The sequence below is a fragment of the Schlesneria paludicola DSM 18645 genome, assembly GCF_000255655.1.
Taxonomy (GTDB): domain Bacteria; phylum Planctomycetota; class Planctomycetia; order Planctomycetales; family Planctomycetaceae; genus Schlesneria; species Schlesneria paludicola.
The window spans coordinates 2,177,484-2,235,154 of sequence record NZ_JH636434.1 but is presented as its reverse complement, the minus strand read 5'-3'; the positions used below and the strand labels follow the sequence as shown (position 1 = coordinate 2,235,154).

The following is a 57,671-nucleotide window of genomic DNA, read 5'->3' as shown; positions in this document are numbered from 1 at the left end:
ATCTGTTCCGATAAATTGGTGCGCTCGAAAAACGACACCCAATCGATGGCGGTGATCAACCGCATACTGGTGATGACGTTGCCAATCGAGACCTGACTGCTGGCTTGCCGCTGATGTTCCAAGTGGACGGTTTGTTGGATCGTCAAATCATGGCGGGCAAGGCCGCGTTCCAGCTCGCGAATCCGTTCCAGATTCGACGCGCCATCCTGTTGAAGCTTGTCGATCAGGTGGAAAATCAGACTGCGGCACTCGTCAATCGGTGAGAGATTAAAAGGGCAGCTTTCGCCTTCGGGCCAGGTTTCCAGAATTTGACTGGCCATCCGCTCGCTGGCGTGACTGCAGAGCATTTGAGCCGCAATGCGGCGCAGATTCTCGGTCAGTACCAATCGCAACATGATCGGCACAGCCCAGATTTCGCCCATCGAGAGGGCGGCAACCGTCTGAAACTCATTGACAAAACGGACAATGCTCTCTTCGTCCAAGACACTGTCGGTGTGCATCACCAACTCAACGGCCAGTGCATAGACACGCGGTTCGCCAGATGCCGTTTTGGGAAGTTCGCGAAAGTATCGTCGCGGCAAATCGTCGCGAATCTCACGGAGTTGCTCTTCAACAACGTAGAAGTTATCGAGCAGCCACTCGGCTTCGGGCTGTAGCTCCAAGCCCTCACGTGCGCCTGCGGCAACGATCGCGATTGAATCACGAAGGAATTCTGCGTTGTCGGCATAACGTTTGAAGAATCCTGGGGCCCCGCGATGGGATGTCTTGCATTTCAAGAGCACCGCCAAGTCGCGCGCGTGCGCGGCCAAGTGATCGCCGCTGTAGGCCTCGGCGCGCAGTGGTTTCTCTGCATCCCGAAAACGCCAGGCGTCAGGGGTCTTGTGTTTTGACTTCAGCTTTACAGCCATACGAACGAGCCCTGAGGATAATCTTGCAAGTACCAGACACAGCACCGAATTCAGTGTCCCTTACCGCGGCTTGACGAGTTCACGTTCCAGCGGCCACGGTGCTGAGTTGAAGACAATCGAACTCGCACGATGGAGTGCCATCCGCAAGGATGCGTCATTGACAGGAACGCGTTTTCCGAGCGGATCGCCATGCCTTCGCAGAGGGACCTCGGTAGGGCTACTTCGATCACGTGGTGAAGGTGGTGAAGGTGGTGAAGCAGATCGTGTTTGGGGGGCCATTCGTTTTTGCATTCTGAAATTTCCAAACCAAATGGGAATCCTGGAATCAGCGACACGTCTAACTAGGCGAATCGCGTGCCGAACCCGAATCGATGAGCGTGAATGGAACGCGAGATTCCCCGAACGCCTCTCCGCAACTGGCATAGAGACCTGGGATTTCGTTGAGGGCGACGACTTTTCGCCAAGGGAATATCAGGGCGTTGGGTGTCGATCAGGGGTAAGAACCGGTCGGTGGTCATTCATCATGATCAGTGAGCAATCACAATCTCCATAACTCGTCTGTCGATATTCCGTTCGAGAAAAGAATTCCATCTGGCTTGGCTCTTGCAATTCGACGCTTGATGGAGGCCGACCAATGAGAGCGGCTTTGGAGTGCACCCGCGAATCATCGTTTGAAATGTGGTTTCAGCGGCTCGTGGACAAAAACTTCGAACAAAAGGACTCGATCATGCCTCGTGGAGATAAATCGGCGTACACGGAAAAGCAAAAGCGGATGGCCAAGCACATTGAAGCAAGTTACGAGGACCGGGGGGTTACGGGGGATGAGGCGGCTCGTCGAGCCTGGGCCACCGTGAATGCCACCGATCACGGTGGAAAGAAGTCTGGATCGGGGCGGGGTAAGGCAACCAATCGCGCGCCTTCCAAGAAGGGCGGTCGATTGGAGGGAGCCGCGTCGAGTGCGCGGAGCGCCGTCGCACGTTCGGCATCAGCGAAGAAGGCGGCCGCGACACGTGAGCGGCATGCGGCGAACGTGAAGAAACAGTCCGCGCGTTGAGATCCGCTCTGACGAAAAACGGGAGTCCATCATTCTCTGACAAACTTGCTCAAGTTTGAGGAACGCGGGCAGTAGCGGCATTGGCTTTGCGGCCCGCCTTCGATATTCGCACCGCGGCCTGAACTGTTCAGGCTCATTCCGGTGCAACGTCCGTGTTTTGGAAGAGACAAGGGAGTACGAAATGGCTAATGCTCGTCGATTTCTCGTCGTTTCATTGTGTGGTGCAGGACTTGGCTTCGCAAGCTTGGCGATGGCTGAAGAGAATCAGAAAAAGAGTGATGAACCTCAGCAGGCGAAGCAACCTGCTGGTCAGGTCGGTCACCGCGCACATTGGAAGAATGCCGACCAGACGCTCGCCACTTGTGTCGCGATTGGAAATCAAGAAGAGGTCGCAATTGCGAAATTCGCGGAAGAAAAGGCCAGCAGTCGAGAAGTCAAGGATTTCGCGAAGATGCTGGTCTCAGATCATCAAGCCTTCTTAAAGAAGCTTGAAAAGTATGCTCCCGACGCCGCTCGCGACGGCTATTTGATGGAGCAGCCTCAGAGTGCTTCAAATGACGCAACCAAGGCCCCAGGTGGAGTCCAGGTTCGCGTTCAGCCAGCGGGTGGCGCCAACCCTGCAGCGAATTCGACGAATGCCATCCAGCAAACCGCCGGCGTCGAAATCAACACGGATGGACCTGCGATTGATTTCATTCAACTGCATCGCGAGCTGGCCTCGGAATGCATTCGAGCCTCGAAGGAAGAGCTCGGCAAGAAAGACGGAAAGAAGTTCGACGAGTGTTTCATCGGTTACCAGATTGCGAAACATGCCGAGATGAAAACCAAGTTGACCGTATTCGAGCGACATGCATCGGGTGATTTGAAACAACTCTTCGCTGATGGCCGTGAAACAACGGAAAAGCACATGAAGAAGGCCGAGAGTATCATGAAGGATCTTGACGGACGTACGTCGGTTTCACAGAAGTAGTCCAGGTCACAGACTGACGACGAAGTCTTTTGGACGTCTCGAATATGAGGCGAAATCTCGATTTCTTCTGAGCCGCAGCAGCGATTTCGTTGCCGCGGCTTAAGTTCGTTGATAGGCCTGAACTGGAATTCAGTTGACGATTCGGTTCAAGTCGCTGAAATGTCGAACGGAAGAACGCGATTCTGGGCCGTTGACCGTTCTTGAAATTGGCCGCCAATTCCGCGACGAAGGATGTCTGCGATGAAAGTTGCTGCGGTGGTGTCGTTGTCGGCCCACGTGATACGAGGCAGGAATGCCCATTGTGCCAGACACTCATTTGATCATACTTCATTGACGGATGTGATCTGTTTGGACGAATGTGTCACGTCGTCCAGTTCGTCTCGATCATTGAGTGTCCGTGCCTGTGCTCCGGCGCGTTCGAAGTTTATTGCAGGCTCCTTCATTCCTAGGAAGCCTCCATTCCAACGTGGGATGTCCCAATTCCCGCCAACGTTTCTGTTCGTGCTATAGCCCCTGCCATCATAGCTTTCGCGGCGATTCCGTTTCTCTGAATCAGGTAGAACTCATGCTGACCGCTCACGAATCGACAAGCTCCAGTGCGGAAATGACGGCCCTCTTGAACGCGCTTGTCGCTTTGAAACGCGGAAACACCGGAGTTCGATTGCCCTTCGAATGGACTGGCATCGCGGGAAAAGTTGCCGACGCGTTCAATGATGTTGTCGAACTGAACGAACGCATGTCGAACGATCTGGCGCGCATGAGCCAGGTTGTCGGTAAGGAAGGAAAACTCAGTCAGCGACTTTCACTGGGAGACGTCAGTGGATTTTGGCGTGAGTCGGTTCAGTCCGTGAATGACTTGATCGACGATTTGGTACATCCCACGAGCGAAACCGCGCGCGTGATCGGGGCTGTGGCCCAGGGAGACTTGTCTCACAAGATGGCACTGGAAGTCGAAGATCGAGCGTTGCAGGGGGAATTCTTGCGCACCGCTCAGACGATCAACAAGATGGTGGACCAGCTTGGTGCGTTTGCGGCGGAAGTCACGCGCGTGGCCCGTGAAGTCGGCACCGAGGGGAAACTTGGTGGTCAGGCCCAGGTGAAAGGCGTGGCCGGGATTTGGAAAGAGTTGACTGACTCAGTGAACTCCATGGCAGGGAACTTGACCGGTCAGGTTCGAAACATCGCCGAAGTGACGACCGCCGTGGCGAATGGCGACCTGTCCAAAAAGATCACAGTCGATGTGAAGGGCGAGTTCCTCGAACTGAAAGACACTATCAACACGATGGTGGATCAGTTGCGGTCCTTTGCCTCGGAAGTGACCCGTGTGGCGCGTGAAGTGGGGTCCGAAGGAAAGCTCGCCGGTCAGGCAAAAGTGGAAGGGGTCTCGGGAACTTGGAAAGATTTGACCGACTCCGTGAATTCAATGGCCGGCAACCTGACGGCCCAAGTGCGAAATATCGCAGCCGTTACGACCGCGGTGGCAAAAGGTGACTTGTCGCGCAAGATTACGGTGGATGTCAAAGGGGAAATCCTTGAACTGAAGAACACGATCAACACGATGGTGGATCAGCTCAGTTCGTTTGCGGCGGAAGTAACCCGCGTGGCGCGCGAGGTCGGTACAGAAGGGAAGCTGGGCGGTCAGGCCGAAGTGCGTGGTGTGGCGGGTACGTGGAAAGACCTGACCGACAGCGTAAACTTTATGGCGTCGAACCTGACCAGTCAGGTTCGTAACATCGCCGACGTGACGACGGCTGTGGCGAACGGCGACCTTTCCAAGAAGATCACGGTGGACGTGAAGGGGGAAATTCTCGAACTGAAGAACACCGTGAATACGATGGTGGATCAGCTCAGTTCGTTTGCGGCCGAAGTGACGCGTGTGGCCCGCGAAGTGGGAACCGAGGGAAAACTCGGTGGGCAAGCCGTGGTTCGCGACGTGGCTGGGACTTGGAAAGATCTGACGGACAATGTGAATTCGATGGCCCAGAATCTGACGGGACAGGTTCGCAACATCGCCGACGTGACGAAGGCCGTGGCGAACGGCGACCTTTCCAAGAAGATCACGGTGGACGTGAAGGGGGAAATTCTCGAACTGAAGAACACCGTGAATACGATGGTGGATCAGCTCAGTTCGTTCGCGGCGGAAGTTACGCGCGTAGCGCGCGAGGTCGGTACGGAAGGGAAGTTGGGCGGTCAGGCCGAAGTGCGCGATGTGGCCGGTACATGGAAAGACTTGACCGACAACGTGAACTCGATGGCGTCAAACTTGACTGGTCAGGTGCGCAATATCGCGGACGTGACAAAAGCCGTAGCGAATGGTGACTTGTCCAAGAAGATCACCGTGGACGTGAAGGGGGAAATCCTCGAACTGAAAGACACCATTAACACCATGGTGGACCAGTTGAACTCGTTTGCGTCGGAAGTGACCCGCGTGGCGCGTGAGGTGGGGACCGAAGGGAAGCTCGGCGGTCAAGCCGATGTGCAAGGGGTCTCGGGAACCTGGAAGGATTTGACGGACAATGTGAACTTCATGGCCGGTAATCTGACCAGTCAGGTTCGAAACATTGCCGACGTGACGAAGGCTGTGGCAAGCGGCGACTTGTCCAAGAAGATCACGGTGGACGTGAAGGGGGAGATTCTGCAGTTGAAGGACACCATCAATACGATGGTGGATCAATTGCGCTCGTTCGCATCCGAAGTGACCCGCGTGGCGCGTGAGGTGGGAACGGAAGGCCGTCTGGGCGGTCAGGCTTCGGTTCCGGGAGTCGCGGGGACCTGGAAGGATTTGACGGACAATGTGAACTTCATGGCCGGCAATCTGACCAGTCAGGTTCGCAATATCGCCGACGTGACGAAAGCCGTGGCGAATGGGGACCTTTCCAAGAAAATCACGGTGGACGTGAAGGGGGAAATTCTCGAACTGAAGATTACCATTAACACGATGGTGGATCAGCTTAGTTCGTTTGCCTCGGAAGTGACGCGTGTGGCGCGCGAGGTGGGAACCGAAGGGAAGCTGGGCGGTCAGGCCGAGGTTCAGGGGGTCTCAGGGACGTGGAAGGATCTGACGGACAACGTCAACTTCATGGCGGGCAATTTGACCAGCCAGGTGCGCGGAATTGCGAAGGTCGTGACCGCGGTGGCGAACGGGGACTTGAAACGCAAATTGACCGTGGAGGCAAAAGGGGAAATCGCCGAACTTGCGGACACGATCAACAACATGACCGACACGTTGGCGACCTTTGCCGACCAGGTGACGACTGTGGCTCGCGAAGTGGGTGTGGAAGGAAAGCTGGGCGGTCAGGCGTCGGTTCCCGGTGCTTCGGGGACGTGGAAAGACCTGACAGACAACGTCAATCAGCTTGCCGCAAACCTGACGACGCAGGTCCGTGCCATCGCAGAAGTGGCCACAGCGGTGACGAAAGGCGATTTGACTCGTTCGATTAAGGTTGAAGCCCAGGGTGAAGTAGCGGCGCTCAAAGACAATATCAACGAGATGATCCGCAATCTCAAAGACACCACGATCAAGAACGACGAACAAGACTGGCTGAAAACGAACCTGGCAAAATTTTCTCGTATGTTGCAGGGACAACGCGATCTGACGAACGTGGGACGCATGGTACTTTCCGAGTTGTGTCCCGTGGTGTCCGCGCGACAGGCCGAGTTCTACGTGTTGGATGCCAGCAATGATCGAGTCCCAGGTTTGACGTTGCTGGGAAGCTATGCGTCGGAAGGGCAAGAGACACTGGGCAAAAAGATCTCGATGGGCCAAGGGCTGGTCGGTCAATGTGCCCTCGAGAAGCAAAAGATGATTCTCGAGAATCCTCCTCAGGGCTATCTACGAATTTCATCAGGGCTTGGCGAAGGTTCGCCTCACAGCATCATGGTGTTGCCGCTGATCTTCGAAGGGCAGGTCAAAGGCGTGCTCGAGCTGGCGTCGTTCGAAGGGTTCAACCCCACGCACCACGCATTGCTCGATCAGTTAACCGAATCGATCGGAATCGTGCTGAACACGATCGAGGCGAACATGCGAACGGAAGGGTTGCTGCAGCAGTCCCAATCGCTCGCACAGCAGCTTCAGACACGTCAGGAACAGTTGGAGCAGACCAATGGTGAGCTGCAGGAAAAAGCCCACTTGCTTGCCCAGCAGAATCACGAAGTGGAACGCAAGAATAGCGAAGTGGAACAGGCACGGCAGGAGCTTGAAGAAAAAGCGAAGCAGTTGGCGCTCACGTCCAAGTACAAATCCGAATTCCTTGCGAACATGTCGCATGAATTGAGGACGCCGCTGAACAGCCTATTAATTCTGTCGGATCAGCTCAGCAAGAATCAGGAAGGAAACCTGAACGACCGGCAGACGGAGTTCGCGAAGACGATTCATTCGTCGGGGAACGAACTGCTCATGCTCATTAACGACATTCTCGATCTTTCGAAGATCGAATCGGGAACGGTGCTGGTCGACGCGAGCGAACTGCGGCTCAACGAATTGCAGGGCTATGTCGAACGCACATTCCGCCATGTCGGTGAAGCGAAGAACGTCGCGTTCAAGAGCGTCTTCAGCTCGGACTTGCCGACGACGATGTACACCGATGCGAAACGGTTGCAGCAGATTATCAAGAATCTGCTCTCGAATGCCTTCAAGTTTACGCAGCAAGGACAGGTCTCGTTGACCGTCGCGCCGGCACAGCTTGGCTGGAGTTCGGACAATGAAGATCTGGGGCATGCGAACGAGGTGATTGCCTTTTCTGTGACGGATACAGGGATCGGAATTCCGCTCGACAAGCAGCAGATCATCTTCGAAGCCTTCCAACAGGCCGATGGATCAACAAGTCGAAAATACGGGGGAACGGGTTTGGGGCTGGCGATCAGTCGTGAACTGTCACGACTGCTTGGCGGCGAAATTCGCCTGACATCGACACCGGGCCAAGGAAGCACGTTCACGTTGTATCTCCCTTTGACCTATACCAATCTACGTTCACCACATAAGACGCTGCCTGTCGAGCGACAGGCGATGACACCCGCGACACCCGAATCGACAAGTGCGCTGCGGATGCTGATGGACGGACGCGAAGACAATCACGAAAATGGAGCGGGGGATGACGGGCGTTCGATTTCGTTCTCAGAACCGTCCATCGAACAGCTCTCGAACGAGGTCAGCGACGACCGAGACTACATCGGTCCCGACGATCTGGTTCTGTTGATTATTGAGAATGACATGGGCTTTGCCCGTGTCGCACTGGATACGGTGCGTGAAGCGGGCTGGAAAGGGCTTGTCAGTTCACGGGGCGCCGCCGGTTTGGCTCTGGCTCGGGAGTACAAGCCGAATGCGATTACGCTCGACATTAATCTTCCCGATATCGACGGGTGGCGAGTGCTCGAGCGACTGAAGGTTGATCCTTCCAAACAGCATATTCCTGTCTGCGTGATCTCGACCGACGAATCGCGCGATCGGGCTTTGGCATCGGGCGCGCTGGCGTTCCTCGGTAAGCCCCTGCAGAGCCGCGATCTGCTGGACAATCTGGTGGGGCGAGTCAAAGAGTTTATCGCGATCAAAACGCGGTACTTGCTGGTCGTTGGACAGGATCATTTACTATGTGATCAGCTTCTGCAGTGCGTCAACGGAGACCGTATCGAGATTCTCACTGCGTCGGACTTACAAGCCGCCACGTCGGTACTGAAGCAACGGAAAATTGACGGCATTGTGATTGATGCACGATTCGAAGGTGCCACGCCGGCGGATTTGCTGGTGGTTGACGATGACAGTCTCATGTCAAACAAAGTCTTCATGCCCACGCCCTTGATCGTTTGTGGTCATGAGAGTTTCGATATCCACCCGACAGCCTGGAAGCGATTTGCGCCGGCCTATTCGGTGTACTTCGCGCGCTCGCTGAAAGATCTGCCCGAGATGACCAGCCTCGCCCTTCATCAAGACCTTTCGCACCGATCCGAGTCTGACGAAAGCCGTGAACGACACTCGAATGATTCGAATCAAATACTGGATGGACGCAAGGTTCTGATTGTCGATGACGACATGCGAAACATCTTCGCGCTTTCGACAGTTTTGGAAGAATACAATATGATCATCCGATCGGCTGACAATGGCCGTGATGCCATTTCGATTCTCGAAGAAGATAGCGGAATCGATATTGTGTTGATGGACATCATGATGCCTGAAATGGATGGTATGGAAACCATGCGTGAGATACGAAAGATACCGCGACTCAAGAATCTTCCGATTGTCGCAGTCACGGCGAAAGCCATGAAGGGCGATCGAGAGAAATGCATGGAAGCGGGTGCTTGGGACTATTTGTCCAAGCCGGTTGATCCAGAACGGATGCTGGCCGTACTACGTACGTGGCTTTACCAATGATCGCCTCGCACTGACGGGGTCAGAGAACTTCCTTCGGAAGATCCGACTCGTCACCTTCAACGATCAGAAAGGGCAGACGCATGAGCGTCGCGCACGAGCCGCGAGTGGCCGGTGAAACGAATATCCTGATTGTCGATGATTTGCCCGAGAAGCATCTGGTGTATCACACCGTGCTTGACGGTTTGGGCCCCAAGATCATTTCGGCGCATTCGGGGGCGGACGCGCTCAAGCAAGTTCTGCAATATGACTTCGCGGTGATTCTGCTCGATGTCAATATGCCGGATATGGACGGATTCGAGACGGCCCGATTGATTCGGCAGCGTAAGCGGTCGGCATCGACGCCAATCATCTTCCTGACGGCATTCGCCGACGAAGTGCGAACGGCCCAGGGCTATGCGACTGGTGCCGTCGACTATCTGCCGACGCCGGTGGTACCGGGGATTCTGCGCGCCAAGGTACGGGTGTTCGTCGAGCTGTTCGAGCTGCGGCGTCAGATGGCACATCAGGCAGAAGAACGAGCCAAGCATCTTGCGACCGAAGAAGCGAATCGTCGGATGTCGTTTCTGGCGGATGCAGGCGCGGTCTTGGGTCGTTCATTGGCGATAGAGGCCACGGCGCGCGATATTGTCCGATTGCCGGTGCCGCTTCTCGCGGAAATCAGCGTGTTGAAGCTCAATCCGATCGTCGAAGAACGTCAGCGGATTCTGATCGCACGCGCTGCCACGGAGGGTCGCGTCAACATTGAAGAGTGCGATTCATTCGATTCGCTCTCCACAATCGTTGCTGACGCATTCCAACGATCGTTGGCGAGCAACAAGAGCGAGTTCCTGTTTGCCGACGAGGGACAATCGTCGATGAATGGAATCGTGATTCCATTGCAGGCGCGCGGCCGTACATTTGCCGTGTTGGGACTGTTGCTCGATTCGAATGTCCGCACCTTTCGCGGGAATGACGTCACAATTGCCGAAGCGTTTTCATCGCGGGCGACGATGGCGCTTGACAACGCATTGCTGCACGAGGGCATCCGGTTTGCCGATCGGCAGAAGAATGACTTCTTGTCCATGCTCGCGCACGAGCTCAGAAATCCACTGGCTCCAATTCGCAATGCCGCGCAACTTCTTGAGCGACACGTTCCGGACGAACCAGGCGTCCGATGGGCGTGCGAGGTCATCGATCGGCAGGTCATACAGATGGTGCGGCTGGTTGATGACTTGCTCGATGTTGCACGAATCACGCGCGACAAAATTCATCTTCAGCGCGAAAAAATCGAAGTCTCGACCGTGATTGCGCGAGCGGTCGAAGCCAGCCGACCGGCAATCGATGCCAGCCGGCACCAACTGCTGGTGGAGCATCCTCAGAAACCGCTCCGAATTGCCGGGGACATGATTCGTTTGACGCAGGTCCTGACGAATCTCTTGAATAACGCGGCAAAGTACACCGAAGCGGGCGGCAAGATCTGGCTGAAGTATGGCCAGGAAGGTGATGCCGCTGTCATCCGAGTACGCGATACGGGCATCGGAATCCCTCGACAGATGCTGGAATCGGTGTTTGAGTTGTTCACTCAAGTCGATCGTGCGCTCGATCGTTCCCATGGTGGCTTGGGGATCGGACTGACGCTGGTGAAGCGACTGGTGGAAATGCACGACGGAAAGGTCGAGGCGAAAAGCGAAGGACTGGGAAAGGGAAGTGAGTTCCTTGTTCACTTGCCTGTTGTTGCCGCCTCGCCGGGAGAGCTGCCTGCGACTCCACGGGAGACCGATACAACCGTCGTCATGGCCCGTCGCCGCATTCTTGTTGTCGACGACAATCAGGACAGTGCCCGCACTCTGTCGATGATGCTGAAGCTCATGGGGCACGATACGGCAACGGCATTTGATGGTCTCGAAGCGCTCGACGTTGCCAATTCTTATCGACCAGACGCAATCCTACTCGACATCGGACTGCCAAAGCTGAATGGCTACGATGTCTGTCGACGACTGCGTCAGCTTCCTGCGGGGCGTCAGATTCTCGTGATTGCATTGACTGGATGGGGGCAAGACGAGGACCGATCCCGTTCGTCCGAGGCGGGATTTGACCATCATCTGGTGAAGCCGGTCGACGTCGCGGTGCTCGAAATGCTACTGGCGAATCGTCATTTGCCTCGATCGTGATGGGGCATGCGGTTGAACCTCGCGTGCGTGCCAGATTCGGGGCTCGAAAACGACACGCTTCGCCGTCGCGACTTCCGGTCTGCGCGGCAAATTTGCCATTGAGGCCGCTTCTCTTCCGGCGACACGAGTCCGTTGGGCAATGATCGGACCGATGCGTATTGGACGTACATGACCCATGATTGTGTGACACGTCGCCGCGCATCTTGATTCGCCATCCGTCACCAATCGGACACTCGGTGCGCGACACGCAATGAGTGTCGCCATTGCAATCCACGCGTTTCATAAGGACGCGATCAGATCAAATCGATTGTCGTGATTGTAGTTATGACCTGATCGTCGCACCGCATCAGACTTCGGTACGCCCATTGCTTATCTCATTCAGTACAAAATCGACGCTGACAGAATCACTCAGCGAATCGCGACATCTGTCAACTCGCGACGCTGCTGTCTGCAGCGGACCAGCGAACTCAATCACAACAGCAGCTTTCAATTCATTAAGGATAGTCAGATGCGTCAAGACACACTGGAGCGGGCGGTGGCACGTGCAACTGGAGATGACTTCTCGTTCATTCGAGGACGTGGATTCAGTTTCGTTGACGATTCCTCGGCAGTTCAAGACGACGATCTGGATGCGATCATTCGAGATTGGGACCGCATCCAAAGCGAAATCCTTGAACACGATCAGTCCCCTTCAAACTGGAAGGCCTCGATCGCACGTGCCCCTCACAGTCGAAATTCCAGCACACGCCGTCAGCGACGTTCAAGAGTCGGACAGCTTGGCCGGTCGGCGAAGGCCGCGAACTGAGTCCCCCCCTTTTGAGTCGAGCCTGGCTCGTGCGGGAACCACTGACATAACTTGCCATTCGCACCCAAAGACGAACCACTTTGCAAAGGAGAAATGATGTTGAAATACCTGCTACTGCCGCTCATCGTTGCCGGTGCGCTGCTGGTTCCGACGAAACCCGCTGCAGCTTATCGCGGTTACGGGTACCGTGGACCAAGGCCCTACGTGCGACCGTACTACAGGCCGTACTACTATGGCCCGCGTGCCTACGTCGCGCCGCGTGTGATCGTACGTCCGACGTACAATCGAGCCCCGGTTTACGTTGCTCCCGGCGGCTACTACGGGACGGGCTACTATCAACCCAATACCTACTACCCCACCTATGGGTGGTAATTTGCCTTCGACCGAGCAGACGCGGACGGCGGTTGTTCTTCCGTCCGCATCAATGATCTGGTCATTCGCCGCGCCTCCAGAATGTCTGATTCGCCGGCCTCATGGCACCGAGCAGAGGAGACAGTCCATGTCGCAACCACTTCGTGATCATGAACAAGAAATTGCATCCCCTCAGGGGCATGCAATTGGATTCGTCGACACGGCCGCCCAATGTGACAAGTTTACGCAATCGCTCAACATGGCGGGGTTCTCGGCCAGAACGATCAAAGTGTTGCAGGGAGACGATGGTGCGAACCTGCTCAGGCGAATGATGACCGGCTCGCTCTGGGGAGAGACTGCCGAATTAGTATTGAAACAGGGATTGGTCGAGTTGGGAAATGGCCATTATGTCGTCATCATCGATTGCGAGGATCACGATGAAGCCATGGTCATCGCCCGGATTGCGAATCTCCATGGCGGGCGCGCGTTCAACTATTTCGGGGTGCTCGTTGATGAACAGATTACGCGGTAGGCGCGATGTATGGCTGGATCGCATCAATTGATTGTCGTTCGCCTTGTCAGAGTTGGATTGCGAAATGAGCTTGATGGCTGATTCGTGGTGCCAAGTTTGACGAGGTCTTTTCATTGTCTTCGAGTCCCGTCATCTGTTTGGAAGCGGAATCATGTCAAATAAGCAATCTGTGACTGATGGTGCCGTCGGCGTGTCGCGTGCAGAATTGATCGATCTCTTGAATGAAGATCTCGCGGGCGAGTATCAGGCGATCGTGTCATACGTCATCTATTCGCAGGTGCTGAAAGGCGCTCAATACATGGCGATCGCCAAAGAGCTGGAAGTTCACGCCGCCGAAGAACTGTCGCACGCCCTGATCATCGCCAATCAAATCGACTATTTGGGTGGTATGCCGACAGCAACACCAAAACCGGTAAAAACGTCGACTGATGCCACCGCCATGTTGCGTTTCGATCTGGAAAATGAGAACGACACGATTCAGCGGTACCGGGCCCGAGTTCGACAGTGTGAAGCATTGGGCGAGTACGCGATGGCCGAGCAGATTCGGAATATCCTCATCCAAGAACAAGATCACCAGATTTCATTGGCAACGGCGCTCGGAATTGAAGTGCCTAACGTCTCGGACTCATCAAGAGTGCGTTTGTCGTAAGTCATGAAGGGTAGGGCGTCACGTCTCCACGCAGACTGTCCGCGTACCCGGGAATTGGGTTGCATCGACCATCGGTACCGATGGTCAAGATCCATTGATGCATGCTGCGGGCAACACAAGCAAGACGGGCCGTGCGTGGGCGGAACGGTTGGCTCGTGTGGTGGAATCGCAGGTCAGTTCCAAGTGTTCTAACTTTCGTCTCCGGAGTTTGGTCGACCGAGCGTCGGTCGGAATTGATGAGGGCACAATGAAACGATTCGTGTTAATTGCAGCGGCCATGTCCGTCTCGGCAATCGCGGCAACCAGTTATTCAGCAGATGACGTTCCTCGAAAGGGCGAACTCAATGTTAAGAAAGCACCCGCTGAAAAGCTGACGGACGGTGCTGTCGAAGTCGATCCGATAGTGACAACAGCGCAAGATCGGAACAAGGATGCCTCAAACGACGTCATGAGCGCCGAGGAGCGAGCGATCCGAGCCACAGGTGAAACCTACGTCGCCGCGTTCTGTGCAGGCGATGCCAGCGCCGCGGCATCCCACTTTACCGCCGACGCCGAATACGTCGATCCCAGTGGGACCGTCTATCGGGGACGCAAAGAAATTGAAGAACTGCTGAAGTCGCTGTTTAGCTCGAAATCAGGTTGCAAACTTCAACTCGAGATCGAATCCGTTCGGCTGGTGAGCCCGGGCGTGGCGATTGAAGATGGCATGATCAGTGTCGGGGCCGACAAAGCCGAACCAGAGATCTGCTCTTACACGGCCGTTCATATCAAGCAAGGGGACAAATGGTTCACCGCCAGCGTCCGCGACCGCGCCGTCGAGAAGCCTCAGCAGCAGCGAACGCAGCTGTCCCAATTGGATTGGATGGTTGGCGATTGGGTTTATGAGGGCGACGATGCGATGGTCCGATTCTCATGCCAGCCGACGGACAATGGCAATTTCTTGATCCGAAATTTCACCGTGCATATTGAAGGTCAGCAGACAATGAGTGGGACTCAACGGGTTGCCTGGGACGCGCATGCGAAAAAATTCCGCACTTGGGTTTTCGACTCGAATGGCGGATTTAGTGAAGGCTTTTGGCATTGTGACGATCAGACATGGACGTTGAAGCTACACGGAGTCACCGCCGACGGTGATGTGGCCTCGTCGACCAGCCACTATTCGATTCTGAATGATCATGCAATGACGTTTCGTTCCGTTGATCGCGAAGTGAACGGCACCAAACTTCCAGACATTGACGCTGTGACGATCGTGCGAGAGTCGCCCCTGCCCGAGGCGGCAGGGACGAATTGAGTGCGACGAAGGTGCCAGGGCAGGACTCGCATCGATCACTTTCGGACAACACTTCAGGACGCAATGTCCTTCAAGAGGGGGAACACAATCATGAATCGTAAACTTTGGAAAACTGTGGCCATACTTGGTCTGGCAATATCGACACCACTCTTTGCCTTCGCTCGCGGTGGTGGTGGCGGAGGGGGTGGGGGACATGGCGGCGGAGGTGGTGGTGGCGGCGGTCACGCGGGCGGAGGTGGCGGACATGTTGGCGGTGGCGGAGGGGGGGGCCACATTGGTGGCGGCGGTGGCGGTCAACCAGGTGGAAACTTTGGCGGTGGCGGCGGTGGAGTTGTGCGTGGCGGCGGCGGTCAACCTGGCGGCAATTTCGGCGGCGGGGGGCGACCAGCGATCACCCAGCCCGGTGTGGGTGGACATCCTGGAATGTCGCATGGAAACAATCTGGGGGGAGTGAGAAATAACTTCCAGCCAGGCGTCACCAATACCTTTCGATCGAACAATCCGGTGAATGGTGTGGGGGCTCACCCTGGATTTAATCAGGCAGGACAGACGGGATTGAATCGATCCAATCTTGGTGTCGGCCAGCATCCGGGGCTGAATCAGTCCAACATCAACCAGAACATTTCGAATCGGAACAACTTCTCGAGCAGGAATAACTATGCCGGCAACAATGTGAACTTTGGAAATCGTTCGTACAACTTCGCAAACAATGGCTATCGTCCTTCGTTCTACAACCATCCTGGTCACTACCAAGGATACTGGAATGGGAACCGGTTCGGTGGCTATGGAGGTTATGGCGGCTACGGCGCCGGCTATCGTGGTCTTGGCTATGGCGGCTATGGGGGTGGTTGGGGGCTCGGATATGGTGGCTACGGCTATGGTTACCGGCCATTAGGATGGGGTCTGGCGGGTTGGGGCCTGGGCTCGCTTCTCTATAACAGCGGGTATCTGGGGTACTACAATCCGTACTACGCCAGCGGCTATGGCAATTATGGATCTGGATCGAGCTATTCGTATGCTCAGCCGATTCCCGTTGCTTACAACGTGGACGACACGCAAACCACCGTCGCTGGGGATGGGCAGTCTGCGGATGACATTTTGAATGCGGCGATCTCCTCGTTTAAGCAGAACGACTACGACACCGCGTTGGCAACGATTAATAGTGGCGTCAGCAAATATCCCAGCGATTCGGTCATGCACGAGTTCCGTGGGCTGGTGCTGTTTGCGAAAGGAGACTTCCCCCAAGCGGCGGCCACATTGCACTCGGTGCTTGCCGTCGGTCCTGGCTGGAACTGGACAACGCTGAGCAGCCTGTATTCTGATGTCGCCGTCTATACGACTCAGTTGCGAGCGCTCGAAGCGGCCGTGAAGAATCGGCCCGATGATGCGGCGCAACGGTTTGTGCTGGCGTATCATTACTTGTCGGATGGCTATCCTGATAGTGCTGCGAAGCAACTGCAGGAAGTCGTGCGACTGGTTCCTAACGATCGGGTTGCGAGTGATATGTTGAAAATGGTGTCAGCGCCGCAAGCAACAAGCACTGACCAAACCGGGCAAGCCGCAGGGCAGCCAACACCCGAACCGCCAGCGGCTCCGACGGCGATTCCTGCAGGTGGACTTCCTTCACCGGCGAATCCTTCCGCAAAGCCCATCGATCCGTCGGCAGTGGTGGGAGTGTGGAAGGCGACGCGAGACGATGGGTCGAGTTTCGAATTGAAACTGGGTAGCGATAAAATGTTCACCTGGAAGTTTTCGGGCAAGCAACAGGCCGGGCAGTCGTTTGATGGAACATACACGATCGACGGAAACGTCTTGTCGCTGGAAAGAAAAGGAGGCGGATCGATGCTGGCTGAGATCGTCTCGAACGATGCGCAGCACTTCACCTTCAAGCCGGTTGGTGCTCCACCTGAAGATCCTGGATTGAACTTCAGCAAATAGATCCAGAACACAGGATGTTGATCCTGGCGTGCTTTACAGAGGAATGAGTCACGAACTCATTCCTCTTTTTTATTGCGAACCGGCGTCTTGATCTGCCAACGTCATCGGGACCGGTCGACATCGCGAGTCACTTTGCGGCAGGGGCGACCGATTGATTGTGCCGCGACAATTGCACGATGCCCACAACCAGCAGCACCAAGGATGCCAGATTCAGCGGCATTGGCAGCGTACAGACACCAATCAGCCCCACGGTCGAAGCGAGAAATGGAGCCAATCTTCCCAGCGCGACTTTGGCCATTGGCTGCCGTAGCGCCATCAGGACCAGGATGCCCGCAGCAATCCAGACGATCGACCACAGGAAACCGATGCCCGAGCGAAGTGCGGCTTGCGAACGAACTAGAATTGCCAACTTAGGATCGCCGCCGACTTTGGAAAACACGACCTTCTGTCCCGCCAGGGGCAATTCGATCCCCAGAGACAGACCGCGTGCCGAATGTTCTGATGCCGAATTCATGCCACCCGCCAATGGATCATTCACAGCCGGTTGCTGGGCCATCACTTGGCCAGCGGCGCGTCCGCCGAGAGCGATACCAAACAATGACGAAACGTTATCGGTCTCCATTCGTTCCTCGTCCGAAGCGACCGGAACGGACTGCTGAGCAGGACGAGCGCCATCGAAATTGGGTGTCGCGCCAGCTCGATCTTTTCTGACGCTGGTCTTGTCCCTGTCCATATCATTCCGGATGCCGTTCGCAAAACTCTGCGATGGAGCTAGCGATTCATCCTGGTTGTTCATTTGAATCGATCGTTGCTGTAGTCCACGTGACTGCTGTCGAACCAAGCCATTGTTGGTGACAGTTGTATTCAAGGAATCGATGTTTGAGTCATTCAGACTTCGAAGCCGTGCGCGATTGTCGTTCTTGGACTCCTGGGTGGAAGGGGTCAGCGGTCCCTTCGCCGACTTAGTGGATCGCGCACTCAACGTGAGCGTATCGCTCCGCTGAAAGGTGAAATCTGTTTGCGACGGTTCAACTTGTACGGCAATGCCATTTGAAGTGATCAGCGAGTTCCGTTGTTCATTGGCGATCAGGTCTCCTTCAGACAGGCCCTGCAGACGAACCGTTCCTTGCGCCGTTTCTGGCGTGCCGCGACGTCGAGATTCTTCGAGATGCTCGTTCTCGCTGGCCAAACGCCTAATCTCGGACATTCGTTTCATAATTTCGGCTTTCTCTTTTCGAAAAGCCTCATCCGACGAATACTGATACTGATTCAGCGAATACTCGAGCTGCTTCAAATTGCTTGTTGCCAGATCGATTTGCTTCTGATTGTCACGCGACGCACGCTGTTGTTGACTGATCAGTGACCGCCCCAGGAAATCGAGCAGCTCGCTCGTTTCCTGCACGATGGCTTGTCCGTACAAGCGATCGTTGTCATCACTCAAACTCATGTTGTGCATTTTGATCGATCTGGATGCTTGAGCTTCCAGATCACTGGGCAGGTAGACGGTCCAACGCGTGCGTGCGACGGGAATTCCAAATTCGGCATCTTCCTGCTGCCCGATTACGTGCGGAGCCGGGATGTCGAGTTCGTCGCGAGTGAGCCGACTTGATTTCGGCAACGCTCGCTTCAGTCGACCGCTCCACACCAGCTTGACGGGAAACGACAGACTGGCTGCACTCGTCTTGGGCAGGGCGATGAGTTGGACGGTGGCTCCATTCGCCGAGGCCAGTTGTGTGGTCACCGCGCGCGAGGCCTGTTCGGCAACGAAGACGGACAGAAGTTCCGTTTGTTCGGGAAGTCGAATTGCCAGGAACTGACGCGTACGATTTTTGATTGTGTAGACCGCCTGCGCGCGGTAGGTGCCGTCACGGCTGACAACTGTCGTCAGATCGGCCAGGTTCACGGATGCGGGAATTCCTGCTTGCTGATCGAATCGATGGACCGTCCATTTGGGGACGGCTCCTTTGGATTGGACCTGAACCAGTTCCGTCGCCTGATCGATCAAGGCCCGCTCCACGACGACTGGCAAGTCTTCTGGTTGTGCCGGCCTCGTCGACGAAGCATCGACCGTATTCAGTTGGCTGGAAGACGAGTTAATCAACAGGACGTAGTGTCGCTGCGGATTGATTGCGGCTTGTTCTCGCTCGAAGGCAATCGCCGGGGCTTGAACTTCGGTGCCGGGGGCCGACATCGCCGCAATTGCCGTGACGAAGTATTTTCCATTGATGGGCGCGCGGAGATGAATCGTCCAACGAGTGCGATCATTGCCAGCATCCACAAACGTTGTTTCACGAATCCCCTCGCCTTGAAAATCCAGCTTTCCTGCAAGCCATTTGGAAGTAGTCACCGTCAATGTGTCGGTTCGTGCTGCCTCAATCTGCCATTGCATGGCCAATGTGTAAACCACACTCAAGTCGGTCACGGTGACCATCGAGAGGCTATCGGCCGCAAACTTTGGACTTGCAGGTGTGAGGCGCATGGCAACGGGTGCCGGTGTGACCTGTGACGACGTAAATGCGAACTGAGCGGCCTGCTGTGAGCGCACGGCCCGCAAGCCGGCATCGATCTGTGATGCATCGATCGAACGCCAGCCTTCGGACGAATCGATCACACCGGAGAGTCCTTCATCGAGCCACACCGCCGACGTCGATTCCATTCGTGTGACATCCAAAGGAAACGGGAACTGAATCGAGGCCAGAGCACTATCGCGTGGCACGAACCCATTCACGTCAACGTCGATGTTTCCCAATTGCGGTTCGGTCAATTCGACCGTCAAATGCGATTCACCCTCTTGAGCGCCGATGTACCAGTCGCGCATTTTGGTGGCTTGAACATCCAGCAAAACGAAGTCTGTTGGCAGTGCGATCGAAATTGACGAACGGGGGGCGCCTGTCAGTTCGAAGTGGAATCGCGAGGTCAGTTGCTGTTTCTGTGCCGAGATGAAGGCCGCGTCGAGAGCGACGACGTGTGCCTGTGGTTCTTGTCGCGTGGCCCGCAGTGTCAATGTGTAAGGACGCTTGGAAAATCGATAGGCCAATCGCGGAGCCACTTTTGGCCGCTTGATTTCCAGATTTGTCGTAAAACGTTCACTGTCGATCTGGGACAGTGAATCGATCTGGTCCGCTCGAAGGGAGAACTGATCATCCGCGAAGATGGCGATCTGTCCAATCTCGTTGGAAATTTCGAGCGGGGTCATTTGCGGCAATGCGATGGCCGTTGCCGGTTCCAGCACCTTTGCGTCAAAAAAGGCGTCGATTGTCACACGTGTCTGGTCGGTGATCTGACGTCGGAAGATGATGCGCAGTTTTCGAGTTGCTCCTTCGCCAATCAGTTCCCATCCCCCAACGTCCGGCCCGCTTACCGATTGTAGCCGTAGGGGCTCTGGTAGATTCACCGAAAGATCTGCGACCCCACCTTGCCGAATCCGATAGCTCATGGCCTGGCTGACGGCGCATCCTGCGTCGGTGAGCGCGATGGTTTGAACCGAGTCCACCTGGATGACGGCGGCGGCTGCGTCATGCGATTGTTCTGGCTGCCAGCTGATCGCGAGATCGCCTCCCTTGTCGATGGGAAGTTCGATCAACTGCGTGGCGTCCTGTGTCACACGTCGAAACACCGTTGACGATCCGTTTACGCGGACCGATAGATCTTTGGAGGGGAGTTCAAAACTGAGCGTTCCGGCGGTAACCGGGGTCAGGGGCAACGTGAACGAACCAATAGCACCGGACAAGCGGACAGGAATATCGAACGTCAAATCGAGAACGTGAACACCTGGATCAGCGATGGCGACTTGGAAACCTCGTTCTCGCGCGATCAATGCGGCGGGGCGGCCGTCGAGTTTTGCCTCGCGTACTGCGACGCCTTTAATGGGCAAGTCGGCAATCGACTGACCACTCGCAAGACTGCGAACCGCATAACGTGCTTTGACTTCAATCAGCGATGAGTCCGGTGTCTGTGTGTTCGAATGGAGTCTGGCAACGTAGAACGCTTCCACGATGCCGCCCGCATGCGGCGCGGAATCAAGTCCGGGTTTGTCCGGGTTGGCCAGTCGATAGAGCAGGCGGAACTGTTCGTGAGACAAAAACACACGTTGCGAGGCAAGCGGTTCAGTGTCGGTCTGGTAAGGAATCGTAAGCGACGACGTTTCTCCTGGATCATCCGCGACGGAGCCCGCGTGCTTTTCCTCCGCGAATGACACATTCACGAGTGCTCCAAGAAGGATGATCGCAACGGCGCTCTTGCGAACACCATTTGATGACGCCGCCGCCCATGTGCAGGTGCAGCAGCAGACCCCATAGCACAAGAGCCATACAAGGACTGCGGCGAATGTGCCGAGAAACAGACCGTCTAACAGCAGTTGCCAACTGATCGGTGCGAATGCGACGAGCGAAAGTGGCAAAACGAAACCAAAGGTTGCGATTCGAATTTGCGTGAGCAGATTCACTTTTCGCAGGAACCAGGCGGCCGTTGCACACAAGGCGATGACGAATAGCCGTGTCATTCCGCCCGTCTGAGCGTCAACATATTCGACTTCCAATGGGATGCCATCCACGGGTGAATCAGCTCCGACGTAACCAAACGTCTTCCTGAGTGTGTTGGCCGGTGGCGCAAAGTCGATCGCAAGCGACATCAAGCCGCGTCGATCAGTGGTTCCTCGTGTTTCAGGCATGGGCTTGCCGCCAATCGCCGGAGCTGGCTGCCCAATTGGAAGGGCGGGACCCTTGTCATTTTTGGCGACCGCACCTTCTAAGGCCGGTGGTACAGGTTTTCCGTCGGGTGGTACAGGTGCCGCCTCGGGCATCATCGCCTTCGCCATCGGGTCGGCTTCACCAAATGTGAAGCCGAGATGATTCGTAGAGGATTTGCTGTGATGGGAGAGCATTCGCTTGGATGTGGTGAATGCGGTCAACCAAATCACCGCGAACACTCCGCCGATCGCGATGGCGGCGATAATCGGCCGATGATCGCGCGTGCCAGATCTGAGCAAGAGTACCACTCCGACTGTGATCAGGACTGTCAACAACGCGCCTCCGACATTCAGGATCGTTGGCGGATGGACACCTGCGATCCAGGTTCCGAGCAGACTGACGCTTTCAAACGGTACGTGAGGTTCCAGCGGGCCGTGGCTTTCGACCAGTTGTGTTTCTGGGGGATGATGGACGTCCCATTTCTGTTCTAAGATCTCGACGGGCAAGGCCGTCCGCAGCGCGGATTCGACTGTCAATGTCGGCGGACGCTGCTCGATCTTGCCGAACGACGAAATCGCGGACACTTCCGAGCGATAAAAGAATTGTACGAGCCGTTCGCGGGCGGAAGGGACTGTGGCATGATCGCTCGACATCGTTGGCGGCGTGATCGCAACGAGCGGAACGAGATAGACATCACCGTTGCGGCGGACTTCGACCGGAAGTCCATCCACCAGAGTGGCCCATAACGTCGTTCCTGCTGGAAAGAGAACGTGAAGCCCCTGCACGCCCGTGACATTCAGGTGGAATGTCGCTCGCTGCTGAAGCTCTCCAGTGCGACCCAGAATTGTGGCGACTTCAAGCAATGGACAAACTGCCGAGGGCACGGGCAATTTTCCAAGTTTCTGCTCGCCGATTGTCATCGTGGCGCCAGGGGCGACCGAGCGATAAACCGCCACGATGCGTTCTTTCGCACGGTACGACGTGCTGGGAAGTTCGAGTGGATCAACTTCAAAAAGAGGCGTTCCACTCGCTTCATTCGCGGTGATTGTCAGCCGCTGTTCGGCACCTGCCTCAATCGCGAAGTATCCGTTCTGCCGGTCGGCCTCGACGAACCTCCACTGGGGAAAACGAAAGTCGCCCCCTTCCGTGCGAGGCATCTCGATGTCGCAAATCAACAAGGACTGTCCGCGCAGCCGCTGATCAAATTGCAATGTCCAGATGCGCTCGCCATTTTGTGGGGCAGCGGATTTTTGCTCGACAATTGTCACGCTTGGTGATTCGAATCGGATCGCGGTTCCGGTTGCCTCTGGCAAGGCGACTTTGAGCGTCCGGACGCCGCCCCCTTGCACTTCAATTTCTGCCTGTAAAAAGGCGTGAGTGGTTTGAGGGTCGATGCGTCCGACAGTGATGGTTTGGACCGCGATTCGTGAGGGCTTTCGAGTGATTTTGAGTTTGCCGTTGATATGTCCGTCTTGTGTTTCGAACCGAAGACGTTCGAACGCCGCTTTCAATGGTCGCGGGGCCATCCCTTGCAGGTCGAAGGCGGCCAATTCCAGATCATCGTCGCCGCGGATGACCACGGCTCCTTCGGTTAAGCTGGACTGAGGCAGAAATAAGTCTGGCAAAGTCACAATGACCGGTTGCGTCTCGACGGGCCAGCCTTCGACGTCTCGCCTCAATGCGAGCCGGAACTCGCCACTCGAATCCGTTGCCAGCGGCGTGTCGAGCAAGATTCGAAGCAGCGTCTGACCGGGCTCTTCCAGGTTGATCAGTTGCCATCGCAGCATTTGGTCACCTTTTTGGACGCTCACGACTTGCCATTCGAAGGGAAGTCGAATGTCGACTTCGAATAGCGGGGCGAAGTGTGTCATCAGCGTGACGGCGGACTGAATCTCAAGCCCTGTCGAATTGACATCGATGACCGTGGCGACGGCTGACTGGACTTCGCGCTGTTTGGGCTGGGTTGTCAGCCTCAGGACGAAGTCGGGCTGCCAGGTGCTATATTGCGTGACTTCTTCACTGGCCGTGACTGCAGTGGCCGCTTCGCGTCGCACTCCGACTGCTTCTGTGACTTGAGTACGAACACCTGCGGACTGTCGGATCGTGATTTGTCCAATCTGCGACGTCGCACCGCTCATGTTCAACGGTGGAACGGCCCATGCAGAACCCGCCGGAACAGCCATCACGCCTTTGAGCGAGACCTTGCGTGCTCCTTCAAATGCCTGACCATAGGTCAGAGAAATACTGGTGTGTCCCGCTGCAGTGGGGTCATCGGCAAGGGCCCATGCCTCAAGTCCGGTGGATTCGACTTCGGTAATTTCCAGTTGGTTTGGAACGACGAATGTCAGTCGATCGACCGGTTTTCCGAACAGTTGCATGGTCGTCACCGCGTGCCAGGTGACTTCGCCCGGGGCGACGTTCAGTCCGTAGCCCGTCGTTGCGAAGGTCAAAGAATCGGCCGCATTTTCTGTCGCGCGGTCGGTGATGCGAAGCTGTAGTCCACTCATACCTCCGACGGCGACACGGTAATCAGCCACCTGATCAAGCGGTGAGGGACGTTCCAACTGCAATCCACCAAGAAACAGACGCTTTCCCACCGGTAGCGTCAATGTGAGTGCCGCACTGGCCGATGGAATCAGTGAGCAAGCCGCGACCTGATCACTGCCTTGTGAATTGAGCTCGGTGGACAGTTGTAGCTTGAGGCGATGCTTTCCTCGCGCGTTCGTGAACAACGAGATCGATCCATCCGGGTGCCGACCGGCAAACGCAGGCACGTCATCAATCTGGACTTGCTCGAGGGAAAGTCGCTGCAGGGGAAAACGTGTTTCGTGCCAGCCTGAGTCGAACTGAGTCCATTCCGCCGTGACATTCAACAGCAACTGATCTCCCGCAATTTTTGCCGCGTATTCCGCATTGGAGATCAAGACCGCTTCACCGGTTGGGACAGGGTTCTTCTCTCGATTTTCCTTCGCGGCGGCCAGCATTGCGTCGAATTGCGCGCGTGGAAGTATGACGCCTTGCTTGTCCCGCTCGATCACAACCTCAAGATCTTCAATTGGTACATAGATCTTGCGGGCATTCATGATCTCAGTCACGGGATCATGAGATTGTGCTGTCGCCTCTGTGACGACAAGCGTGCTCACGAGGCCGAGAAATAAGCCAAATCGAATCAGATCAAATCGGAACAGTTGTCGGAGCATGAAGCACCTCGTGAACGAGGATTGATTTCTGACGGGAACGCGGGGGAATCCGCACGCGGTCCGCGCGTTTACTGATCCGCAGCAGGAGGTGTTTCGACCGGGGGTGTCTGCTCGGGAGACGCTGGTGGAGGAATCAAACGATCCGAGGCAGCGGCCTTGCAACAGTTTGAGACAGAGACATCATGAATCAACCAGATTGCGATCATCGCTGCCACGCCATACGAGGCCACTTGCAGTCCATGGAGTGCGAAGTCAAAGTTTCGAAGTGCATAGGCCGACGCGATGAACAGAGCGACGACAACTAGCGTCAGCTTGTTCTCAATCGACGTTTTTCTTAAGACAAATCCCATCAAGACAAACGCACCGCTGACGATCCAGGTGTAGAACGGAAGATGCCACCAGGCGACATCGAGCTGTTTGCTGCCACCCAGATTCATGTACTGGAACCATTTGCCTTCGGTGGGAAATTCGAAGACGCCCCCGGTGTCGTAGCCAATCCATTGATCGAGATTGGGCTCACCAAACGAAGGACTTGAGGAGCCAAACATCCGTTCTCGCAATCGCGAACGTGTTTGCACACTGAAGTTTTTCGGAGCCCCGACCAGCGAGTAGTCGGGCGGTACCCAGATCTTGGCATACATTTGCTGAACCGCGACACCGGTTCCGGAGCCCACAATCGGAAGTCGGAGAGCCAGACTGCCTCCCGCGTTTTGAAATGGGACTGGATTGAGCACGTGGCGAAACAGGATGGACAGGGTGAACGGTTCATCGGACGGCTTGGTCCGCGCAACACTGACAAAGAAGGAATCCCAACCTTTGTCGGCGGCCGCTCCCGATTTCTCGAGTGCCACGGGTTTTCGATCGACGAGCACTCCCAGGACTTCGACATTGGCAGGCAGGTCGACGCGCAGTCGCTGGCGTTCGCTCGATTTCAGCACGTACCGACAGCGTGTCGTCGAAACGCCGGCTCGATCAAGAACCATCTCGACCAATGCCTTGCTGACAACCGTTTCAACCATCGACTGAATGTCGTGCTTGTTGGAAGAGAGTTCCAGCTTCGTTGGCTGTTTGAAGTATCGGAAGGCAACAAATCCATCGTGCGGAAGGAACTGCAATTCGCGAACGTCGATTGTTTCGGCGTCGCCACCGCTCACGGTTGCAGACACGGAAAGTGCTCGCTCTTTCGAGACGGTCAGTTCGCCAATGACGCGTGCGACAGAGACTTCGCGTTGCCCCTGTGCCGCATCACTCTTCTCGAAGGGATCGAGAACTCGAACGACGTCAACCGACGTTGTTTCACTTTTCGCGTCTGCGCTTGCAGTGGGTACCAGATCGTAGGTGATTTCGAATGCGTGCGAACCGATCACTTCTCGCTGAAGGACGACGGTCCAGGAAACCCAGCCGTCGACGGCGGTGGTCGCGCGGCTTTTCTGCTTGATACCCGGCGCGGCACTGTCGCCTTTCGACGTGATCTGAATCCGGTCGGCGAGCGATTCCGGGACCGCAAAACGGAAGGTGTCGAGCGGCGCGTATTCGATGAAATAGTTCAAGTCCGTTTTGACCTGAGTTTGGCCCTGCTTGACATCGGCTGTCGTCCCTACCATTGCCGTGAGTCGGGTCGCCTTGCGCGACGTTCGGACCGGGATTTCAACGGGGCGACGGTTATAAACCCAGGACGAGACCAGACGCGCGTTGGCGATCATCTCAGCCTGTGGTGCGGGATCTGGCTGGACGGCGACAAGTTTCTCAATGTCTGTAATGACCTCGATGCCTTCAGGTGCATAGACCTGAACCTTGCCGTTTTCAAACTCCGCATTCAACGGTTCGAGCAGCGGCAATCGTTGATCTGATTTCTCGGCGGCAGGATCGAGTGTCCGTGCGGCGGTGATCGTCAGGTGAACCGTGCCTAGAGTCTTTTCGCGCAAGCTGACCGTTAGCATTGTCTTGTCGGCCGAGACATCGAACTGCTTGATACCCTCACCCGTCACAGATTCGATTGTCAGATCTTCCGGAAGTTTGAACTGCAGATCGAACACGCCTGCTTTGTCGACGTTCACGTTGACATTGGATCGAAGACGCAGTTGCTCGTCTCGGAAGATCAGGACCGATGAATTCTGGACGACCAGACGCGGCTGGACAGGCTTGGATGTCAGGCGCAAATTGACGGCGGGGCTGTAGTACTTGAAATAGATGGCTCCAGGCCGTTTCAGCTTGGCGTCGATTTCGTTCTCGTCAATGCGCAGCAATCCGCGTTGCTCGTCAACGGTCAGCGTCACATCGTTGCCGCCCTTGATCCCGATGGTGCCGCTTTCTCGCAATACGTCCATTGCGTGAATCCCTGATGCGCCGTCGGCGTTGATTCCGATCACGTCAAACGCGTCCGATGGCGCTGCGCGTTCGGTGTGAACTTCCAAGCTCAAGTGACCCTCAACGCGACCGAGCAGTTCGACACTGACGATCTGACGCTGGTCTTCCTCGACCGCATGCCATGCTTTGACCTTGGCGTTGGACGCGATGTCCAGAATCCGGTGTTCCTTGGGGACGACGAGTTTGATTTTTTCAAGTTGGCCACGCAAGACGTCGTAGTTCAGCCAAGCATCAGTGTGAATCAGGCCGTCTTCAACGGTAACCAGAGTTTGCGACGTAACGCTCGCCAGCAACTCCATATCGGGTTTGGTCCCGACGCGTGGATGCCAGCGGACAGAAACTTTGTCGGTCGCCCCCAGGCTCGCTTTGATGCGTGACTGTTTTCCGGTGACTTCGGCTGGCTGCACGACGAGTTTCGGCTGCAGCTCAATCGTCTGATCGGCTTCCGGTACCAAAAACTCAAAATTCGTAATTCCGACAGATGGCAGTTCGAGATCCAGGCTCTTTCCTTCGGGGGCAATTCGCACTCGGGCGGTCAGCTCCAATTGGACTGTGTGCTCGCCTTGTTGTGGGAGCAACAGCGAATACGTGCCGGTGCCTGTTCCTCGCAGCAGTGCTTTTCCGGTATCCGAAGTCAGCTTTCCAATGGCGGCATCGCCAAATCGCAGGGGGATTTCGGCCCAGCCATTCTCCAAGACCTGGACGTTCAGCGTCGCCGAAATCTGGACGACATCCTTTTCCACTTTTGCGGTGTAGGTTGCCGATGAGATGACGCCGTCGACGGGCGCACGTTTGGGACGTGCTGGCCCATTCTCAATCGCCTTTTCCCACAATTTGAGGTAGTCGGCATAGGGGACGAGCACAGAACCATCGGGCTTTTCAAAGAGCGTTTTCAGGTTCTTGTAGGGCAGATAGATCAACCGTTCGGGCGGTTTCTCTTTGTCACCGGCCTTGTTTTTGGGCGGCTGACCGCTGGCGGGTACCGCAATCAAGAGAGCAATACACAGGATCGCCGCGCGAGCGATTGAGTGATGTCGATTCATAAGCCATCCTTTGGGAATCCAGACACCGCAACGTCCCACGCGGTGTCGCAGACCGGGAAAGCCCAGTCGGCAAGGTAAGTTCAGCAGATGAGGGGGTTAATGTCGAGGCTACCGATTTCGAAAACTTGTTAAAACCGTCAGTTTGGCGATTTCAAGGGGTCCTGGAGAAATGACTTCCATCAAGACGCGTATGGTCTTGAAAAAACTCCCGCTTTCTCTTCGCATCATTAAAAAAATGACCGAAATGGCCGTGCTTCAGAAAGGCGAATCGCAATTTCAAGTTGCCAGCCGGTTGATTTGCGTGTCCGGCGTCCCGTCGGTTCAAAGTGCTCTGACGAGTTCAATAGCCTGTTCCATGTCCGCTGGCAGTGGCGCAGAAAAGGTGTGCCATTCCGAGGTCATCGGATGGGCAAATGAGATTTCTGCCGCATGCAAGGCCTGCCGTCCAATAAACGGTGAAATCGGCGGGGCTGCTTCCGTTCCCACCAGTGACCGGTCTCGGTCCGGTTTCAGTTCCCCCAGCAGTCCGTAAAAATCATCTCCGACCACGGGGTGCCCAATGGTTGAGAAATGAACCCGAATTTGATGGAGGCGCCCTGTTCGTGGTTTCGCCTTGACCAGAGTGTGACGCGGAAATCGCTCGACGACTTCGTAGTTGGTTTTCGAAGCCTTCGCGTCGACCGCGTCTGCCTGGCAGGTCATCAGGGCACTTGCCCCGCTGCAGGCACGGCCAATTGGCAGATCAATTGTCCCCGAGTCCGACTTCACGACGCCATCCACGAGAGCGAAATACGATTTTGAGATGCGTTCGCGTTGGAACTGCATCGAAAGCAATCGATGGGAGAGATGATCCTTGGCGAGAGCCACCACGCCACTCGTGTCACGATCCAGGCGGTGGACGATTCCCGGCTTGAATTCACCAGGAAACGACGATTTCTGGTCAAGATAGAACTGAACGGCGTTGGTTAAGGTTCCTGATGGATTCTGACCCGTTGGATGGATAATCAGTCCTGCAGGCTTATTGACAATCAGTAGCCACTGGTCTTCGAACACGATTCCAAACGTGATCTCCTCGGCCGGCATCAAATTGTCGGGCGGTTCAAGCAGTTGGATCGACACGGATTCGTCAGTAAACACGCGCCGATCGGGGGCGGCAACGGATCCCTCGACGGTTACCAGGCCGGCCCGCACCATCCGATGCATTCGCCAGGGGGTGTAGCTACGAAAATGCTTGGCCAGAAACGTGTCGACGCGGCATCCCGACAAGTAGTGTTCAACAACGAGCGTCGCGGAATGCATAGCGCAATCAGGCTTTCAACATGCGTTAGTGTGATTCATTCAAAAACGGAACGAGGGTTGGGGATATCTCGAAGCCGCGGAAGAAATTCTGATGGATTCGGCGGAGTGACACAGTTCGTTCTGTAGATACCAAACCGATGGAGGCAGGTTATCCCAAGGAAAATAATGCAGCAAGTGCCGAAATGCGTGCGGCGACCGCGATGACAAAACCGCTAGTCCGCCATGAGAATGTTGGATTGGTAAAATTCGGCCAAAGCGAAATGTCGTGTGATCGTAGAACGTTCTTTGTGGCGGAAAGTTGATGGAGTATCATCGCTCCGACCGATCTGCGAAACGGAATGGGCACATCATGAAAATGATCACGGATCAGTTAGTCGAAACGACACCATTCGTGGAACGACAATCGCATGACGGCGCGAGTGCATCATTCGTCGGGCCAAGATCCGATTTTCGAATGGTGGCCTTAATCATCCTGTGGTGCGTCATGGCAGGACAGGCGAGGTCAGAAGAGCCTCGCGCTGTGGAGTTTCTTCGTCGCGCCCGCAGTGAGACTTCAGGACGCGTATTGTCCCCACCGCAGTGGACGCAGCTCGATCTGACCGTCGACAACGGCCTGAAGTATCTGGCAACGCAGCAAGAAGCCGACGGTTCGTTCCCGACATTGCCGCATGCGAAGCCCGGTGTTACCGGTCTGTGCATCTTGGCATTTTTGTCGCGCGGCCATCTTCCGAACGAGGGGCCTTACGGTCGGCATTTGCAGTTGGCCGTCGAGTACATCCTTTCGGTTCAGCGCCAGGATGGTTTATTCACGAATCAGCCAGTCGAAGCCACGCTGACGTCGCACGGTGTTTCGCATGTCGCCATGTACAATCACGGGATCTGCGGATTGATGTTGAGCGAACTTTACGGCACGACGGGCAGCTTTCAGAACGAATCCGTGCGGAAAGCGATTGTCAAAGGATTGGCGTTCTCTCAGGCCCGGCAATCCCAAACGAGCGTGTTGGGTAAAGTGACGGGGGGATTCGACTATTTGATTCCTTCACGCAGCCACCCGGGCTTGGATCTGCCGATCACGTCCTGCCATTTGCTATTCTTTCGCTCTGCCAAGAACGCGGGATTTGATGTGCCCGCCGACTGTGCACTGGATGCGATGCGCTATGTCAAATCCTGTTACGATGCAAAGGGGCATACCTTTTCTTATCGTGATCAGCAAACGTTTAGTCGCGGACTGACTGGCTGTGGAATTCTGGCACTGTCGCTCGCCGGCGAATACGAAACGGAAATGGCTCGGGATGCCGGTGATTGGCTGCTTGAGCAATCCTTCGAGCAATTCAATCGATCTCGAAGCGGACATGATCGGTATTTCTATAGTGCCTACTATTGCAGCCAGGCCATGTTTCAGCTCGGCGGCCGCTACTGGAACCGCTATTATCCACCCGTGCTTGCGACACTGGCCAAGCACCAGCGTGCTGATGGGGGATGGGATCGTGAATTCGGAGACACCGATCGTTATGGAAATGCCTATTCGTCCTCGCTGGCGATCCTTGCGTTGACGCCGCCCTATCAACTGTTACCCATTTTTCAGCGTTGAACTCATGCGTCGACCCAACTCGAAACGACGAAATCGCGAACGTGGTGTTCCATTCAGTTCTTCGCCTACATTGGTTGCGGTGATTTGATGAAAGTTCTCTTCTTGCATGGATGGCACTCGGTGCCTGGTGGTGTCAAGCCCACGTATCTGGCTCAGCATGGACACGAAGTGATTGTGCCAGCTCTCGACGATGACGATTTCGATGCAGCGGTGTTGCAGGCGCAGGTTGAGTTTGAGAAACATCAGCCGCGCGTCGTGGTTGGATCGTCTCGGGGTGGTGCCGTGGCGATCAACATTGCATCGGGGGATACGCCTCTGGTGCTCTTGTGTCCCGCGTGGAAGAGATGGGGAGCCGCCAGGACGCTCAAGTCGAACTCCATTATTTTGCACAGCCGTAAAGATGATGTGGTGCCATTTCGCGAAAGTGAAGAGTTGATTGAGAAAAGCGGGCTGCCAGCCGAGGCGCTGATTGAAGTTGGTTGTGATCATCGTCTCGCGGATGAATCGCCGCTGTCCGTGATGCTGTGGGCGTGCGAACTTTTGGGGGCGGGTGAGCGTCTGCCGTGGCTGGGTGATGGCGCTACGCGGCCTGCGAAATCGACGCGAACGCAAAATGCGCCGTCGCAAAAGGATGCCAGTTACGTTTGCGACGCATGTGGCGAGGAAATCGTCATTCCGCTCGATTTGACCGAAGGCGCCCATCAAACGTACGTCGAAGATTGTCCTGTCTGCTGTCGGTCCAGCACAATTCACGTCGAAATTGACGACGATGGAGACGCCCGAGTGTGGGCGGAACCGGAACAAGACTATGAGTGATCGCGATCCCACTCACTCGTGATTCGGACGCGCAGTCATTGATGCGCACCTGATGCGGTTCTGACATCGGCGACTTCGCGGACGCGAATTCTGATGGCTTGAGCTTGATTGCCTGTGCCATCAGAGTGGTGCCAGGCAGAATTGCCCGGTTGGCCATCAGATAAGAACAATGCGACTCAAGGGCGATTCCGGGGGGCTCCCTTATTGGGAGATGGATGCGATCAAACGCTCCATGGGTTCCTGACTGACTCGGATCGAGCCTTTGCCTGGCTGATTCAAATCGAGCGTGACATAAGTTACGGCCGTGACCAGAAACACGAAACTCAATGTTCCGGTGATATGAACCTTCGGTAACGCGCCCTGTTGCTGTCCCATCAAGAAGGCCGGTACGACAGACGTCATGAACAGCAACAATACGATAATTGCAGGAAGTCGATCGTGATACGCGGCGAGTCGGGCGGCACCGCTGCTCGAAACATCATTCAAGGTGTTTGTCAGCGGGACAACGATGGGGGTTCCTTCTGAAATGGCGTTGCGGACAAGTTCCGTCATTCGCCCCTGCAGTTCGGTAAAATGTGTGATTGCCAGATCGAGTTCGGTTTTGGAAATGGGACCGTGTGTGACGGCGAGCTTTGCTTTGGCGTAATCGCGAATGACTGTCTGCAGTGCGGTTCGGCCTGGGTCTGTCAGCAAGCTTGCGCAGGTGTAGAAGTCGCCAATCGCGTTGCTCTCGGTGACGACCATCAGCCGGCGCTGGTCGTGCCGGGATAGTGACATGGAAAAGGTGAAGCCCAGCAGCAGTCCCAGAAGCGCCAGACTGGAGTCCGTAAATTTGTTTCCAGGGTCCTCGCCAAGATCGGTCAGCACTCGTCTGCCTGACCACCAGCCAATGCGCCATCCTACGATCGTGGCGGCGGCGAAACACAGTGCTGTTAGTGAAGGAGGTAGCTGCTCCAGGGTTGCATGCATCGATTGGGCCCCTCTGAATCGGATTGCTTCTGGTCAATCAAATACCCGGCTGTACCACTCCGACGAGCCAACCAACACCCGCGAATAAATTGATTCTGCGTCGGCGAATTCTGTGCGTCGGCGGAATCCATTAGACGAACAACCTGGCGCTTGTGCCAATCCACTCGCCTCTTGGTATGCCCGGGGCGGCGGAAATGAGGTGAGCGGATCAAGCGTGCGAGCGAAAATGGCTATGTTCAACGTGCGCAGTTCGTTCAAACGATCCGTCGCCGACGTTTTCTGCATGCAAATGGTTCAAATTCCGATCGCATCGACTCATTCGTTCGCTTTCAAGACGCCTCAGGAAAACCCTGAGATCATGGGTTCTCTTCAGGTGGTAAAACCTGAGTAAAGTTCGCTTGATGACGCGGGTGATCCGTCCTAAGTTCTTTTTTATGAATGCGATAAGACAAGATCTGTGTAGTGCTGTCAAATGGAGGGGATCGTCGCGCGTGCCGCTGAAGTGTCTGAACAAATGTTCTTGACATTCACAGGACACTCCACAAGAATTCCGCAACTTTCGAGCGATGGCTGCTGCCTATTGGCACCGCCGCAGGATGTTCGTCCGATGCTTTGGTTCTGAGACATGTTCTCCTAGGCATCTGAGCATTGTGCTGGCGTCGCGGCCAGTCTGTCGGGGATGAAGGTTCTCAACGTCGCCCCGTCTGAAGCTCTGCTTTTCCATGGCGCCTGGAACCGGCTTCTTTGCGGTTTTGATTGTCGCCTGGATCTGTTCGCTGGATTCCGTAAGCGGTGCAACTCCGCCGGAGCCAGGTTTGTCAGTTAGAGGAATGTCATTGTATGTTCGACAGTCTGATCGAAATCGACAGTCAACTCTCCGTACTGGAAACGCTGTTTCAAAACGCGCCAGTGGGTTTCTCGTTTGTTGATCGAGATTTTCGGTATGTTCGTATCAACGACGCGTTTGCCGCCATCAATGGACGGTCCGTGTCATTCTTGGTTGGCCGGCGGGTGTCCGAAATTATGCCATCGCTTTGGCCGACACTCGAGCCGCTTTATTTTCGAGCGTTGGCTGGTGAAACGATTGTCAACTACGACATTCGCGGCGTGATTTCGTCGACCAGCCACGAGTTGCGCAATTGGTCAATGAGCTTCTATCCCGTTCGACGTCATTCGGAAATCATTGGAATCGGAGTGGTTGTCACGGACATCACCGATCAGAAACGAACTGAAGAGAGCTTGCGCGTTCGCAATAATCTTTATGCGATGCTTTCCAGGACGAATCACGCTGTAAGCCGATGCCGATCACGTGAGGAGCTGTTTCAAGAAATCTGTCAGATTGCCGTTCAGACGGGATGTTTTCGATGTGCCTGGGTTGGAATCCCCGACGGTGGGCTGGTCAGGAAAATCGCGATGGCCGGTGAAGATGGCGGGTATCTAGACGAACTCGTCATTACCTTGAGTGACGATGACATCAGGTCGCACGGTCCGACAGGACGTGCGGCAGTCAACGGACGTTGTTATGTGGTGAATGATTTCCTGGCGTCGTCCATGACCGCGCCCTGGCACGAACGAGCCAGACAGGTGGGCTTTCGAGCGTCGGCCGCATTTCCGCTCAAGGAACATGACCAGGTTGCAGCTGTGCTGACGATCTATGCGGACACTCCCGGTTTCTTCACGGACGATCTGGTCACCACGATCAGCGAGATTACACCAAGTGTTTCGTTCGCGCTCGATAAACTTTGGGAAGAGAGCAATCGCAAGCGTGACGAGGAGGCGCTTTTGCTTCGCGACCGGGCAATTCGCGCCGCGTCACAAGGCATCGTCATCACAGATCCCCGCAGAAATGATAATCCGATCATCTATGCGAGCCCCGGTTTTGAAAGGCTGACAGGGTACACGGCCAAAGAATTAGTCGGTAAGAATTGTCGAATGCTGCAGGGCGAGCTGACTGATCCGGCTGCCGTCGCTCGGATTCGTGAGGCCGTGCATGCGGGACAGGGCTGCACGGTTGAGCTGGTGAACTATCGCAAAAATGGCAAGTCGTTCTGGAACCATCTGGCACTGTCGGCGGTCTTTGACGAGAACCAACAGTTGGTGAACTTTGTCGGAGTCCAGACGGATGTCACCGAACGGCGATCGCTGGAAGAACAAGTTCGTCATGTTCAGAAAATTGATGCGATCGGACAATTGGCGGGTGGGATTGCGCATGACTTCAGTAATCTGCTTACGCTCATTCACGGTGCCACTGATTTGTTGCTCACGTTGATCCGGCCTGAAGATTCCAAACGAAGGATCGTTGAGGCGATGCATCTGGCCGCGGATCGGACTGCGGGAATGACTCGTCAGCTTCTTGCGTTCAGTCGCAAACAGGCGTTCGCGCCGCAGGTTCTTGATTTGAATGTCTGTGTCCGTGAAACCGAGAATATGCTGCGGCACATCGTCGGTGAGGATGTGCAACTCTATTCTTTTCTCTCACCGATCGCAGGTCACGTGAAAATTGATCCAGGTCAGTTGCAGCAAGTCCTATTAAATCTCGTCATCAATGCGCGTGATGCAATGCCCTGCGGTGGCAAAATCACCGTGATGACAAGCGATGTCAACCTGGAAGACGCTCGCTTTCAATCCCTCAAGTGCGACCGTACTGGCCACTATGTCATGCTGACCGTGACGGATACGGGATCGGGCATCTCTGAAGACGTGAAGAGTCGCTTGTTCGAACCGTTTTTTACGACAAAAGAACAGGGGAAGGGGACCGGACTTGGCCTTCCGATGGTTCATGGGATTCTGCAGCAGTGCGGTGGCATGATCGACGTTCAAAGCGAAGTCGGCGCGGGAACGACGTTCAGGATCTTCCTGCCCACTGAGGTAACCGCGTCGCCTACGCCCGTCGAACAGGTCAATCATGAGTTCGCATCCAGCGGCAATGAAACCCTTCTGGTGGCGGAAGACGATGATGCCGTGCGGACTCTGACGAGAGTCTCGTTGCAGGCTCGAGGCTATACGGTTCTTGAAGCAAGGCATGCCGATGAAGCACTACGTGTCGTGACACAGCATCAAAACCCGGTGCATCTTTTGATTACGGATGTCGTCATGCCGGGTGTTGGCGGTCGGATTTTGGCCGAATTGTTGCAGGCGATGCATCCACAAATGGGCGTGCTGTACGTGTCTGGATATACCGACGACGCCGTGATCCGGCATGGGATTCAGAACGAGCATGTCAACTTTTTGCAGAAACCTTACTCGATGACATCGCTGGCAGCGAAAATCAGAGAAGTGCTGACAAAGAGAGCGGATTGAAGTTGGCTTACCCGCAGCAGGCGAATGCATTCGAATTCGCGAATGGCGTCTGTACGACACCGATGCCAGATGAGAAAAGCGTATTTGATCTCGACGTTCGGTGATCCGTGATCCGTGCGCCCTGCAGATCTTCGGAACCGCCGGTTTATCAGAAACCGGCGGTTCGACGATTGATCAATGATTGGCCCGACAATGATCTGTCATGTGGGTTTAGTAGCGACGACCGCCACCACCACCACCTCCGCCGCCATACCCACCGCTGCCGCCGCCGTATCCACCTGATCCACCAGGACGACGTCCACCACCACCTCCGCCTCCGCCGCCACGATCTTCACGTGGTCGTGCTTCGTTGACCGTCAAGGCCCGGCCATCGACTTCTTGGCCGTTCAGCGCGCTGATCGCGGCTTCGGCGCTGCGAGAATCGCCCATTTCGACAAAGCCAAATCCCTTGGATCGGCCCGTATCGCGGTCGGTGACGATTTGTGCCGAGCGCACTTCGCCGTGTTGAGCAAACATCTGCTCAAGCGTTTGATTCGTTGCGTTGTACGACAGATTTCCCACATACAATTTCGTTGACATGACCAGCTCCGATCCAATCGTCCGCGGAAGCCGAGAAACCGGTCTGCCCGACGAACACTACTTGTCGATGTTGCCACAACGGCGACATCACGCTTCCAGATTCAGTTCAACCGAAGATTCGGTCGTTGAAATAAGGGGGGCAGGCACCGCGACAGGACACGTTGTCTATCGTGTTACGACTCGCTGGAGCCGGTCCCCGTTATTTCATCTTTCATTCAACACGATTGTGATTGCGAATCGTTACCGCTTTTGAGTGGAGGTCCTCTAGAGGAGATTCAAACGAGTCATTGCCTGAATTCGATTGTCCGAGTTTGACCGCTGCCCATCAGTCGCTCGAGCTTCGTTCACGACAATGGTGCGCCCAGAAAGATGAGATCCGTTCAGTCGCACGATGGCTTCGTCGCTGTCTTCCATACGATTCATGGTGACAAACGCGAAACCTCGGGGACGTCCGGTCGATTTGTCGGTCGCCATTCGGACCGAACTGACGCGTCCGTAGCGTGCAAACATCCCCATGAGATCGGGTTCCGAGACTGTAAAGGGAAGATTCCCTACGTAGATTTGTGTCATAGAGACGAGTTTTCGTTCCGTTTAAGAAGTGTCAATGCATTGTCAGGGTGCGAAGTCGAGGTGCTGTGCGTGGAAAATGTGTTGCGATGGAAGGGGAACTGCGGGTTGCCCAAGTCCAGCTTGTGATTGATAACTTTGGGCACAATCCATCGCATCATTGAACTATTCGGTTCTTCACGCCGCTCCACCTATCGCCGACTTTCAGCCAAGACTGGCCGTTCAGGGCACAGGGAGTCACCTAACTATCCACTCGTTGAAGTAAGGGGGGACAGGCACCTTGGTACTCACGATCTCACGGCGCTTTCGAATCTGTACAGAGCCAGTCCCCGTGATCTCAACAGGCTGATATCTCACGATCATCCGCGATGATGACTCGCGGAATAACACGACCTCGTTGAAAGTCTGCTGGGGTCGTTAGGTGAGTGGCGGGACATGGAGATTGACTTGCCACGTCTACCGCTACAGAAGAAACGAGCTCTACAGAGCGTCTTCGCGAATTGGTTACGCACGGAGTATACCGTGACTCTTTCGTGTTGAATAGCCCATTTCATTTTCGCTGAATTTGAGCCACGAATCTAGCCTCGGGGAGCATGCCGCCAACGTCGATGTGACTCATACGGCCAAGTTGGGCGTGTTCGATGATCACGCTACGCGACCGTCAGAGGGCTAGAGATACGGGTGCCGCGTCAAATCTGATTTGACACGCTGCTGAATTGGGTTCGAGCAGACCAGCGAGGCTGCGGGTGATGCTCGAGAACCTTCGAAGGCCGAGCGGCGACAGTCCGACTGATGAAATTACGGCAATGGGCTCCGCTCAGATTCATCGGATTGGATTCTTCTGTCATGTTGCCAATTCGCCACATCCATCTGGGTGCGAGCCCGATTGAACTCGATTGTCGTAAGAAAGGGCCCGACGAGTGTCTCACACTCATTCAAAGTGTGAACATTTGGTGGCGCTTGCGCTGAATGGATTGCCTCCTGTACGGAATGGCCCTCACTTCGTGAATCCGATGCGTTACCGTTAATTCTCCTTTATAAAGAACAGATTTACCAAAAAATGTCTTCGGCAGGGCAGTTTCTAAGCTAAATGTTCTATTGATAGGAATGAGGGAGTTTGGCTTGTTGATTGCCGATAGGAACTGACGGAAATGATTGATTCACCGCGCCGAACGGAATCCGCCGCAATCGCGACGCGGAAGCATTTGGCATTCGAACTCCTTCTCACGTCGCGGTGCTTGCAGTCAGTGGCCCGAATCGTCGCCCGCACGGCAATGTCCGATGCGACGGCCTTGATTATTGGGGAAAGTGGGACAGGTAAAGAGCTGGTTGCGCAGGCGATTCATGAGCAGAGTGCTCGTTCGCACATGCCCTTTGTTCGTCTCAATCTGGCCGCTGTTCCTACGGATCTTGCAGAGACCGTTCTTTTTGGTCATCAGAAGGGGGCATTCACGGGGGCTTCACATGCCTCGCTCGGGTATTGTCGCAGTGCTGACGGAGGAACGTTGTTTCTGGATGAGATTGCCGAGGCCGATTTGTCTCTTCAGGCAAAGCTGCTCAGGTTTTTGCAGAACGGTGAAATTCAACCTGTTGGTGCTCATACCGTGCTGACGTGCGATGTCCGGGTCGTCGCAGCCACAAATCGGGATCTGGAGCAGGCGATTCGGAGCAAGCGATTTCGGGAAGACTTGTTCTATCGCCTCAATGTTGTGCAAGTCGAGATCCCGCCGTTGCGAGCACGCGTAGCAGACATTGACCATTTGATCGACTTGTTCCTTCAAGAATTCAACAACAAATACGGGCGGCATTGCGAAATGGCTGAAGCTGTTCGTGAGCGATTCCGCGCGGCGCAATGGCCGGGAAATATCCGCCAGTTAAAGTCGGGGATCGAAAGTCTTGTCGTGCTGTCCGAGCATGACATGATTGGCGTCCCTGATTTGACGTCGACGTTCTTGTCGCAGATCGGAACTCGCATCACAGAATGTCAGTCGGCGACAGCGAACGATGGTGCCAAAGAGATCGATCGGTGGACACACCATCTGGTTTATGCGGTCTTGCAGCAGACGGGTGGCAATGTATCCGCATCCGCCAAGAAATTGGGAATCAGCAAGGCCACTCTTTACCGCTGGCTTAAAAAATATCGCCAATCCGATCGTCATTCAGAATGTTCCGCGCCAGGCGAACAGCCTGATCGCGGCATCGACGACGACGAATAGAGCCTTCGCGTTTTCAAAGAGCCTGTTCGAGTGTGATTCGAATTCGACGTGACGTTCGATTCGACGACCTGGTCGACGGAGCGGCGAGGGACGAATCGCGGCATGCACTTTCTACTTGACTTTCGTGCACGCAACCAATTAATGGGCTTGCGGCAGCTCTCGCTGCTTTCGAAGTCGTTTTGTTATGAAGCCTGTGCAGTGTCATTGTCGTCTCGTGTGCCACACTTGAGCGACGCATGGGGGCTGCGGTCGCTCGTCTCCCTTCAAAAGTCAATCGGATCAGACGTGATCGGATCACGTTCTCCACGATCCATCGCCAATCGAGATTAGAGAGCATTTCATAACGCGTATTGGCAAGGAAACTGCGTACCAGTCAGAGCGAAAGGAGTTTCGCTCATGCCAGTCACACGCAAGATTGATCTCGCCGGATATACGTATCTCACTGACGCACAATGGGATCGCATCGCGCACCTGATTCCCGCCCCCGAGGAGCAACCTCGCGGTGGGCGCCCTTTCCACTCGTCACGCGCGTGTTTGGAGGGAATCTTGTATGTACTTATTACAGGTTGCCAGTGGTCAAAGTTACCAAAGTGCTTTCCATCCCCGAGCACGTGCTGGCGGCGCTTCGATGAATGGACTCGAATGGGCATCTTCGAAGGACTTTGGTTCGAACTCCTGCACGAATTGCAGGAGCGTGGCAAAATCGATTGGTCGGAGGCTGCGGCGGACGCTTGGTTCGCACGAGCCAAAAGGGGGGAGACGGAGTTGGCAAAACGAAATGTGGCAAGGGAACCAAGATTGTCGATGTTGTCGATTCGAACGGAACTCCTCTCGCCGTCCATCTGACCAGTGCCAATCACAACGAAGTGAAGTTGATCGAGCCAACGCTGGATCGGCTTCAGATTCCACATCAAGTCCCCGAACATCTCATCTATGACCGTGCGGCGGATAGTGATCCACTTCGCAATCGATTACTGAACGAACGCGGCATCGAGTTGGTTTGCCCGCATCGTAAAAGCCGTAAGAAGCCGCCCACTCAAGACGGGCGTGCCTGTCGCAGATATCGCCGACGATTCGTAGTCGAGCGAACCCATAGCTGGTTCCATAATTTCCGTCGTACTGTCGTCCGCTACGAAACCACACTGGCTCGATTTACGGGATGGATTCATCTTGCCTGCGCGCTCATTACAATGAGGCGGTTATGAAATGCTCTCTAGTGATCCGTCGTCGCGAGATCGCAGACGATGTCGATCGAATCGGTCTGGTACACCGGTTGCGATCGTACCGCACGAGTGAAGTTCGCTCGCCCAGGATCGTCCGTTTTCAGCAGTGAGCTGCAATGCGCGGCGACGGTCCAAGGGACAACTAACGTGATCAGAGTCGTTCCGATCCAAAGCAGGCCGACCAGTAAGGTCGCGGCCACGCTTTCGCCGACGCCTGCGTGTCCTGATTCGTCCGAGGCAAACGCAACCAACGACGTGAATCCCTGGAGTTGGGGCTTTTGCGGTGGTTCTGCTGAAGTGGATCTGAGCGATGAGTCGTCCTCCATCGCGAGGCGGAGTCTTTGGGACTGACACCAATCTGCAATCGCCTGCACCAGTCGTCGGAAGCGACGAAACGCTTTGGTTCCTTGATCCACGGGTGGTTTGGGCGACTGAGAGTCAAACGTCGTTTCCAGTAGCTCGTGATAGTCGAGCCACTCTTCGCACTGTTGATAGTCACCGACAAACATCACGTGTTCGCGATCGAGTACGACGGCCCATTGTGTTCGATTGGTAACAGGATCGTTGTTCGAGAGCCGCTGCAACGTAAACCCCATGATTGCGTCCTTCGAGAAGATGATCTGTCCTAGGCAATCCACTGATTGCGTTCGCGAAGGTGTTAAAAGCAATCAGTGAGCCGTATGAGAAATCGCTCTCGGAAATCCCCCAAATTTTGCTGCCGAATATCGGGTGTGATCATGCGTTGCCGGGAACCGTGGACGATGCTGTGTGCTGGAAAAAGGCCTGAAAAACAGGGGTATCCAACGTGGCATGGACAATCGCTGCTGATCGATGTGCCAATCTCAAAAATGTTTGCGAGGGGAGGTGCGCTCGAATGGGAATGCGTTTCAATTCGAGAATCGAATCAAGCTCGCGTGAGAAAATTCTCGAATTGAGACGTCTGAGAGTAACAGGAGCGATGCACGGAGTGATCGTCGAACGAAAAAGAGCGAAGCCAGTGGTGGCTTCGCTCTGAAGAATCGCCCGTAACCGTTCACAGGCCGGGGACTGGCTCATTTTCCAGCGGTAAAGGGAAGGGTTGCTCTAGTCGATGCACTGCAGATTCCAGTGAACCGGAAAACTGTGTCTGTCACCCTCTCTTCGGGTTGCGAACGGTTACAAATCGCCCCTCTCAAGGTGAGGGCGTGTCGGTTTGCGTCACTCAGGAGGTTGCACTGAGTCGTCTTACGACTTGGGCGTTGGAGCGGGGATTTTTGGCTCGCGCGGTACTGCTGGCTTGACGGTTTCGGGGCCAGCAGGATCAGGGTTCTTCGGGGCGGGCAGCTTTGGATTCTTGGCCGCAGGCACTTCCGCCTCTTTTACTCCCGGCTTCGCAGAGGCTTTGGGGTCGACGGGTTGCTTGGGATTTGGCTTGACGTTCGTTTTCGGCGGATCAATGGGCTTATTGTTTGATTCATTCTTCGGTTGAGGATTGTCTTTCTTTGAGGGTTGCACGGATGGCTTGTCTTTCGCAGGCGATGAATGCGCCTTGTCTTCATCATCGTGCTTCAGAACCGGTTTATTGGTTCGGACGGTTGTCGACTTCGAATTGCTGGCCGTGTTCGTATGAATGTGTGACTCGTAGTACTGATTGACTCGAGGTGACCATTGCGCGTAGGGCATCTGTCGCCACTGCGAGGATGTCCAAAAGGGGGCCTGAATCCAAACCGTCTGCGGAATCGTCAGCACGGTGTATTGGATCGCGTTACCTTGGCCGAACGATGGTTGGAACGCCGTCCATGGCATCACATAGACGGCGTCTTTTTCCTTGGCGTCATTCATCCCGACGACGGCGTACAGGACTTCCCGCGTCGAACCGTTGATGACCAGATCTTTGATCTTCCCAATTTCCTGGTCCTGATCATTCTTGATGGGCAGTCCCATTATGTCCGACGCGCGGTAGATCTCGCTGTTCGGATCGTTCTCGTTGGCACGTGCTGGAACTGGTACGGACGTTTCTTGACCTTGAGTGGTCTGGGGCAGTGCCGTCAGTCCCGTGACGAGCAGGGCCATCGATCCGACTTTGAAAAAAAGGCGATTCATGGTTTGTTCCTTGATAGGAGAAATGTCGAGCGGTCATGGGCTGGACGTGAATCGTCCAGCGGATACCAACATGAGTCGGTGCCGCAATCGATGTTCCGTGACGCGGCAATTCCCCGTGATTTTCACGCAGTGACGGATTTCACGCTGTCGATGCCATTCACGAATCGGGCCATCGCGATTCTGTCCTCGATTGCTCGATTGAGCTGCGGGCGTAGCTCTTGATGCAATCTCTAGGGCGAAAAGCCGCCCCTTTTTCGTGGCACGAAGTGATCGGCCCGACTTCGATTGCAGACTGTGGGGTTCGCGATGAATTGAGCTTGAAGAGACAAGCTGGGCGAGTTCTGACCGGTCATCACAGGAGCCGCCGGGGTGGCCCATGCTCGATGACCGGTCAAATTGTCGGATCTGAAACCGGGATCGGGGACGAATGGCACTGTCGTGCCGGCCCAATGATCACCTTATTTCACTTTGGCGAGATCGAGAAAGACAATAATCGAAGGATTGCCGACGGCGGCGTAGTGTCCCGTGAACTTCAGGCTGCCGGTCTGGTGGTTTACCTGAAAGACGGCGACATTGTCGCCACGTTGATTACAGCAGTACAGGAACTGTCCGGTGGGATCGAAGTTGAAGCTGCGTGGGTAGTTTCCTCGAGTCCACTCCTCACCCACATACGCCAATTCGCCGTTCGTGCCGACGGAGAAAATGCCGATGCTGTCGTGAAGCCGATTGCCCGCGTAGACATATTTTCCGTCCGCGGAAACCAGAATTTCTGAGCAGAAATTACTGCCTGCAAAGCCCGGTGGAAGGCTGGAGAGCGTCTGTCGATGCGTCAAGCGACCTGTTGTACCGTCGTAATCGAACAGGGCGACGGTCGAGCCTTCTTCCTGAATGGAGTAGAACCATCGTTCGTTTGGATGGAAATGAAAATGTCGCGGTCCGTCGCCCGGGGGCAGCGAAATGGCAGGGGGATCGTTCGGCGTCAGTTTTCCCTTCTGACCATCGAACTTCCAGACGTGGATCTGGTCTGTTCCCAGATCCACGTGCAGGACAAATCGTCCTGATGGATCAGATTCGATCATGTGGGCGTGCGTACGATCGTGACCACTGAACGCGAAACTGCCGGGAGGCGCGTTCTTGGCTTTGGTTGGTCCGATCATGCCCGCGTCGAGTTTCACGTCCGTCGCGTCACCGAGCCGTCCATCACCCAGGATCGGCAGTACTGACACGGACCCGCCGAAGTAATTGGCAACAAACAGATACCGACCGGACGGATGAATGCTGACATAGGTTGGACCAGCGCCACCGGAACGAACGGTATTCAGCAACGTGAGTTGCCCGTCCGCCCGATTCACCGAGAAAGCACTGACGGTTCCTTCCTTGGATTCGCCGACACGATCCGTCTCGTTGGCGGAGTAAATTCGCGTCCCGGCGGCGTTGACGGCCAGGCAACTCGGGCTGGTTTCGAGTTCGTAGAGTCCGGCAGGTGTTGTCGCTCCAGTCTCCCGATCGATCTTGAATAGGTGGATCCCTTTGCCGTTTCCGGGTGGAAGATCGACTTGCGTTGGTAATGTATCTCGCAAGGGGGAACTGAATGTTCCCACGTAAGCCATGAGGGGGCTTGCCGGCTCGGCCGCCTGCGCTTGTCGCAGACCCGCTGCGAGTGCTGAGCCGCTCGCCATGAGGATTGAAGACTTCAGAAAGGAACGGCGTGAACGATTGAGTTGCGTCATGAAAAACAATCTGTCCTGGATGAGTCGAGGAAGCATTGCGGGCGACGGAATGCCCAACATGCTGCGGGTATTCATGGATCTTGAACAGGCAATGAACCGAGGGAAACCCGTTCGTACGGAACACTATAATCAACCGATTTGAATCCGCGACTCGGCGAGCGAAAATCAGCGGGCGAAAAATCGAAAGGCATGATTGGATCAAAAGTGGGGAATCTGAACGTGATTTCGATGATCCTTTGATGAATTTCGATCGTTTGGCGTCGGATTGCCAAGTGTGTTACTTCGAAAGTCGATGGCGAAAATGATCACTCCACGGGCACATCGACCGATTCAGACGTGGATCAACCGAATTTCCACCCTGCTGATTGTGGTGTGGTTCGCGGTTCAATTTTGGCCGATCTGGATTCGGCCGGGGCCCCGAACCACGGTGATCTCGGGGCCTGCTCGCTCCGATGGAAGCGTGGATTTTGCGGCGGCGCTGAACGCGGAATGTTCCGCTGGCCTGACCCCTGATGACAACGCCGCCGTGTTGCTGTTGCGAATTCTGGGGCCCGAAATCTTCGACAACGTCTTCGATGACGCAGAGGTCTCGACCTACTACAAACTGCTTGGAATCGAGCCGTTACCGCGAGAGGGAGCCTACTTTCGAACACGGGAGAACGTTTCGCCATACGAATCAATCGCACAGAACGCACGCTGTGACGACCTTGATGATGCTTCGATGACTCCCTGGTCACCCTCTAAATACCCCGAACTGGAACGATGGTTGGTTGCGAATGACGAGGCATTGCAGCGATGTCTGGAAGCGGTTCGAAAAGATCGTTTTTTTGATCCCATCGTTCGTCCAAAAGAGGGATCGTTGATCGATATTCAGAATCCTTTGGCTCAAGCAACTCGCCCGATTTCTCGATTGCTCAGGCTATTGGTGACACGGCACCTTCGGGATCACAACGTGGCTGACGCGCTGCTCGCCACACAGACGATGCATCGGCTCAGTCGGCTCTTGGCCCAGCATCCCTTGATGAACCATCAATTTTTGGCGAACGGACACTCTGCCGCCGCTTGTGCTTCCGACGAAGTGATCCTCAGGTCGGGCCAGTTGTCGGCGGAACAGTCGCGACGGTATCGCGAGTTTCTCATGTCACTCTCGCCGATGCCGTCCGCGATTGAACTCGTCAATCATGGAGAGCGATTTGCCATCCTCGATGCCATGCAAGTTCAATTTCTGACCGCCGAAGCGGGGTTTCGCTCTTTGCAGCCGAATACATTTTTGATGACCGTCAACGAGGGGCTCAGTAAGTACGTGTCGGCGATGAAAGAGCCAGATGTGGCATCGCAGCGTCGTGCGATCGACATGGTCAGAAAGACGTTGGACCAAGAAACAAAACTTCGGCTCGCTGATCTTGGCACGTTGATCATTTATCCGCGCGGTCAGATGTCGACAATGCTGGCGAAGATAAGCTCCAATCTACAATCGCCAGCGTGTGATCAAATAATACGATCGCAAGTGCTGACGTCGATTCGGTATCAGCTCACATGCACCGCTTACGCTCTCGTCGAGTACCGTGCCATGCATGGCCAATTTCCGACTGATCTTCGCGTTCTCGTTCCGGACAATTTGCCACAGGTTCCAATCGACCCGTTTTCCGGTGCGCCGATCCGTTACACCCGCGACCCTGAACGCGGTTCCTTTCTCGTGCATAGCGTTGGCGAGAATGGGATCGACGACCACGGCCGAAAAAGAGAAACGAAGCAGGGTGACGACATTGCTGTTGAAATTGCACTTGCGGAATGAGCTCTCGTCTCGGCTTGCCTGAATCAATTACTGAGGCAAGCTCGAGCTCTGCTGATTCGCCGACAATCCTTCACCGCGTTGCCCGTTGGGTCTGAAGAATCGACGCTGTCATGCGGGGCCTTAAGAGTCTGTTGAAGTAAGGGGGACAGGCTCCTCGGCATTCACGATGTCATGGCGCTTTTTAAACTGGTCGGAGCCAGTCCCCGTGACTTCAACAGTCTGTTGAGCAGTCCCATTCTGATTGTTCGAACGTCATGAGGTTACGAAAGTGTTATCTATGTGCAATCTTGCATGAATCTCGCATTTTTTTGATCCGACGGAAATTGTTCGCGTTAGGTTGCTTGTGATTACACCTGAAATGTCTGTGTTTGAAGCGGGATTGCGGCTGTGCCACGTTTCTTTCCACCTCATCTGATGTTTTTGTTTGGACTCTTGATCCTCGTGATCTGGATGATGCTTGTTCGCTATTTCCGGCGAAGCAACGCGCTGCAAGCATTCGTTGCCGATATCGTCGGAGACGAAACTGCAGAAACGGCATTGCGAAATTTCCATCTCGCCAAACAGCGTCTTGAGCGGCATTTGGCGGATGACAAACTTGATTCGCTGTTGCGTCACAGAATTGAAGCGACCCTTGGACAATCCTCTGAACACGAATCGATTGTGTCAGAAGCGGATCGCTAGCGCTTTTTCAGCGTAATTTCTAAGGCTGACTTACGACCTGTCCTTTGCGGTCAGTAAAGGGCCATCACTCTGATTCTTGAATGCGAGCGTACGTCCGCACCTGACACAACGATGTGATGTGCAAATGTGATGTGCGATGAATGTACGGCATGACATGAAAAGTTCTGGTGACACCTGATTCGCCGGCATGCGGGCATCGACCGCATCAAGGATTCAATCGCCAGTGCAATTTCAGGCAACGATTCTGTCCGCAATCAATGGTGATCTCGGGCACGTCGGCTTAATGAGGAAACGAACATGACACTCGAAGAAAGTGGACCCAAAGAGAAGTCGTTGTATCAGTCCTTCGATCGATCGCTGCCCTATCTTGCCGCGACGCTAGGGGTTGTGGTCTGTGCGATGTGCGCCCCGCTGATTGTTCAGTGGAACAATGAAGAGCACTATCAGATCGTGGAGTTTCCCGATGGCGACATCACCGTCGTCGATACCACGGGGTTTCACGTGCAGGCGTTCGGCCAGGTCTTTACGTATCCCCGTTATGTGGACGCATACCTTTCAAAGTCCGGGGATGCCAGCAGTGGTTCGTCGCGGAAAGGCGATACGTCCGTTCGCGTCACGTTCAATGATGGCGGTTGGGGGTTCATGTCCAATCATCTGAAGTTCCAGATGCCCGTGACGCGAGAGAAGCGGATTGCATTGCATCGCCATTTTGGTGAAGGCGGTGAATCGGCCATTCGAGAGGCGATCGGGCACCACCTGATCAACTGCTTGAAGAATACGGGCCCGCTGATGTCGGGGTCGGAACACCAATCGCAACGGAAGGCCGAGTTCTACCAGGTCGTTTCGGATCAGTTGAGCAAAGGGCTGTACTCGATGGAACGAGTCAAACAGAAGATTGAGCGTGGCGACAAGATTGACGGATTCGGCGAAGACCAGGACGTGCAGTACGTCACTCGTATCAAACGAGATGCGAGCGGTCAGCCCATTCTTTCGGCCACGTCACCTTTGGCGGAATACGGGATCACGGTCGTCCAGTACAACCAGACGGATACCGTCTATGACCGAGACACCGAGTCGCAGATCAACGCAAAAAGAAACTCATACCAACTCGCTGAGGAAGCGAAGGCCGGTGTCGAGAAAGAGCATCAAAAGCTGCAGGAAGTCGTCGAAAAAGGCCGCCTGGCCGTCGCGAACGTCGAAGCGGAACAGCAGAAAACGAAGAAAGGGATCCTGGTCAATGCCCAGAAAGACCTGGATGTGAAGCGAATCAATCAGCGAGAGCAAGTCACGATCGCCGAACAGGCGGTCTCGATTGCTGGCGAAAATCTGAAGCAGGTGACAACGGAACTTGAGACGTCAAAAATTGCCGTGAAGATCGCCGAAGCGGAAGCGAAGTCGCTGATCTCGTTAAGCGAAGCGACACGTGCGAAGCTGGATCAGGGCGGTGCGTTGTCAGAGCGTGAAAAGATGCTGGCCGAGATGCGGATGCATCGCAACATGGCGATTGCGAAATCGATCTCCGAGATTCCTTCGCCAAAGACGGTGATCCTAAGCGAGAAGAAGTCCGGCTCTGGAGAGACCTCATCGTCCACGACCGAGACCTTGATGAACCTGATCATGCTTCAACAGTTGAAACAACAGGATGGGACTGAGCGGGCCCGGTAGTTCCGGCGTGAATGATGCATCGACGCTGAGACGTTTGTACTCGGCCGATGGCTGAGGCCAATGACGGTCTTCTCCAACGCTCAAGTCATCAAAACACTTAAGAAGGGATCGATCTCCCATGAACAAAAAGTTAATGAGCCGAAGTGTGATTGCGGCGGGATTCGGTGTGACGGTTCTATTCGTTTTATTCGGCACTTGCTTTTCCAAGAACCAGGCGGACCATTGGCAGGTTTTGCAGTACCCGAATGGGCGCGTCGAAATCCGTAATCGACCGGGTTGGTATCCGACATACTTCGCACGAATCACGACGTATCCACGTATGATCAGTGTCTATGCGACAAAGGATTCTCGTCCAGAATCGCCGGGCGATGATTCGGTGAAGGCCTGGTTTAATGACGGCGGTACCGCGGATATTTCGTGGGTCGTGCGGGTGACCACCCCTTGCCCATCGGAAGACGATGAAAGCAATTCCGAGTTGATGGAACGCATGGTTCAGAAGCAGCGTGAGTTCCACCGGCAGTTCACGGGTAACATTGCCAACGCTCAGAATGCGATTCGTTCCGCCGTTCGCAACATCGTGCAGCAAACGGGGCCGATCATGAGTTCCACAGAAAACCAGTCCGCTCGGAAGGGGGAGTTCTGGCACGAGGTGTATTCGCAGTTGCGTGACGGCATGTTTGCAATGAAGCCGGTCGAAATTAAGACGAATTCGAGTGTTTCTTCGCTGCTGCAAGCGATGAAGAAAAGCGATGAACACACGCTCGAGGGGAATCTTGAAAAACCTGTCGTTGCGGTGAGCGGTTCGACCGCTCGGCCCGCGATTGGCAGTGTGCTTGAAGAGCGATCGATTACCGCATCCGAGACGGTCATGGCCGCTGAAATCGTGCGCGATCCAAAGACGGGACTTGCCGTGATCTCGTCTCCATCGCCACTAGAGCAGTACGGAATGAAAGTCTTGCAGTTTTCGATTCTCGATACCGAATACGATGCTGAGACGGTGAAGAAATTTGGTGCGAAGAAGCAGTTGTATTTGCAGGCCGAACAGTCAAAAGCCGCCACGATTCAGAATGTGCAGGAACGATTTAAACGAGTCGCTCAGGGGGAGAGAGAAATCGCTGAAGAGCAGTGGACTGCGGAGAAGGATCGAGCTGAAAAGCGAATTCAGGCGGAAGCGACGCAAGAGAAAGAACTCACGATCAAAGAGACGCTGCGTGTTGAAGCCGAGACGAAAGCACTGATTGCGATCGTCAAAAAGAAGTTTCAGGAAACACAGGAAAAGATTGCCGAAATCAAATCGCAAATCGCCGAGAATGACAAACTGGCTGCCGAGATTGGTGCGAAGGCTCGCGAACAGCAGATTGAGATTGCCGGCGCCATATCCGATCGTGATCGGGGGTTGGGAGAAATCCAGGTTCAGGAAATGGAGGCGGTTACGAGCGCCTTGAAGAAACTGAAAGTTCCGGACACGGTGATTCTTTCGCCCGAGGCTATGGACCCCAATGGCGGGACCGCGATGGAGCAGGCACTGCCCAGTCTTCAACTGCTGAAAGCGTTTGGCTTACTGAAGGGTGAGAACGAATTTCGAATCCCTCCGAAAACCACCACACCAAAGAAGGACGTAGCGACGACCGAGGCACACCCGATCTTGGGCGCGAAATAAGAGTTGGTCGTTCATCAATCCCGGTCCAGCAAGAGCACGGGCAAGACGTTACCAAATCATCGTCTCTCGCCCGTGTTTTTGTTTCAGGTGGCCGAATCATCAATCTTGATTGTGGCTACCGGGCAGTGTATCCGCCGTCTGCCATCAGCAGTGAACCTGTCACGAACGAAGCTTCGTCAGAGGCGAGGAACAGGATCGGATAGGCGATCTCACGCGGATTTGCGATGCGTTTTATGAGGTGCGCGCCACCCCATTCTGCATCCGCATCGGCGGCTTTACGGTCCAAGCCAGCTTCCGAAGTGAGTCGTTCGACAATCTGGGTCCAGACAGCACCAGGGCCCACGGCATTGACACGAATATTGTCTGGGGCGAGATCCAGAGCCATGCAGCGCGTCATATTGGCAACGGCCGCCTTGGTGGCATTGTACGTGACCATTTGCGGTTGCGCGATCACGCTTGAGATTGAGCCGAGATTCACGATAGCGCCGCCGCCTCCACGCCGCATGATCGGCACGCAGTGTTTCGCACAGAGTGCGGGGCCTGCGACGTTGACATCCAGGATCTCGCGCCATTCTTCCATCGTGGCATCGATCCCTTTCAGGACAAACACTGCGGCATTGTTCACAAGGATGTCGATACGGCCAAATGCTTTTTCGGTCGCTGCCGCCATGGCCTGAATGCTGGCTTCGTTGGCGACGTCGGTCTGTACGAACAACGCCCGTCCACCGCGCCCCACAATGCCCTGCGCGACTTCGCGGCCCGAGGCTTCATCGCGTTCCGCGACTACCACCGTGGCTCCTTCTTCCGCGAAAAGTTCACACGTGGCGCGACCAATCCCCGCACCGCCTCCAGTAATGACAGCAACTTTACTCTTCAGACGATCCATGACATGCGACCTTATCGAATCTGGTTGATGAGCGTTTCGATCAGAATTCAACGTGAGACCAGGCTGACGCGACAGTCTGGCAGTGCAGAAACAACGGTTGAGCAGAGACTGATTGCGCTGCCTCTGTTCAAGATTCTCGCGCGATCGAAGTCCATTTACAACGCACCGCAGACTCCGTGCGCCTGCCGCTTGGATCGACTGACAGGAGATCTCGCATGCTGTGTCGTGGACACAGCCGTCCTGGCTTCACAGATCGAGTCGCGTTCAGTTCGTTCCGCATCGGCAAACAAATAACAATCATAGTCATGTTTTTGCTTCGGCAACGACTAACGGCCTGTTGAGATTGCCGGGACTTTGGCTGTACTAGTGCAAAGATGCTGTGACATTGTGAACGCCACGGTTCCTGCCGCCTCATTGTTTCAATTGGTTGTTAAGTGAAAGTTGCTATCAGTTGCTAGTGTCAATAGCAACTCGTTGTTTATGTCACAAAATGTGATTTCAATTACGACAACAGTCGGAGCTTGCGGAAACCTTAAGGAAGCGTTAAATCGTGTTGTCTACGCTGCGTACACTGCGCATGCGGACGGTTCGAAATTTAAGTTCAGTGATTCTTTGGTCGCTCGGAGAACTGAAATATGCTTCGGCATGTTGTGCGTACTTGGTTGCGGTCGGCGTTCGTCAAATCCACGCGTCCAAGGCGTCAATCGGCGCATTGGGTGGACAATCACCCGGCGGTAGTCGAACTTCTGGAAACTCGCTCGATGTTATCCGCGACGGCCGCAGTGGCAGCCATCAACTCTGCGCCCGTGCTGCAAAACGTTGACGTGAACCTCTCGCCCATTTACGAAGACCAGACAACGAGCGGTGGATACTTAGTCAGCGATATTCTGCTCGGGCGGTTGACGGATGCAGATTCTGGTGCGCTCTCTGGTATCGCACTGACCGGCTCTGTCAGCGGCACCGGGACATGGCAGTATTCTTCGAATAGCGGATCGACCTGGTCGAATGTCGGCATCGTCACTGCGGGGGCATCGTTGCTGCTGCGATCGAATGATCTGATTCGGTTCGTGCCTGATACCATCAATGGCACGGCCGCATCCTTCACGTTCCGAGGCTGGGATCAGACGACGGGCGCCAGCGGAGTCAAAGTCGATTCGTCGGTTAATAGTGGCGCAACCGCGTTTAGTGCCGTTCAAGTCAGCGCCAACCTAAACGTCATGCCGATGAACGATGCTCCTGTGCTGTCGGGGGCAAACAATTTCACTTCGATTTCTGCGACGGCAGTCAACAATCCAGGCGAGCTCGTTTCAACACTCATCTCGGGCCGCATGTCTGACGTCGATCCGGACCGACTGCAGGGGATTGCCGTGACCGGTTTTACGAGTGGGACTGGCGGTTGGCAATACTCGTTAGACAACGGTTCGTCCTGGAACAATCTTGAGACGGCGTTCGTCAGTTCTTCGCTTCTACTGCGGTCGACTGACCGGCTGCGATATGTTCCTTATGGAACGGACGCAACAACGGCGTCGGTCACGTTCCGCGCCTGGGACCAAACGAGCGGAAGTGCCGGTACAAGGAAGAATACAACGGCCTCTGGTGGCTCAACGGCGTACAGCAACGAACAGGCAACCGCTCAGATCGCGGTAACGGCCGCCACGACGGCGAATCACGCTCCCGTTTTGTTGAGCGGAAATATCGTGATTGGCACAATTTCCGAAGATCAGACGACGAATGGAGGTTATCGCGTTGGCGATCTCGTTTCTGGTCGACTCACTGATCCCGACGCAGGGGCACTTTCGGGTATCGCTGTCACGAATTTGACAAGCGGCACCGGGGTGTGGCAGTTCTCGACCAATGCCGGCACAACATGGTCAAATGTCGGTAGCGTCACTCCAGGTTCGTCGTTGCTGCTCCGCTCGAATGATTTCGTCCGGCTGGTGCCCAACGGGAAGAATGGAACAACGGCCTCGCTGACCTTCCGCGGTTGGGACCAGACGATTGGAACTGCGGGCATTAAGGTTGATACGACGGTCAACGGTGATGCAACTGCATTCAGTGCTGTTCAAATCGACGGCAATCTAAATGTCACGTCGATGAACGATGCTCCTGTCCTTGCTGGCGCGAATGATTTCACACCGATCACGACGAATGATGTTGCCAATGCGGGGAATTTGGTTTCGACGCTCATCGCGGGAAAAATCACCGACGTTGATCCGGCTGCGCTACAGGGGATTGCGATCGTTGGATTCGTGAATGGGACGGGCGGCTGGCAGTATTCATTGGATAATGGCACATCGTGGACCAACATCGACACCGTGTTTGCGAGTTCTGCGCTGCTGCTGAGACCGACCGACCGTTTGCGGTATGCCCCGTACGGGAATGATCCCACGACGGCATCGCTGACGTTCTTGGCTTGGGATCAAACCAGCGGAGCAGCGGGCACGCGATTTAATGCCACAGCTCCCGGTGGCGGAGTGCGCACCTATAGCAGCCAGCAGGCAACGTCACATATTACCGTCTCGGCCGTGAATCATGCTCCTGTACTGACCAGTGGAAACATCAATGTCGCACCGATCACAGAGGACCAGACGACAAACGGCGGCTATCTTGTTCAGGACCTACTACTGGGACGTCTGACGGACGTTGATACCGGGGCGTTGTCGGGCCTGGCGCTCACAGGCACGACAAGCGGGTCTGGGACGTGGCAGTACTCAATCAATGGTGGCTCGACATGGACCAACGTGGGCGCCGTCTCGGCAACCTCGTCGCTGCCACTGCGATCGAACGATCTCGTCCGGTTCGTTCCCAATGAGAAGAATGGAACAACCGCCTCGTTGACATTCCGCGGTTGGGATCAAACCAGCGGCGTTGCTGGGGCGAAGGTCAACAGTTCGACGGTCGGTGGTACCACAGCATTCAGTGAGGGGCAAGTGACCGCCAATCTGGTCGTCACGTCCCTGAATGATGCTCCCGTACTGACAGGCGCGAACGCGTTCGCGACGATTACCGAGGATCAGGCTACAAATTCAGGCAACCAGGTGTCGGCATTGATCGCCGGCAAGATTACCGATGTCGATGCAGGGGCATTGCAAGGCGTCGCATTGACCGGCCTGAACAACAGCAGTGGCAAGTGGCAATATTCGTTGAATAACGGTTCAACGTGGACCGACATTGTCAGCGTGTCGGTTGATTCGGCACTCTTGTTGCGATCGTCAGATCGTTTGCGTTTCGTGCCAAATCTAGCGAATGGTACAACGGCTTCGGTGACTTTCAGGGCCTGGGACCAAACGAGCGGGACCGCAGGTACAAAAGTGAACACGACGAGTTCCGGTGGCACGCGCGCGTACAGCAGCGTGCAGGCCACGGCAAATTTGACGGTGACTTCTGTGAACGACGCGCCGGTTCTCGGTGGTGCCGTCAACTTTTCGAACATCACCGAAGATCAGGCGGCTAATGGGGGCAGTCTGGTTTCGTCGCTGATCGCCGGTAAAGTGACGGATGTCGATGTGGGCTCCATGAAGGGGATTGCCGTTGTTGGCGTGGCCAATGGAAATGGAAAATGGCAGTATCAGTTGGATCAATCGCAGACATGGAGCGATGTCGGGACCGTAAGCGGCACTTCCGCGTTGCTGCTTCGATCGACAGATCGATTGCGATTCGTGCCGAACGGCCTTGGCCCAACAGCTGCGTCCGTGACATTCCGAGCCTGGGACCAGACCGCGGGGGCGACAGGCACGAAAACGAACATCACATCGACGGGGCTGGTGACGCCCTTCAGCAGTGCGCTGGCGACGTCGAACATTGCGGTCACATCGATCAATGATGCTCCGGGTTTGACGGGGGCAAACAACTTCACCAATCTGACGAGGACCCAGGCGACCAACAGCGGCAATCTGGTCTCGACATTGATTGCGGGGAAGGTGACCGATGTTGATTCAAACGCCGTGCAGGGGATCGCCATCGTGGGTCTCAGCAGCGGCAATGGAAAGTGGCAGTACTCGACGAACGGTGGCCAAACCTGGGTCGATGTGGGGGCGGTGAGTGGTAGCGCGGCGCTCTTGTTACGGTCATCAGATCGTTTGCGATTCGTTCCGAATAGCGCCGCCGGGACAACCTCATCTGTCACATTCCGTGCTTGGGATCAGACGGCCGGAACCGCAGGTGCCAAATTCAACATCGCCGCGACCGGGCAGGCGACCGCGTTCAGCAGCGTAACGGCTGTCGCCAAGCTGACCGTGACGTGAGACATCCGCTGGACGGACTGCCGTCGCGCAGCCGCCGTCGAAATGTGTGACATGAATCGTGGCGTTGATGCAATGGTGTCGACGCCACGATTTTCTATATGAGGATGGCCCAGTCAGACTCTCGCCATTTCGGGTACGAGTCGTCTCTTGAACGGATACAAGTCAAGGCGGCACCCGTCCCATGAATGGACTCACTCTATCAGACTCTCGTTCTTGAGTTGCGAACCAGCGACCAAAGTTTTTCAGGGCCTCATGCTCCGTGGATCACAGTTTCACTGCGAGCAGCCTCAGAAACGATTCGCCCACTCCACGCCGGGGAAGCCTCTCCCTCGACCCCAACTCTCGTCGAGACCATGAAAATATCCTCCTGCTGGTGAGAATCATTTGAGCGACTTCAGGCGGACGATTTCCCTCACGAAACGACGGACACTCATTTGCAACAGTTGACATGACTCGCCTGCGATCCAATAATGGATAAAAAGATCCAGTTATATTGTTTGTGGGTCAGCTTTGGGCGAGTGCAGGATCGATCGGCCGTTGGCCAAGGCTGTTTCACGGGTGGGAACTGTTCATCGGAGGGTCACGATATGTCAGCTTTCGTCCTGTTGAGCTTACCCTTGTGTCTCTTGCTCGTTGCCTCGCTGATGGGCCTAGCGCTCTTTGATTTCACCGCGCGGACTCCATCGTTCGCGGGTGACGCTCGTCGCCGAAATTTTCGGCCTGCTGTTACGGTGTTGCCGACCACCGAGTTACTGCAAACGACAGCTTCTCTCGCATGTGAGATTTCCGAGGATGAGACTCGCTTGACTTGCTCGGAGACGGGTTTTGTTCCTCAGGTCACGAGAGTCGAAGCGAGTGCGATCGCTCACGAGATTCGGCGACAAGGAGCCGACGAAATTCATCGCGTTTTACAGCAATCCCGTCTTCGAGAAGAGCGTTGTCCGATGCGACTCGAAGATGGACAATGCGCATGTACGTGTGTGCGTCCTCTCGATTGTCTCGGCCGGTGTGTCATTGCCTCGGACGCGCCGGAATGGGCCAATGGACTTGGCGTTTCCATCTCAACGGCGTTTCGTCAACATCTGAAACGCCATCAGGCAGACGCCACCACACAGAGGCTGGACGACGCACTGTTGGACGCCCTTGGCGAAACTGCTTACCTGAATTCGACTGTCGCTTGAGTTGGGCATCCGTGTCTTCGAGTGTCCTCGCTCACCGCTCGTCCCGCCTGACAATCATCGCGTCGTACATCGCATGTGCCCTCCGTCGATTTCCAACCGTCCGAAGCATCCTGCCTCACCTTCCCGCCTGGAAAGATCCTCATGAATCGTCGTGAGCTATTGCAGTGGTTAAGTCGTGGAATGGCGACAACGATCGCTGCAATCATTGGCCTACCCGGAATCCGATACTTGTCTGGCAAAGCTCCGTCAGTGACAGAGCCGGAGTCGGATTTTCGCAGGCTGAAACGTTTGCAAGATCTATCCGTTGGTCGGCCAGTCATGGTACCCGTCCTCGGTAGTAAGCAAGATGCCTGGGTACAAAGCGACCAACAAGTTCTGGGACGCGTATGGCTGATTCGGCGTCCTGCCGCATCGGGTGCTGCGGAAACTGAGGTACATGCCTTCAGCAGTGTCTGTCCCCATATGGGATGTCAGATCCAGATGCAGCCTTCGAGTCAGAAATTCGTCTGTCCCTGCCATCGGGCGACTTTTGACCTGAACGGAGAACGTCAGAACGACCCGGTGTCTCAAGAAGCGAACCACGCGCCACGTGATATGGATCCTTTGGCGTGCCGCGTTGTGTGCGACTCTTCAAGTGAAGACGCCTGGGTTGAAGTCAAATTCGAAACATTTCAGATCGGATCAAAACAACGTGTCGTCCGAAGTTAATCCGCCGAGAACTGTTGAAAAATACGCTTTGCTAGACTGGCTTGATCGACGGGTCAACTACCGGCACTATCTGGCAATCCTTTGTCAGCGGGTGTTACCTGACGGTCCCAGTTGGTCATACACCAGTGCAAGCTGTCTCCTGTGGCTATTAGTCATTGAATGCGTCACA

33 protein-coding genes and 1 pseudogene (2 of these 34 cut by a window edge) are annotated in these 57,671 nt (G+C 55.2%); 23 read left to right on the top strand and 11 right to left on the bottom strand.

Annotated elements, in window-relative coordinates; genetic code table 11:
• Nucleotides 1-908, bottom strand: partial view of a glycoside hydrolase family 94 protein gene (locus OSO_RS43065; RefSeq protein ID WP_010583409.1) — the beginning only. It extends 8,068 nt beyond the left edge of the window; only the first 908 of its 8,976 coding nucleotides appear in the window; its start codon is at nt 906-908; its stop codon lies beyond the left edge, outside the window.
• Nucleotides 909-1,635: 727 nt separating this feature from the next.
• Between OSO_RS43065 and OSO_RS0111025 the strand changes: the two genes are divergently transcribed.
• The 10 genes from OSO_RS0111025 (at nt 1,636) to OSO_RS0110960 (ending at nt 17,012) form a co-directional block, all read left to right on the top strand.
• A complete protein-coding gene (locus OSO_RS0111025; protein WP_029246884.1) occupies nt 1,636-1,962 on the top strand; it encodes a hypothetical protein in 327 nt (108 codons plus the stop codon).
• Between the two features lie 181 nt (nt 1,963-2,143).
• Nucleotides 2,144-2,932: a DUF4142 domain-containing protein gene (locus tag OSO_RS0111020; protein WP_010583406.1), complete on the top strand. Its 789-nt coding sequence runs from the start codon at nt 2,144-2,146 to the stop codon at nt 2,930-2,932.
• 565 nt (nt 2,933-3,497) lie between these two features.
• The gene (locus OSO_RS0111005) at nt 3,498-9,296 is read left to right on the top strand and encodes a HAMP domain-containing protein (RefSeq protein ID WP_010583405.1); all 5,799 of its coding nucleotides are present in this window, start codon (nt 3,498-3,500) and stop codon (nt 9,294-9,296) included.
• Between the two features lie 80 nt (nt 9,297-9,376).
• On the top strand, nt 9,377-11,446 hold the full coding sequence (locus OSO_RS43060) for an ATP-binding response regulator (protein WP_010583404.1): 2,070 nt from the start codon (nt 9,377-9,379) through the stop codon (nt 11,444-11,446).
• A 508-nt stretch (nt 11,447-11,954) separates the two neighbouring features.
• Nucleotides 11,955-12,251 (top strand): hypothetical protein, encoded by a 297-nt coding sequence (locus OSO_RS0110990; RefSeq protein WP_010583403.1) that lies wholly within the window; start codon nt 11,955-11,957, stop codon nt 12,249-12,251.
• Between the two features lie 93 nt (nt 12,252-12,344).
• Nucleotides 12,345-12,623 carry a hypothetical protein gene (locus tag OSO_RS43055; RefSeq protein WP_010583402.1) on the top strand — a complete coding sequence of 93 codons (279 nt, stop codon included), beginning with the start codon at nt 12,345-12,347 and terminating at the stop codon, nt 12,621-12,623.
• Nucleotides 12,624-12,750: 127 nt separating this feature from the next.
• Nucleotides 12,751-13,134, top strand: coding sequence for a hypothetical protein (locus tag OSO_RS0110980; RefSeq protein ID WP_010583401.1), 384 nt, complete (start codon nt 12,751-12,753; stop codon nt 13,132-13,134).
• A 151-nt stretch (nt 13,135-13,285) separates the two neighbouring features.
• Nucleotides 13,286-13,783 carry a ferritin-like domain-containing protein gene (locus tag OSO_RS0110970; protein WP_010583400.1) on the top strand — a complete coding sequence of 166 codons (498 nt, stop codon included), beginning with the start codon at nt 13,286-13,288 and terminating at the stop codon, nt 13,781-13,783.
• A gap of 247 nt (nt 13,784-14,030) precedes the next feature.
• Entirely contained in the window at nt 14,031-15,074 is a 1,044-nt protein-coding gene (locus tag OSO_RS0110965; protein ID WP_157605145.1) for a YybH family protein, read from the top strand.
• A gap of 90 nt (nt 15,075-15,164) precedes the next feature.
• On the top strand, nt 15,165-17,012 hold the full coding sequence (locus OSO_RS0110960) for a tetratricopeptide repeat protein (protein ID WP_083842896.1): 1,848 nt from the start codon (nt 15,165-15,167) through the stop codon (nt 17,010-17,012).
• 127 nt (nt 17,013-17,139) lie between these two features.
• Here OSO_RS0110960 and OSO_RS0110955 read toward each other — a convergent pair whose 3' ends face one another.
• The 3 genes from OSO_RS0110955 to OSO_RS0110945 form a co-directional block, all read right to left on the bottom strand.
• The gene (locus OSO_RS0110955; protein WP_010583396.1) at nt 17,140-24,900 is read right to left on the bottom strand and encodes a hypothetical protein; all 7,761 of its coding nucleotides are present in this window, start codon (nt 24,898-24,900) and stop codon (nt 17,140-17,142) included.
• 68 nt (nt 24,901-24,968) lie between these two features.
• The gene (locus tag OSO_RS0110950; RefSeq protein ID WP_010583395.1) at nt 24,969-28,310 is read right to left on the bottom strand and encodes a hypothetical protein; all 3,342 of its coding nucleotides are present in this window, start codon (nt 28,308-28,310) and stop codon (nt 24,969-24,971) included.
• A 321-nt stretch (nt 28,311-28,631) separates the two neighbouring features.
• Entirely contained in the window at nt 28,632-29,609 is a 978-nt protein-coding gene (locus OSO_RS0110945; protein WP_010583394.1) for an RluA family pseudouridine synthase, read from the bottom strand.
• A gap of 349 nt (nt 29,610-29,958) precedes the next feature.
• Here OSO_RS0110945 and OSO_RS0110935 point away from each other — a divergent pair, with 349 nt between their 5' ends.
• Nucleotides 29,959-31,200 (top strand): prenyltransferase/squalene oxidase repeat-containing protein, encoded by a 1,242-nt coding sequence (locus tag OSO_RS0110935; RefSeq protein WP_157605144.1) that lies wholly within the window; start codon nt 29,959-29,961, stop codon nt 31,198-31,200.
• A gap of 87 nt (nt 31,201-31,287) precedes the next feature.
• Entirely contained in the window at nt 31,288-32,016 is a 729-nt protein-coding gene (locus tag OSO_RS51925) for a zinc ribbon domain-containing protein (protein ID WP_237729273.1), read from the top strand.
• A gap of 201 nt (nt 32,017-32,217) precedes the next feature.
• On the opposite strand, the gene OSO_RS0110915 is transcribed toward OSO_RS51925, so the two are convergent.
• Nucleotides 32,218-32,985 carry a bestrophin-like domain gene (locus OSO_RS0110915; RefSeq protein ID WP_029246881.1) on the bottom strand — a complete coding sequence of 256 codons (768 nt, stop codon included), beginning with the start codon at nt 32,983-32,985 and terminating at the stop codon, nt 32,218-32,220.
• 840 nt (nt 32,986-33,825) lie between these two features.
• Between OSO_RS0110915 and OSO_RS47800 the strand changes: the two genes are divergently transcribed.
• Entirely contained in the window at nt 33,826-36,285 is a 2,460-nt protein-coding gene (locus OSO_RS47800) for a GAF domain-containing hybrid sensor histidine kinase/response regulator (RefSeq protein ID WP_010583390.1), read from the top strand.
• Nucleotides 36,286-36,495: 210 nt separating this feature from the next.
• Here OSO_RS47800 and OSO_RS0110885 read toward each other — a convergent pair whose 3' ends face one another.
• The gene (locus OSO_RS0110885; protein WP_010583389.1) at nt 36,496-36,864 is read right to left on the bottom strand and encodes an RNA-binding regulator; all 369 of its coding nucleotides are present in this window, start codon (nt 36,862-36,864) and stop codon (nt 36,496-36,498) included.
• A 264-nt stretch (nt 36,865-37,128) separates the two neighbouring features.
• A complete protein-coding gene (locus tag OSO_RS43035) occupies nt 37,129-37,434 on the bottom strand; it encodes an RNA recognition motif domain-containing protein (protein ID WP_010583387.1) in 306 nt (101 codons plus the stop codon).
• A gap of 1,148 nt (nt 37,435-38,582) precedes the next feature.
• Here OSO_RS43035 and OSO_RS43030 point away from each other — a divergent pair.
• From OSO_RS43030 to OSO_RS49830, 3 genes and pseudogenes are all read left to right on the top strand, one after another.
• Entirely contained in the window at nt 38,583-39,647 is a 1,065-nt protein-coding gene (locus tag OSO_RS43030) for a sigma-54 interaction domain-containing protein (protein WP_010583386.1), read from the top strand.
• 396 nt (nt 39,648-40,043) lie between these two features.
• A pseudogene (locus OSO_RS52585) lies at nt 40,044-40,250 on the top strand (transposase); the annotation flags it as partial.
• A gap of 59 nt (nt 40,251-40,309) precedes the next feature.
• Nucleotides 40,310-40,852, top strand: coding sequence for an IS5 family transposase (locus OSO_RS49830; protein ID WP_237729250.1), 543 nt, complete (start codon nt 40,310-40,312; stop codon nt 40,850-40,852).
• A gap of 8 nt (nt 40,853-40,860) precedes the next feature.
• Here the strand turns inward: OSO_RS49830 and OSO_RS0110850 are convergent, their stop codons facing one another.
• From OSO_RS0110850 to OSO_RS0110830, 3 genes are all read right to left on the bottom strand, one after another.
• On the bottom strand, nt 40,861-41,466 hold the full coding sequence (locus OSO_RS0110850; protein ID WP_010583384.1) for a hypothetical protein: 606 nt from the start codon (nt 41,464-41,466) through the stop codon (nt 40,861-40,863).
• A 628-nt stretch (nt 41,467-42,094) separates the two neighbouring features.
• The gene (locus OSO_RS0110840; RefSeq protein ID WP_010583382.1) at nt 42,095-42,952 is read right to left on the bottom strand and encodes a PRC-barrel domain-containing protein; all 858 of its coding nucleotides are present in this window, start codon (nt 42,950-42,952) and stop codon (nt 42,095-42,097) included.
• Nucleotides 42,953-43,410: 458 nt separating this feature from the next.
• Nucleotides 43,411-44,682, bottom strand: a complete 1,272-nt coding sequence (locus OSO_RS0110830; protein ID WP_029246879.1) for a lactonase family protein — start codon at nt 44,680-44,682, stop codon at nt 43,411-43,413.
• A gap of 292 nt (nt 44,683-44,974) precedes the next feature.
• On the opposite strand from OSO_RS0110830, the gene OSO_RS0110820 reads away from it, so the two are divergent.
• The 4 genes from OSO_RS0110820 (at nt 44,975) to OSO_RS0110805 (ending at nt 50,483) form a co-directional block, all read left to right on the top strand.
• On the top strand, nt 44,975-46,477 hold the full coding sequence (locus OSO_RS0110820; protein ID WP_010583378.1) for a hypothetical protein: 1,503 nt from the start codon (nt 44,975-44,977) through the stop codon (nt 46,475-46,477).
• 387 nt (nt 46,478-46,864) lie between these two features.
• Entirely contained in the window at nt 46,865-47,158 is a 294-nt protein-coding gene (locus OSO_RS0110815) for a hypothetical protein (protein ID WP_010583377.1), read from the top strand.
• Nucleotides 47,159-47,455: 297 nt separating this feature from the next.
• A complete protein-coding gene (locus OSO_RS0110810) occupies nt 47,456-48,823 on the top strand; it encodes a hypothetical protein (RefSeq protein WP_010583376.1) in 1,368 nt (455 codons plus the stop codon).
• 118 nt (nt 48,824-48,941) lie between these two features.
• Nucleotides 48,942-50,483, top strand: coding sequence for an SPFH domain-containing protein (locus tag OSO_RS0110805; RefSeq protein ID WP_010583375.1), 1,542 nt, complete (start codon nt 48,942-48,944; stop codon nt 50,481-50,483).
• A 115-nt stretch (nt 50,484-50,598) separates the two neighbouring features.
• Here OSO_RS0110805 and OSO_RS0110800 read toward each other — a convergent pair whose 3' ends face one another.
• Complete coding sequence (locus OSO_RS0110800; RefSeq protein WP_010583374.1) at nt 50,599-51,369, bottom strand: SDR family NAD(P)-dependent oxidoreductase; 771 nt, start codon at nt 51,367-51,369, stop codon at nt 50,599-50,601.
• A gap of 761 nt (nt 51,370-52,130) precedes the next feature.
• Between OSO_RS0110800 and OSO_RS0110785 the strand changes: the two genes are divergently transcribed.
• From OSO_RS0110785 to OSO_RS0110770, 3 genes are all read left to right on the top strand, one after another.
• Complete coding sequence (locus OSO_RS0110785; protein WP_157605143.1) at nt 52,131-55,613, top strand: beta strand repeat-containing protein; 3,483 nt, start codon at nt 52,131-52,133, stop codon at nt 55,611-55,613.
• A 1,322-nt stretch (nt 55,614-56,935) separates the two neighbouring features.
• A complete protein-coding gene (locus tag OSO_RS52580; RefSeq protein ID WP_010583370.1) occupies nt 56,936-57,502 on the top strand; it encodes a QcrA and Rieske domain-containing protein in 567 nt (188 codons plus the stop codon).
• On the top strand, nt 57,486-57,671 hold the start of the coding sequence (locus OSO_RS0110770; RefSeq protein ID WP_162130530.1) for a cytochrome b N-terminal domain-containing protein. Its footprint extends 1,728 nt past the window's final position; only the first 186 of its 1,914 coding nucleotides appear in the window; it begins with the start codon at nt 57,486-57,488; the stop codon falls past the right edge of the window. The genes OSO_RS52580 and OSO_RS0110770 overlap by 17 nt, the downstream gene beginning before the upstream one ends.

Bases quoted from the DNA above. Each gene is read 5' to 3' on its own strand.
- OSO_RS0111020 (WP_010583406.1), top strand. From the start codon at position 2,144: ATGGCTAATGCTCGTCGATTTCTCGTCGTTTCATTGTGTGGTGCAGGA.
- OSO_RS47800 (WP_010583390.1), top strand. From the start codon at position 33,826: ATGTTCGACAGTCTGATCGAAATCGACAGTCAACTCTCCGTACTGGAA.
- OSO_RS0110955 (WP_010583396.1), bottom strand. From the start codon at position 24,900: ATGCTCCGACAACTGTTCCGATTTGATCTGATTCGATTTGGCTTATTT.
- OSO_RS0110850 (WP_010583384.1), bottom strand. From the start codon at position 41,466: ATGGGGTTTACGTTGCAGCGGCTCTCGAACAACGATCCTGTTACCAAT.
- OSO_RS0110810 (WP_010583376.1), top strand. From the start codon at position 47,456: ATGACACTCGAAGAAAGTGGACCCAAAGAGAAGTCGTTGTATCAGTCC.
- OSO_RS0110820 (WP_010583378.1), top strand. From the start codon at position 44,975: ATGGCGAAAATGATCACTCCACGGGCACATCGACCGATTCAGACGTGG.
- OSO_RS0110990 (WP_010583403.1), top strand. From the start codon at position 11,955: ATGCGTCAAGACACACTGGAGCGGGCGGTGGCACGTGCAACTGGAGAT.
- OSO_RS0110830 (WP_029246879.1), bottom strand. From the start codon at position 44,682: ATGACGCAACTCAATCGTTCACGCCGTTCCTTTCTGAAGTCTTCAATC.
- OSO_RS0110800 (WP_010583374.1), bottom strand. From the start codon at position 51,369: ATGGATCGTCTGAAGAGTAAAGTTGCTGTCATTACTGGAGGCGGTGCG.
- OSO_RS0110935 (WP_157605144.1), top strand. From the start codon at position 29,959: ATGAAAATGATCACGGATCAGTTAGTCGAAACGACACCATTCGTGGAA.
- OSO_RS43030 (WP_010583386.1), top strand. From the start codon at position 38,583: ATGATTGATTCACCGCGCCGAACGGAATCCGCCGCAATCGCGACGCGG.
- OSO_RS0110785 (WP_157605143.1), top strand. From the start codon at position 52,131: ATGTTATCCGCGACGGCCGCAGTGGCAGCCATCAACTCTGCGCCCGTG.
- OSO_RS0110840 (WP_010583382.1), bottom strand. From the start codon at position 42,952: ATGAATCGCCTTTTTTTCAAAGTCGGATCGATGGCCCTGCTCGTCACG.
- OSO_RS52580 (WP_010583370.1), top strand. From the start codon at position 56,936: ATGAATCGTCGTGAGCTATTGCAGTGGTTAAGTCGTGGAATGGCGACA.
- OSO_RS0110970 (WP_010583400.1), top strand. From the start codon at position 13,286: ATGTCAAATAAGCAATCTGTGACTGATGGTGCCGTCGGCGTGTCGCGT.
- OSO_RS0111025 (WP_029246884.1), top strand. From the start codon at position 1,636: ATGCCTCGTGGAGATAAATCGGCGTACACGGAAAAGCAAAAGCGGATG.
- OSO_RS0110805 (WP_010583375.1), top strand. From the start codon at position 48,942: ATGAACAAAAAGTTAATGAGCCGAAGTGTGATTGCGGCGGGATTCGGT.
- OSO_RS0110965 (WP_157605145.1), top strand. From the start codon at position 14,031: ATGAAACGATTCGTGTTAATTGCAGCGGCCATGTCCGTCTCGGCAATC.
- OSO_RS0110915 (WP_029246881.1), bottom strand. From the start codon at position 32,985: ATGCATGCAACCCTGGAGCAGCTACCTCCTTCACTAACAGCACTGTGT.
- OSO_RS43055 (WP_010583402.1), top strand. From the start codon at position 12,345: ATGATGTTGAAATACCTGCTACTGCCGCTCATCGTTGCCGGTGCGCTG.
- OSO_RS0110950 (WP_010583395.1), bottom strand. From the start codon at position 28,310: ATGAATCGACATCACTCAATCGCTCGCGCGGCGATCCTGTGTATTGCT.
- OSO_RS0110885 (WP_010583389.1), bottom strand. From the start codon at position 36,864: ATGTCAACGAAATTGTATGTGGGAAATCTGTCGTACAACGCAACGAAT.
- OSO_RS0110945 (WP_010583394.1), bottom strand. From the start codon at position 29,609: ATGCATTCCGCGACGCTCGTTGTTGAACACTACTTGTCGGGATGCCGC.
- OSO_RS43035 (WP_010583387.1), bottom strand. From the start codon at position 37,434: ATGACACAAATCTACGTAGGGAATCTTCCCTTTACAGTCTCGGAACCC.
- OSO_RS0111005 (WP_010583405.1), top strand. From the start codon at position 3,498: ATGCTGACCGCTCACGAATCGACAAGCTCCAGTGCGGAAATGACGGCC.
- OSO_RS0110980 (WP_010583401.1), top strand. From the start codon at position 12,751: ATGTCGCAACCACTTCGTGATCATGAACAAGAAATTGCATCCCCTCAG.
- OSO_RS43060 (WP_010583404.1), top strand. From the start codon at position 9,377: ATGAGCGTCGCGCACGAGCCGCGAGTGGCCGGTGAAACGAATATCCTG.
- OSO_RS51925 (WP_237729273.1), top strand. From the start codon at position 31,288: ATGAAAGTTCTCTTCTTGCATGGATGGCACTCGGTGCCTGGTGGTGTC.
- OSO_RS0110960 (WP_083842896.1), top strand. From the start codon at position 15,165: ATGAATCGTAAACTTTGGAAAACTGTGGCCATACTTGGTCTGGCAATA.